The following is a 46,224-nucleotide window of genomic DNA, read 5'->3' as shown; positions in this document are numbered from 1 at the left end:
ACATGGCCGGCACTGCGTTTTTAAAGGGCGTCGGCTACGGTCGGCGCTATCCTTCCCTGCCCTGAAGGACGGGGCTTGCCGCGCCTTTTGGTCAAGTTTCTGAAGCCTACACCAGCAAGACCTATAGTTGGAGTGCCGAGAAGGCTCAGAGAGCATTCGTATGCACCGAGACCTGAATGGCGCATGGGGGATTTTCCTGCATGCTTAGGTAGAACTGCCCTGTTCCGGCAATCTGCATTGGTGAAAGATGCTAGCTTTTTTAGCATCCAGTAGCCCAAAAAGTGCGGACTATGGTCAAGCGTGTGCGGTTGGATCCCATTGCCCAAGTGTCTGAAATCGCCACCAACAGCAATTTGCTCTCGGTGCTGCTGCAAGAAGAGCTGAATGTGTTGAAAGAGTGCGGTGGGCGCGGCCTCTGCGCCACCTGTCATGTGTACGTTAAGGAGGGGATGGAGTCTTTATCCCCGATGAGCAAGCGGGAGCAGCGCACCCTGGAGGCGATCACCACCTGCAAGCCCAACTCCCGCCTGGCCTGCCAAGCGCGCGTGCTGGGGGAAGGGGTGGTGGTGGAATTGCCTGCCGGGATGTACATCCATGCTTTTCAGGATATCGAGGCGTTGATCGGTCGGCGGGCCGAACAGCCGCTTTTGCACCCTGTAACCGGCGCCATTTTGGTGCAGGAGGGTAAACTGATCACCCGCTCGGTGCTGGAATCGGTGAAAGGGCTGGATCTGGATATCCAAGAAGCGTTGGCTCGGAGCAGCCAGGAGTTTTGAAATTGTGATCGCGACAGCGGGCCGGAGTCCTTTCCCATCCTTTAGGCCAGTTTGAGCCACTTGGCCACCCCATCTATACAGAGAGCATTCTTGGGCCTTGGGCACTCCATCATGACAAGGCATTTTCCTTCCTAATGATGAGCTGATGATGAGATGAGTACCCCTATGCCCCCTGTGTTTCTTGGGATCGATCTGGGCACTTCTGGGATGCGGGTGGTGGCCCTCTCAGAGCAGGGGGAGGTGGTGGCCAAAAGCGAGCGCCAGTGGGATCCCCCAGAGACCAATCCGGGCCGCTGGTTGCGAACCCTGAAAGCCCTTTTGGGACAACTGACCGCGCAACTGGGGGAGCAGTATTCCATTGCAGCTCTGAGTGCTTGCAGCACTTCCGGCACCATTCTGCCGGTGGATGGTCGAGGCATGCCGTTGGAACAGGCGTGGCTGTATTCTGACCCACGGGGCCAGGCTCAGGCCAAGCAATTGGGGATCCCTGCCAGTTGGGGTCTCAGCCGTTGGCTGTGGTGGGCGGAAGCCTATCCTGATCAGTATCGAGACAGCTACTTGGCCCATCCGGCGGACTTTTTGCTGAGCCAACTGGGGGGGCGCAGGCAGGTGACCGATCACACCCATGCCCTCAAGAGCGGTTTCGACCTGGAGGCCTACACCTGGCCTCAGGAGTGGTTGGCGCGGCAGGGCCTAAACCCCAAGCATTTCCCCGAGGTGGTACCGCCGGGAACGGTTTTAGGAACGGTGCGAGCAGACTGGGGGTTGGGGCCGGAAGTGCTGATCGCGGCAGGGATCACCGATGGCTGTGCCGGGCAACTGGCGGCAGGGGCTATTCGCTTGGGGCAGGTTTCCACCAGCTTGGGCACAACCCTTATTTTTAAGGCCAACAGTCCGGATCCCATACAAACCCCAAGCATCTATTCCCATTTGCACCCGGACTGTGCTCCACACCGCTGTCGCGAACGAATGGTTTGGTGGCCGGGGGCCGCCTCTTTTTGTGGAGGCGGAGTTTTGCCTCATTACTTCCCCGACGGCAACCTGCAAATGCTGGATCAGCAAGCTCAGGCTTATCTGCCCACCGGGCTGGTCAGCTATCCCCTTTGTCAGCCGGGAGAGCGTTTTCCCATTGTCGATCCCCGGTTCGCCGGGTTCTTGCCGGAGGCAGAAGAGGGATCCCCCCGTTTTTACGCTGCTTTGTTGGAGGGGGTAGCGATGGTGGAGCGGCTGGGGCTGGAAACGTTGGCCGCTCAAGGGATCCCAGTGCCAGAGCAGAGCCCGATTTTCACCACCGGTGGAGGCAGCAAAAGCCCTCTCTGGTTGCGCCTACGCGCCAGCATCCTTGCTCGTCCCTTGGCTGTGGTGAAACACCCGGAGCCGGCTGTGGGGGCAGCCATCTTGGCCGCTTCTGCCTATTGGTGCTGCTCTGTCCAACAGGCTGCCGATCGATTGGTACAGGTAGAACGCTATGTTCAACCGGATCCAGAGTGGGTGAAGTCTTACGCAGAGATCTACTCGGTCTTTCACAGCCGCCTGAGCAACCTGCTTTGACATGTTCCCTGCTCTACTGGCTTGCTTCCCCGTAGCGGTAGGGTGAGGATTCTTGTTACTGGTTCCACAACAGCCCTTGCCGCAAAGGATCCCGTCCCGCTTTCGCCAGTAGGTTTCCCCTCTAAAACAGCGATGATGGTTTCCCAGTTGTTCAGCTTACTAGCGCAGGAGCCCCGCACTGTACCCGTAGGGTCAGTGTCGGGAGGAATGCGCTTTGATGAAGTACAATGAACTTATGAGCCAAGTCCTGACCATATCCTGCAAGCTCAAGGTGTCCCAGTCGCAAGCCGCTAAATTGGACGCGACGATGGATGCCTTTGTGCAGGCACTGAACTGGGTCAACCAGAACACGCCGGAGAAGATCGTCAACGCGGTCAAACTGCAATCCCTTTGCTACTACGAGATTCGAGCCCGGTTCGGCTTGTCCAGTAACTTGGCTCAACAGGTGTGCAGACGGGTGGCAGGCGCTCGCAAAGTGGCGAGACAGCGCAACCGTCCGGTTAAAGAGTTCAAGCGTAGGTTCGTTACCTACGATGCACGTATCTTCTCATTTCGCGAGAAAGACTGGACGGTGTCGCTGACCACGGTGGAGGGGCGAGAGCGCTTTGAACTAGCCATTGGCAACTACCAGCGTGGGATGCTGGCTGGTTCTAACCCCAAATCGGCCACCCTAGTCCAGCGGAAGGACGGCTCCTACTACATCCAGATTTGCGTAGAGGAAAAAACACCCAAGCAACAAGATACCGACAGGGTGATCGGGGTGGACTTGGGGAGGACGGATATTGCCCATACGTCAGAGGGGGACAACTGGAATGGACAGCAGTTGAACCGAATCCGAGACCACTACTCCCGGTTGAGGGCGGCACTCCAACGCAAAGCCAGTAAGGGCACACGCAGTTCGCGGCGCAGATGCCGTCAACTGTTGCAACGGCTGTCTGGCAAGGAGAGACGCTTTCAAGTGTGGGTCAATCATCGCATCTCCAAAGCTATTGTCTCTAGGGCAAAAGCTACCAACAGTGCTATTGCTCTGGAAGACTTGACAGGGATACGGGAAAAGGTCAATCAACAACCCCGCAGCAAAGCCGAACGGCGTAGGACCAACAGTTGGGCGTTCTACCAACTACGTCAGTTTCTGGAGTACAAGGCGAGGGTTGCAGGGGTTGCTCTGATTCTTGTGCCGCCTGCCTACACGTCGCAGACCTGCCACCGGTGTTTGCACATCCATCCCGACCCTGCGCAATCCTACCGCAGTGGCAAGTCGTTCAAGTGTGAGCACTGTGGATGGGAAGGGGATGCGGACTTGAATGGTGCAAACGTAATTGCGCTCTTGGGGGCTGTCGTAAACCAGCCTAGAGGTCCGGGCTTGTTTTGTTCTCTGGTAGAGCAGAACAGGCTCAGGGCTACTGAAAGCTCGCTCCGTACCGCTTAGCGGTCGGAGTCGGGTAGTTTACGCTACAGACTTATGACTATGTAAATTAAGCGGTCACGGGATACAGCTGCCTACCTACGTTTTTTGAGCTTCGTGAATGCTCAGCCGTGGAAACGAGATTCTTTTTAAACAGAAATGAAATATTTTCGTTGCATTGCTTCCTAACTTTCCTTCTCTCCTGAGAGAGAAGCTAGGGGTGAGGGTCGGCAGCGAGGTGTCTCAATCTTGTTTGAAGCGACTGTAAAAGCATTCTGACATCGAAAAGCAGGGATCCCCGCTTGGGGATCCCCGATTGGTATGGCCGGAGCCGCAAGCCAAGCTAGGGCTGCCGCTGGAAGCTCTTGACTTCTAAAACCGGCCCTACCTGAGCCACCGTCACCATGTCTTCTCTGATCTGTCCCTGGATGGTGACCTCTAGTCCCTCTTGCAAGAGCTCTTTGGGGGCACGGAAAAGGGCATAGTGCTCGCCGGAAGGCAGCGTCAGCACCCACACTCCCCCTTCGATATCCAGGAACTGGATGGTACCGCTGTACTCTTGCATCACTGCCTCAGCGCCAGCCCGGTTGCCGTGGATTGAGATTCCGTAGCCGCTTGCGCTCCCAAGTAGGCCAGGCCCAGGCAGAGCAAGCCATTGAAGAGCAAGAAGGAGCGACCCAACCAAGCAGAGGATCCAAGCCATAGCACCCCCTCATAAAACAGGGATCCGGACAAGAGCAGATGCGAGGCCATGCCGATGCACAAGCCGATCACCGCCCAGCGCCAGCGCCGATGGCCCAGGAGCAGCAACATCAACAGGCCTGGGATCAACACGCTGGCAAATAGGGGGTTCAAGGCATTGGTCTGGGCAAAGGCGGTGCCCAACTCCGGCAGGGAGCTACCCGCCAATTGGAAGGGCCAACGGGGGCCACCGACAATCGCCAACCCCTGCAAGGGGAAAAGACCGGCGCTGCCCAAAAGCATCCCAGCCAGCAAAGGCACCGTCTGCAGCAGCCGCTTGGGAGCCAGCCACCAGCGGATCAGCACCAGGATAATGTAGCCGCCCACCACCATCAGCAGCTTCGGCACCAGAGCAATCGGGCCACCATCGAACCAGAAGCGTGGGTTGAGGTAGCCATTGTTGTTCAGGTACTGCAGGAAGTCCTTCAACCAGAGCACCAAGGGGTTTTCCTCCTGTTGCCCTGTGGCCCTGGCCAGCGCCTTGGCTGCATCCAAACGACCAGCCCCGTAGAAGTTCTGTTTGTCGCCGGGCACTGGGGTAGCCGACATTTTCAGCACTTCCTCCACCTTGTCCGGGTCTTTGATGCCCTGAGCCTGGATCAGAGCTGCCACACCGGCTACGTGGGGAGTGGCCATGCTGGTGCCTTGGAAGTAGGCAAAGACCGGCTCGTTGGGGTTACGACGATTGATGGTTTGCTGCAGAATGCCGTACTCGGGGTGATCAGGCGTTTTGGCTCCGCCGGGAGCAGAGATGTCCACCCCCACCCCATAGTTGGAGTAGGGGGCTTTCTCCCCGTTGGGCCCCGTGGCCGAGACAGCGATCACATGCGGGTAACGGGCCGGGTAGCTCACCTGGTTGGAGTTTTCGTTGCCAGCGGCTGCGATCACCGTCACCCCCTTACTGTGGGCATAGGCCACCGCCTCCTCCATCAGTTGGGCAGAAGCGCGGCTACCCAGGCTGAGGTTGATGATCGTAGCCCCGTGGTCGGCAGCATAGCGGATCCCTTCCACCACATCCGACAGGGATCCAAAGCCATTGGCATCCAACACCCGTACCGGCATGATCTTGGCCTTGAAGGCAATGCCGGCTACACCCAAGACATTGTTGGTGGATTGGGCGATGGTTCCCGCCACATGGGTGCCGTGGCCGTTGAGGTCTTCCGGCTCCTCATCGTCGTCCACAAAGTCATAGCCCTTCACAAATTGGGTTTGGGCCAGGTCGGGAACTCGGGTTACTCCCGTGTCCACCACGGCTACCGTCACCCCTTCCCCTTGGGAGATGTCCCAGGCTTCCGGCATGCGGATGGCCCTGAGGTTCCATTGCTGGGGATAGAGGCGGTCATTGGGCACGAAAGCCGCCTGGAATTGATAGTTGGGGTGAGCATACTCGATCAAAGCTTCGTCGGTGAGCCGCTTAACCAGCCGCCGCGTGGATCCCAGGTGGTCGGCATCCACGTCAAACAGGTAGATCGCTTCTTGGCGGGCAAAAGCGCTGTCGCTGCTGGGGCGGAGCGTCAAGTGATACTCTTTAGCGATAGCAGCAATCTGACTGGGGGTGGCCGTGTTTACAAAATTGACCACGATGCTGTCGTAGGGGGCGGATCCCTTGCCGCAAGCCGTCAACAGCAATGCCATCAAGCCGGCGCAGCAAAGACCCAACCAGCGTCTGAATTTCATAATTCACGCCCTCGGGATCCAAAATTGTTGCAACCAGTATGCCCTCTGGATTGACAATTGACGAGATGAGATCCGGCATGGGGGCAAAATTGCCAAAAGGTGCAACCTTCGCCGCGCAAGAAGGGATCCCAGCCCTGCCGAGAAAGTGCTATGACAAGATGAGCGTAAACTGCCGCTTGGAGGGGGGAATCAGGATCGATGGACAGAGTCTTGCAGCTCATGATCCAGGGTTGGTATTACTCCATCCCCCTGTTGACGTTCTCGGTCTTCTCAGTGGCCTGTTGCATTGAGCGGGTGCTGTTTTGGTGGAAGATCACCCATCGGCAGGAGGAGGTGGTGCAGCAAGCCCTGAGCCAGTACCGCCGCAACCCACGCGCTGCCCAGTATTTGCTGGAGCAAAATGCCGATCTGCCGATTGCCCGCATCTTTTTGGCCGGGTTGGAGCTGAACGAGGCCAGCCCGGAAGATTTTAAGTTGGCCCTGGAAACCGCCTTGGCGGCAGAGGTGCCTCTGCTGAAGCGCTTCAACACTGTCTTCGACACCGTAATCACCGTTGCCCCCTTCTTGGGCTTGTTGGGCACCGTCACCGGCATCATCCAGATCCTCAGCTCCATTCAACTGGGGGATATCGGCGGCACCGATACCCAGGGGGTAGGTCGGGGGATCGCCGAAGCCTTGTACTCGACGGCCTTTGGACTGATTGTGGCTATTCCCACCCTGTTGATTTCCAACGTCTTCCGCTCTTTGTACCTGCGGCAACTCTCTAAGATCCAAGAGTACGGCGGCATGCTGGAGCTGCTGCATCGGCAGCGGCAAGAGATGCAGGCCCAACAGCTTTCCCAGTATTCCTACACCCAATCTAGCCCCAGTGGCAGCTCCACCCTTCCCCCCTACTCCTCGCTTGAGCCCTCCTAACCTATGCGCATCCCCGAAGAGAACTTCCGAGCTGGCGAGATCAACATCGTGCCCCTGATCGATGTCATCTTCTCGATCCTGGTGTTTTTCGTGATTGCCAGCCTGGTGCTCACCCGCTCCGAGGCTCTGGATGTCAACCTGCCGGACGCGACCACAGCCGAAGTTCGTCTGCAGCCGGATGTAACGGTGAGCCTGACGGCGGAAGGACAGATTGCTGTCAATCAGGAGAAGATTGCCGATATCTCTGCTCTGATCCCGGCAGTGGAACGCATCCTGGCCGAGAAGCCGGCTGAAGGGCGCCGCTTGGTGGTGATCAACGCTGATTTGGCCCTCTCCCACGGCAAGGTGGTGGAGGTGATGGATACCCTGCAGCGGGTGCCCAATGTCAGCTTGGCGATTGCAGCCCGCCGTCCTGCCAATAGCCGGTAGCTAGGTCTGGGCTAATTTGGGCCTCGGACCAAGTCCTGACGAGACAGAGGAACACGACGAGGCCATCCTCAACGACCGCAAAGCTGTTCGCTACGCCCCTCTCTGGCTCTCCAAAGGCTGTTATCCTGGGCCCAGCAGCTGAACCAGCAGCGCCTTTTGCACATGTAGGCGATTTTCCGCCTGATCCCACACGCGGGACTGGGATCCCTCCAGTACTTCAGTGGTGATTTCCTCTTCCCGGTGGGCCGGCAGGCAGTGCAGCACAATGGCTTGCGGATCCGCCCGTTGCAGCAGCTCGGCATTGACCTGGTAGGGCAGAAAGGTGGCCTTGCGGGCCTCGGCCTCAGCTTCTTGACCCATGCTGGCCCACACGTCGGTATAGACCACCTGAGCTCCAGAGACGGCTTCCTGGGGATCCTGCAGCACCAACACCTGGGATCCCTGGGCCAGAGCGCGAGCTTGCTCCACCACTGCCGCATTCGGTTCGTAACCGGGGGGGGTGGCGACGCGGATGTGGATCCCGCTCATGGCACAACCCAACAGCAGGGAGTGGGCAACGTTATTGCCATCGCCGCAATAGGCCAGGGTCAGGCCCGCCAATTGGCCAAAGTTCTCCTGAATGGTGAGCAGATCGGCCAACACCTGACAGGGGTGAAACTGATCGGTGAGGGCGTTGATCACCGGAATATCGGCATACTCGGCAAAGGTTTCCAGCTCCTTCTGGTCGTAGGTGCGAATGGCAATCACATCCAGGTAGCGGGAGAGGACGCGGGCCGTATCCTGCAGGGGTTCGCCGCGGCTCACTTGCATCACCGTCGGCACCAGATCGAGGGTGCTGCCCCCGCATTGGGCCATGGCTGCCGTAAAACTGGCGCGGGTGCGGGTAGAAGCCTTCTGAAACAACAGCCCCAACACCCGACCCCGCAGCTCCACCCGATAGGGATCCCGCTTTAACTCAGCCGCCTGGGCTAGCAGGGCCGACAGCTCCGCCGGGGTTAGGTCGCTGAGCTTGAGCAGATCCCGTCCGACCAAATTCATGGATCCCGCGATCTTCGACCCCGCCATTGTGCTACGCGCCACCTACAGAAACAATAAAAGCATCCCCAGCCCGGCGCTGGTCAACACTCCTCGAATAACTCGAATGAGAAGAGTCTTAATAGTCTTAAATAGCTTGGGCCTCGGCTTAACCCCAGTCTCAGGAGTGCCAGATCTGAGACCCATCAAAACCGCCCCCAACACCGGCTAACGTGAAGAGGAACGAATGACCTCCTGGGCCTGTTGCCGACGGGCAGAGATCTGAGCCTGCAGAGCCTGGATGGCAGCAGCATACTGTGGGTCGGCTGGGGTGGCCACCAATTCTCGGTTCTGGCTGAGCCGCTTCAGATCTTCCTCGGACAATTCCACCAAAATGTCGGGGGTAATGCCCTTGTGGTCGATGTCGTTACCGTTGGGAGTGCGATAACGGGCAATGGTTACCGCCAGCCCAGATCCATCGGACAGGGGATGCACCGACTGCACCAGGCCCTTGCCGAAAGTTTGCGTGCCGACAATCACGGCGCGACGGTTATCCTGCAGAGCCCCCGACAGAATCTCGCTGGCGCTGGCCGAGCCACCATCCACCAAAACGGCCAAAGGTTTATCGGTAAGGGCCGTGTTGTTGGCCGTCAGGCGATCCTGCTCCCCTTGGCGGTTCACCGTCGAGACGATGCTGCCCCGGTTAATCCACATGCGGGCAATCTCGGCGCTGGAGTAGAGCAGGCCCCCTGGGTTGGCGCGCAGATCCAGAACATAGGCGGCTACCCCTTGTTTTTCCAGCTCGCGAATGGCTTGGCGCATCTTCTCGGCGGCGTTGCCGGAAAACTGGGTAATCCGGATATAGCCAATGGGCAGGCCGTTTTCCTCGTGAACCTCGTAGCGCACGGTGGCCAGCTCAATTCTTTCCCGCACCAAATCGAACACCTTTAGCCCTTCCCCCTCGCGGCGAATGGTCAGCCGCACCCGCGTACCCGGCTCGCCCCGAATGAGGTTGACTGCAGCGTTGGTGTCCATGCCTTCGGTGGACTTGTCGTCGATGCGCACGATCACGTCTTTGGATTTGATCCCGGCCCGGTCGGCAGGAGACCCTTCAATGGGGGAGATCACCACCAGCTCGTTTGTCTCCTGATCCATGCCCAGCGTGATCCCCACCCCGGTCAGCTCACCGGATGTATCGATTTGCATGCTGGCAAACTGATCCGGATCCAGAAATCGGGTGTAGGGATCGTTCAGTTTCTTCAGGGCTTCCCGGATGGCCGCGTAGGCATCTTCTCGGGTGGCATACTCTCGGCTGAGCAGATCCCGCCGCACCGCTTCCCAATCCAGGGAATTAAAAGACGGATCCACATATTCCCGATTGACAATTTGCCAAACCTCGTCCACCACCTCTTTGGGATCCCGGCGAAACCCCGCCCAGCCCGGCATGGATAGCTGCACGCCGACCAGCGATACCGCTGTCATCACCGCAGCCGTTGCACTGACCACAAACCCACGCTTTCTCATTGGCTCTCCTGGAAGGCGCTAAAAGTCAAGGTTGACGAGGTGGATCTCCAGAGGTGGATCTCTAATTGTCAGGGAACTGGGTTTCGAGCAAGGGTCTTCCCCTATGCGAACTTCAGCTTAGAAGCATCGAGAGCGATGAAGGGCTCCCCTGCTGCAGCAAGTGGGATCCGGATTTTGGTAGGCTACAGATAACCCCAAGCGACTGTGCCCAACCTAGCATAGGGATCCCTGCCGGGGGTGCTTCTAGGATCACAGTTCAACACAACTTTGTTACAACCTATCATCGCAACCCTTTTCTTCCAAATGGGCACTTTGCCCCCTTTCTGACTCTATGTCCCTCGCCACCGATTGCCCCAGCTCGCTTGCATCTGCCTCAGAGCGCCCGCTGCTGTCCCAAGTGCAGTTGGCCCGCGCTGCTGCCCAACACACGGCCACCTTGCCCACGGCTATTAAGAATGCCGCTCTAGAGGCCATGGCCACTGCCTTGTTGGAGCACCAAGAGTCTATCTTGGCCGCCAACCGGGCGGATTTGGAGCGGGCGGCGGAGATGGTGAAAGCCGGGGAGTTGTCGGCATCTGCCTATGCTCGCCTGAAGCTGGATGCCCACAAACTGGCAGATATGGTGGCCGGAGTGCGGCAGGTGATCCGGCTGGGGGATCCGGTGGGCCGAGCTTTGCTGATCCGGGAACTGGACGAGGGGCTAATTTTGGAACGGCGCACCTACCCTTTGGGGGTGCTGGGGGTGATCTTCGAGTCGCGGCCCGATGCTCTGGTGCAAATTGCCGCCCTGGCGGTGAAAACCGGCAATAGCGTCTTGCTCAAGGGGGGATCCGAAGCTTTGCTCTCCTGTCAAGCCTTGATGGCGGCCATCCAGGCGGGCCTGCAGCAGATCCCAGAGTTTCCCCAGGGATCCCTGCAGTTGCTCACCAGCCGCGCCGAGGTCAAGGCCCTACTGCAACTGGAGGGGCTGGTAGACTTGATCATCCCCCGCGGCTCCAGCAGCTTTGTCCGCTACATCCTGGAGAATACCCGCATCCCGGTATTGGGCCATGCCGATGGCCTGTGTCACCTGTACGTGGATCGGGCAGCGGATGTGGACATGGCGATCAAGCTGACGGTGGACAGCAAAACCCAGTACCCCGCTGCCTGCAATGCCATCGAGACCCTGTTGGTCCACAAGGCCATAGCCCCCCACTTTTTGCCTCTGGCGGTCAAGGCCCTGCGGGAGAGGGGGGTGGAATTGCGGGGGGATCCCCTCTGCCGCGAGCTGGTGCCCGATCTGATCCCGGCCACCGAGGACGACTGGAGCACCGAGTATGCCGATTTGATCCTCTCTATTAAAGTGGTGGGCTCCCTTGACGAGGCCATTGCCCACATCCAGCAGTACGGATCCCGCCATACCGAGGCGATTGTAACCGAGGATGCCGCTGCTGCCCGGCGATTTCTGGATGAAGTGGATGCGGCAGGGGTCTTTCACAATGCTTCCACCCGCTTTGCCGACGGGTTTCGCTATGGCTTCGGGGCGGAGGTGGGCATCAGCACCCAAAAACTGCCGCCGCGCGGGCCGGTGGGCTTAGAAGGCTTGGTGACCTACCGCTACCAACTGCGAGGGCAAGGACATCTTGTAGCCGACTACACGGGCCCCCAGGCGCGACCTTTTCAACATCGGGATCGCCTGAACAACACCGGCTTAGCTTAGCTGCAAAAGCCGGCTGTACAAACCGGCTGTACAAAGCAGTCGTTCACAAAAACCGTTCTCCTCGTCTTCGCGGCTCCAGGTTGAGGTAAATTAAAAAATAGCTTCGTGATTGCCAAGGGTTGCGCTTTGCGGCGCGCTATGGTGTGACAATGGACTACCGGGTTCCGGGTTTGATGTTATGGGCTTGAGCGCCCTAGATGTAGCGCTTTGCGTTTTGGCCTTTTGTTATTTCGATTAGGAGCTTCGCTGGATCATGCCTGTGCGTCTGTATGTTGGAAATCTGCCGGAAGAGGTGGATCGTCAGGCACTGGAGAAGCTCTTTCGCTCTGCCGGTGAGGTCATTTCCACCAAGGTGATCCGGGATCGGAAGACAGGCAAATGCCGCGGCTTCGGCTTTGTAACGGTGAACACCGAAGAGCAGGCGCAGCAGTACATCGAAAAGTTCAACGGCCACAGCTTTGGGGATGTCAACTTGCGCATTGAGCTCGCCCAGCCGCGCGACCGAGGGGAAGAAGGCGAATCCAAAACAGCGACCTCTGAGCCTTCATCCAAAGAGTCCAGAGGTTCCAAAGATTCCAGAGCGTCCAGAGATTCTGAGGCCAAGGGCTCTAAAGAGTCGGCAGAAAACCCTGCCCCCAGCAAAAAGCAACGCCAGCGCGGCAATAAGGGTGGGCGCTCCACCGTTGCTGCCGAAAGTGAGGGAGCTTCTGAGCCGGATCCCCGCTGGGCCAGCCAGTTGCAGCGGATCAAGGAGCAGCTTCTGCAGGCCACCAATTCCTAACCCCCCCAAAAGGAGTAATAGACACCGTCGGTCTCTGACGGTAGGCTGGGTGAGTTGCGACGGCTCTGGGCATGTTTGAGAGGGGGGTTGGGATGCATAGGCTGGTGAGGATTTTTCGCGCTTGGGGGCGGAGCTTGGCCCGGGCTGGACTTTTGTTCGGGCTGACGGTTCTGCTGGGAGTGGGAAGTGGAGCTCCGGTTTTCCTACCAGCGGCGGCGGCTGCCCCGGCAGATTTGGAAGAGCAGGTGCTGCAGATCATTCGAAAGAACCCCCAGGTGATTCTGGAGGCCGTACAGGAATACCAGCAGCGACAGTACCAGGAGCAGCAGCAACAACAGCAGCGGCTGGCGGAAGAATTTGGCCGTCAACTGCGGGAGAACCCACGCGCCGTCATCGGAGATTCCCCTCGACTGGGATCCGACGCTCTGCGGTTAGTGTTGGTGGAGTTCTCCGATTTTCAATGCCCCTTCTGCGCCCGCGCCCACAGCACCCTCAAGCAGTTCATGGCCGACCATGGAGATGAGGTGACCTTGGTGTACAAGCACCTGCCTTTGACCAGCATTCACCCAGAAGCGATGGCGGCTGCCCGTGCTGCTTGGGCCGCCCAACGTCAAGGTAAGTTCTGGGAGTTTCACGACGAGCTGTTTGCCAACCAATCCCAGCTTGGGGATGGGTTTTATGTGGCCACTGCTGAGAAGCTGGGCCTGAATATAGAAAAATTCAATCGGGATCGGCGCAGTCGGGCGGCAGAGCGCGCCATTCAGCGAGATATTGACTTGGCCTCTCAACTGGGCATCGGTGGCACTCCCCATTTCATCTTGAACGGCATTGCCTTCTCCGGTGCGCAGCCGCTGGAGGTGTTTGAGCAGACGCTGCAGCAGGCTAAGCAAGCCCTCTAGGAAAAATGCTCCGCACTGCTATTGAAACAGGTGGTGTATTGCAAACAGGTGGTGCAACGGCTGGCCTATCCTTCTTACCAGCCTCGCCCAGTTGCCCAAACGCTCCGTCCTTGAGGAGGGCTTTACGGTAGGCTCAGGGCAGTGGCAGGGTAGTCAACCGCTCTATTCGCCCAAGCGGGCTGTAGGCTTTGACAAGCCAGTAGGGTGGGGAGTATGTCAAAAGCAGAAACTCACCCAAGTCGCCATTTGGGCCGAATGGGGATCCCCAACGGCAGGGAAGGAGGAGAGCGTTTATGGCGGAAGTGGCTCTTGGCTACTCCACGGGCAGGATGCGGGCATCGAACCCTGCTTCGGCCAGAGAGCGCCGCGCCTGTTCGGCGTTGGCCCGTTGCCGGTAGGTGCCCACCTGAATCACCGAGCCCCGCAGGAAGGCATCGGGGGCAAACTGTTGCAGCTTGGGTAGGGCCTCTTCCCCAGCCGGCACCACCACCCAAAATCTGCCGGCACCTTCTTCCCCAGGAGGGACAGCCTGAGCAGCCGGGGAGGAGACGGGATCCGCTTGCAAAAGAGGCTGAGAGCGGCGCAGATCGGCGGGGAAGATCCCCGCTTCATAGCCTTGGCCGGCCAAGTAACGCACCTGCTCGGCGGCAGCAGCAGGGTCGGCAAACCCACCCGTGCGCACCACCCGCAGGTCATCGTAGATCAAGGGCAGGGATCCCTCTAGGAGTTGTTTTAGCGCAGGCCATTTCTCCCCGGTGGGATCGGCCACCAACACCCAATAGCGCTCTCCTTGTGCTGGGTTGGAGATGGAATCCTGGCCCGCATTTTCTCCTACCAGCGACACCGCCACTGCCGGTAACCCCTGAGCGGTTAGCCAGCGGGCTTGATCCTGGGCCAACGACAGGCGGGAGAAGGTTCCCGTTTGCAAAGCAACCTGGCCGCGGTACTGCACCACAGTGGCTCCTGGAAAGAAGCGGCGCACCCGTTCTTCCAAACGGGGATCACCGGTGGGGTTGGGCACGTGGGTGGCAAAGGGACGCTGGGGATCCAAGGGCGGAGCGGTTGGCGTCGGCGGCACAGAGGCTTTTGAGCTGGCAGCAGGGCGGCTGGGTGCTGCTTGGGCAGGAAAAGCAGGGGGCAGAGGGGGATCCGTCTCTTGGCGGCTCACCACCCGCACCGATAACCCCAGCCGTTCCAAGTCGGCCTGACGGCGTTGAGCATGGCTACGGTTGATGAACGTCCCCGCCAGAATGAAAACCTGCCCATCCCCTTGCACAAAATAGGCATCCGGCACCTGGGTGCGCACCTGAGCCAACTCCGCCGCCCCATCCGCCAGTACATGCACTTGGTAACGGGTCAGGGCCAAAGCAGCCGGCAGGACGTTCCCATTAACGGCGTGGAGCACAAGGGCAAAGGCCGCCAGGGATCCGGCAAAGAGGGCCGGTTGCGCTGGCAACAGGAGTGCGGAGCACTTTGGCCAGCCGTAGTCCTTACGGGCGTTGCACATGGGATCCATCTCCTCTGGCGGGATTGGCGGCAACTCAAACCTCTGCATCCGGGATGGAGTCTTTGCCTGGGCCTGCGGGGATCCCCCACAGTGCCAGAGCTCGCAGTTCACCCCCTTGCGGGAAGGACAACTCAAAGCTAGCGTAAGCCGAAGTTTGGGCAAGGCTGTGCCAGGGATGGGCTTGCAGATGCCGCCCACCACCGATAGAATGCTCCGCACTGCCACCGCAAAGATGCAGCCCAGTTAGGTTCACGGGAGAAACACAGATCTAGTGCATCTCCAGTATAGATAGGCCGGCAAGACTCTATCGCTATGGCTTGTCGGGGAGTTTGTTTCAGAGGCGACGGCGGCGGGATGGAGTCCTCGCCACAAGGGTGCGGGATCCCCCCAGGGCAAAGCGGATGATCTCCGTCTTGTACTGCTGCGAGCCCTCTGTGTAGCGGGCAAGCTGAATGGCAGATCCCTGGCCGGAAGGAAGCAAGAACCGTTCGCGACAGTGGTGGGCAGCACTCTCTGGAGTTTCCGCTTCGAGGGCAATGAAAAACCGCAGACGCAGCAGCACTTCCAACTTGGACAAGTGCTCGGTTTGCTCTGGCACCAAGCGGCCTAACGAGATTTGTAGGCGCGGCCTGCGTCGCCGAGATCCGGGGCGGCCCCAAAGCTGCCGGGCCAATGTCCACAGAGAGGTCTGCTCAGAGGACTTGACCAACAGCTTTAAGCCTGTCAGCGGGTTAAGACCATAGGTAAGCAGCAGAGAATACATCGGCGGCAGGAAAGATTCAGAGGAGCGTTTTGAGCTAACGTCAAAAGGATACCCTATAGGCCAACTGTAGCACTGCCTACCCTCTATCCCCATCCAAGCCCCACCCTTCCCTATGGCCGGGATCCCTGCTCAACGCTGGCTGTTTCATCCTGTGGACAAGTTGGCTGCCCAGAGCTTGGCCGAGGCAGTGGGGATCTCGCCCATATTGGCTCAGATCTTACTCAATCGCGGGCTCTCCAGCCCTGCTGCCGTGCAGCAGTACCTGCAGCCGGATCCCGCCCACCTGCCTCCACCCAGTCAGGATTTTGCCGATTTGCCCCTGGCGGTGGACTTGCTGGACGGGGCGATTCGCCGACAAGAGCCCATTGCCATTTGCGGCGACTACGATGCCGACGGCATGACCAGCACGGCCCTGCTGCTGCGGGCTTTGCAGGACGCTCCAGTGCATTACCGCATCCCCAGCCGCATGACCGAGGGCTATGGCCTCAACAGCCGCATGGTACAAGAGCTGCACCGAGAGGGGGTGCGCCTCATTCTCACGGTGGACAACGGCATCTCCGCCCACGAGCCCATCCAACTGGCCAAAGCTCTGGGCTTGACGGTAATCGTGACGGATCACCACGATTTGCCGCCCCAGTTGCCCCCTGCCGATGCCATCCTCAATCCCAAGCAGCTCCCCGTTTCTTCTCCCTATCGGGGGATGGCCGGGGTGGGAGTTGCCTACCTCCTGGCCCAAGCGCTGGCCGAGCGCCGTGGTGATGGCCATCTGCAGCGGGTGGCCCTGGAACTGTTTACTGTGGGCACCATTGCCGATCTGGCGCCGCTGACGGGGGTTAACCGCCTTTGGGTGCGGCAGGGGCTGCACCTCTTGCCCACCTCCCAGGTGGCAGGGATCCGCGCCCTTCTGCAGGTGATGGGCATGCAGGGATCCCTGGAGGGGTTGCGGCCTGAGTGGATTGGGTTTGGCCTGGGGCCCCGCATCAATGCCGTTGGGCGAATTGGCCGGGCGAGAATGGGGATCCAGTTGCTGACCACCGACGATCCCCTGCAAGCAGAGAAACTGGCCCGCCGCTGCGAGCGGCTCAACCAGGTGCGGCAGCAGATGTGCGGGCGCATCGAGGCAGAAGCCCTAGAGCAAATTGCCCAGCAAGGCCGGGATTTGCAGCAGGAACGGGTATTGACGATTTTGGGATCCCCTCAGCGGAGATGGCACAAAGGGGTGATCGGCATTGTGGCCTCGCGGTTGGCAGAGCGTTTTGGCTGTCCGGTGTTCATCGGCAGCCAGTCGCGGCAAGGGGAGATCAGTGGCTCGGCGCGGCAGGGGATCCCCGAGTTTGACGTGTTTCAGGCGTTGGAGTTTTGCAAGGATCTGTTCACCAAGCACGGCGGCCACCCGGCTGCCGGGGGATTTAGCCTGAGAGCAGAAGACTGGCCTTTTTTTGAAGAACGATTGCGGCAGTTTGCCCAACAGCAGTTGCAGCCGGAGCAGATCCAGCCGCTGGTGCAAATCGATGCCGAAGTGTCGCTGTCAGATCTCACCCTTGACCTCTATCGAGAGCTGCAGCATCTGCAGCCCTGTGGCATCGGCAATCCTGAGCCGGTCTTCTGCAGCCGCAACCTGCAGGTTCTGCAACAGCAGCGATTTGGCCCAGTTCCCGGCCACCTGAAGCTGCTGCTCCGGGATCCTGCTCTCCCTACGCAACGCTCCCATGGGTTACGTGCTACTCGGACGGAGTCCTCTTGTCCGGGCAGGAGCGACTCAGCTGTCAAAACCTCCAGTTACGACACTGATGGGTTATCGCTGGGCAACGCTTTGGGCAACACTTTGGCGAACGGGTCAGCAGTGGGGAGCACAAACCCGAGGCCACAGCGCCCCTTCTGGGCCATCCGTTGGCGGGGAGCGGAAACCCATCCGCTGCCGGAGCGAGTTGATGTAGCCTACACCCTCAAGGCCAAAACATGGCAGGGAGAAACCCAACTGGAGCTGGAAATTCTCGGGATTCGACCTGCCCAAGAGGCTGCCACTGCCGGCAACCCCCCTCTCGAGAAAACAGCGCCCCGCACCCCTGATGGGAGCAAGTCTCCCATCTCCCCCGCCTCTCTGGATGCCACTCCTCCCATGCCCAACTCCAAGCCCTCGACTGGCTCCCAGAGGGGGACAGAGCCCTCACCTCTGTTGATCTGGCGCCCCACCCCCCAGCCCACCCAGCCTTTGCGTTGGCAAGCTGTAGACCGATTTTCTGTCCTCTGGCCTCAGGCGCAGGGAACCATCCTGTTCTACGGCTTCCGCCGCCCCTCGCTGGTCTTGTCTTCAAGGCCTACGGCCCGCTATCGCGAACGGCGGTACCTGACTCTCCACTACGACCGTCCCCAAGCCGGCCACCGCTATGATCAACTCTGGTTGTGGAGCTGGCCCCCTTCTCTGGATCACCTCAAGTGGCTGCTCTGTTGCACCCCCAGCAGCGAGCTGTTGATTGCCGTCCATCAGCAAGCGGTGCCCCTGCCCTCCGCTGCCAGCTTGCAACGCCAGCTCCGCCAATACCTGCAAACCCGCAGCCAGGTGGATCTGCTGCGCTTGGCCCAGCAGTGGTGGCTGTCTCCGGCAGTGTTGGTGGCAGGATTACGCTCCCTGGGGTACGCCTGCCCAGATTTTGGCCCCACGGGATCCCTCGGCGAAGAACTGGAAGCCCAGCAAGCTTGGTACAGCAGCTCCTGGCAGCAGGTTGCCGCCCTGCTTCAGCGATCCCACCTGGATTCTTCTGCTGCAGAGGCCCATGGGGATTAAACTGCTGCTCGGCTCTGACTACCACGGCAGCCCTCGGCTGATCCGGCAGGCCCTTGCCCATCTGCCGGAGGTGGATGCTTACATCAACTGCGGGGATTTCTGTTCCAAGGCCGGCAAACCTTCCCGCAAGGCCACCCAGGGCTTTCATCCGGCAGCCCAAGCAGAGGTGGTTCATCTGCAATCCTTTTTGGCGGCAGTGGAGAGCCTGGGCAAACCCTGGCTCTTTTTACCTGGCAACCACGATCCAGCAGCTTCGGTTTTGAATTCGCTGGTTGGCCGTTGGGGGCGGGCCATCACCCAGTCCTGCTGCTTTGAGTGGCTGGGGTTACAGGTTTTGGCTGTACCCTGGACTCCCCCCTGTGGTTGGAGCTGGTCTCTCACCTCCGCCCATTTGCAGGAGCTGCTCGCCCTCTACAGTCAGCCCCCCCGACCCATTGACCTGCTGCTCACCCATGCTCCGCCGCGAGGCTTTTTGGATGAAGGCGGGAAGTGGTATCACCGTCGCACACCCACCTTGCGCCCCCTTTTGGAACAGCTGCAGCCGCGCTACTACATCTGCGGACACATGCATTGGGATGGGGGCAAGGTAGAGCGATGGGGATCCACCCTGGTGATTAACACAGCCCTGCACAACATGGTTCTCGAGATCCATTAGGCAGGAAGCCCTTGGACAGCCTTCCGCCTCCTCAGATTTCCACTCGTAGGAACCTTCCATGACCCGTCCTTTGATCTTGGCCAGCAGTAGCCCCGGCAAATGGCGCGAGTTCAATGCCTTTTTCCAGGCCCATGCCCCTGCTTGGGAGCTGCGCCGCATGCCCTCAGAAATTGAGGTGGAAGAAACCGGCACCACCTTTGCCGAAAATGCCCTTCTCAAAGCCAGAGCCGTGGCCAAGTCTCTGGGGGAGTGGGCCATTGCCGACGATTCCGGCCTAGCGGTAGAAGCCCTTGGCGGCGTCCCTGGGATCCGCTCGGCTCGCTATGCCCCCAACGATGCTGCCCGCATCGAGCGGTTGCTCAGGGAAATGGAAGGGATCCCAAATCGCCGAGCCACCTTTCACTGCGCCATCGCCCTGGTGGATCCCCAAGGTGTAGTGCATGCCCTGGTGGAAGGGGTATGCTCAGGAGAGATCTTGACCCAGCCGCGGGGAGAGGGGGGGTTTGGCTATGACCCCCTGTTTTGGGTGCCCGAAGTGGGGCTAACCTTTGCCGAGATGAGCCCAGCTCAAAAAGAGGCCATCGGCCACCGAGGCCGAGCCTTGCGCGCCTTGAAAGCGCAGTTGCCTCTCCTGGAGAAGCGTATGGGCTGGCTTGGATCCCAGCAATAGCCCCCGATGTCCTGGCTGGGGAGCTGCTAGGATACAGTAGTTGCTTCCCTTCGGGGGAGTGAAATTGAAAGCCGTCTTGCCTTGGCAGCTGAGGGGAGCGCTCGAAGAACTATGGGTTTTTCTGAGTTTGAGGATCAAGATCCCATTGCAGCAGCGGAACGGACTGCTGCCCCCGATCCCAGCCGCTATGCTCCAGATTCTGCCGGTGAGGAAGCCGCGATCTCCTCGGTTTCAAACTCTGGTGAAGGAAGGGAGCGGCAAAGTCGTCGTTCCCCACCCCCTTTGCCGGAAGAGGGCTCAACCTTTGTGGGCGCAGAGGATTGGCTGGACGTTCGCGGTAGCGGGACGGAGTCCTTGGAGAATGGGCGGGATAGCTACAGGGAGTCCGCGCAAGGGGCCACTTCTCGCCCTTCCAACCGCTCCCCCCAGACTGGCCGAGACGAGGGGTCTCGTGTTGACAGCGAAAAGGGGGGGCAGAAAGCCGCTGCAGGAGGAGCCGGTGAGCGTCCTGGGCAAGCCCTGGTTTCCCGCCGTTCTGTCTCCAGCAACCGCGGCTACGACGGATCCGCCCGTTCCTCTGCCTTTCGCGGTAGCGGGACGGAGTCCTTTGCTGGCCGCTCGCGTAAGCGGGACGGAGTCCTTGGGGAATCCGGCTACCGCAGTGACTACAGCCGTTCCGCGGCTTACGGCTACACCTCCAGCTATGTTGGCGGTGGAGGATATGGCGGTGGTGGGCGAGGCGGCAGCTCCAGCGGGGGGGTCTCCTCCTCCGATCTGACGATCCTGCTGGTGGTGGCCCTGCTGGCCTTCTTCGGGGGATTCGCTATCCGCAACATCTTCGCCGAGAGAGGCGGCTTTGACGATGAGCGCCCCATCCGCGCTGCCAATGTGCCCGCAGCCTTTCGCGATTTTTGCTTTGCCTACAACGGCACTGCCTCCTTCACCGTGGTGCAACTGACCAGCGTTTCTGCTCTGACCATGGCCTCAGTGCCCGTTTACAAGATGGATACTTGCACCATCCCCGTCAGCCAAACGGCCAATGCCCTCCAAGCTTTGGGCATCCGCGGCCGGGCCAACACCTTGGGCCCCCAGCTGGGGGGATCCAACCTCACCCTGATCCAGCTCCCCTTGGCCAGCAGCTTGGCGCGCGCCGTGTACAGCCAGTTTCCTGGCTTGGCCGCTCAAGGCAACGAGGCGCAGGTTTTGTCCCAACTGGAAGCCACCATCAACAACGCCCTGCGCTCCAACATCGAAGGGTTAGCCCTGCAAAGCCTGGAGCCCACCAACATCCCCGACGTCTACGTGATGGTGCCGGGGCACTCCTTTAATTTGCAGCCCCAACTCAACCTGCGCTAACCCTCCTGCAGAGGACGACGGTGTGTTCATCACCCTAGAAGGCGGGGAAGGGGTGGGCAAAACCACCCAACAGGCCCTCTTGGTTGAGCGGCTGCGCCAAGAAGGCTACGCTTGCCTGTGTACCCGCGAGCCGGGGGGCACGGCGCTGGGCAAAACGCTGCGGGAGCTGTTGCTGCACGGGGATCCCTTTAGCCCTCTGGCGGAGTTGCTCCTGTACGCGGCGGATCGGGCTGAACACGTGAGCAAAGTCATCGCGCCGGCTCTGGCGGCAGGGCAGGTGGTGGTTTGCGACCGCTTTACCGATTCCACCCTGGCCTACCAGGGCTACGGTCGGGGGCTGGACTTGGAGAAGATCCGCCAGCTCAACCACTTAGCCACCGGCGGGTTGCAGCCGCACCTCACCCTGTGGCTGGATCTCCCCCCAGAGGTGGGGCTGGCGCGGAAGGCCTCCGGCCCGCTGGCGCGAACAGGGTCTTGCGACAAGCTCGAACAAGAACACCTGGAGTTCCACCGCCGCGTCTACCAAGGGTTCCAGGCTCTGGCTGCCGCAGAACCCCAGCGGATTGTCCGCATTTCAGCCCAGGGATCCCCGGCAGAGGTGGCTGCCCGCCTCTGGTCAGTGGTCGAACCCCGCCTACCACTTGCGACAGCAGGCCGGGAGCCCTAGACTCTGTTCCGCTGACGGGAATGGCGCGACAGGCCAAAGCTCGCGACAGTTTCCCTGGCCACAGCCTGCTCGGTTTACCAAGGTTAAGATTAGGTTAAAAAGGAAGAGGCGGGGGTAACCTCAAGCTAGGCTGGATGACCTATGTGAAAAGAGCCTGCTGCCCTCTTGGTTCTCGTTTTGGGTAGAGGAGACTGGCTGTGGACGCTGTTGCTGCTGAGCTGAAAACCGATCGCGTCAGCGGGACGGAGTCCTTTCGCGTCAGCGGGACGGAGTCCTTGCACTTGACCTTGCCCTCATCTGCGCCCTTGCCAACCGTGGCCGCCTGGGCCCACCAGCTGTTGAGCCAGCAATGGCAGCGGCTGCAGAAACACGTAAAGCGAGTTCTGACCCAGCATCCAGAAGCGGCAGAGTCTCTGCACCAAATCCGGGTGACCCTGCGCCGTATTGGCACTTGGGTGCAGGTATTTCAGGGATCCGTCCGGCTGCCCAAGCCTCTCAAGCCCAAACGCCTGCAAAAGCTGGCCAGTGCTTTGGGCAAGCAGCGGGATCTGGACGTGCTGCTGGAAATCCTGCAGGAACCTTGCTGGGAAGGGATCCCGGCAGCCCAGCAGGCAGAACTGGAGAAGCTAAAACAAGATCTGCAGCAACGTCGAACCCAAGCCGAGAAACGCTCCCGCCGCATTCTTGAAGATGCTGACTTCCTGGCGTTTCAAGCTGCCTGCGAGCAGTGGCTGGCTCACCCCCGCTATAAGCCCCAGGCGGAGCTGCCTTTGCCGGAAAGCTTGCCCCACTTGCTGACTCCCCTGCTGGCCCAGTGGCTGCTGCAGCCAGGCTGGCGGATCCCTGCTTTCCCCGCAACGGAAGCCCAGGCTGAGCAACTGCACGAGCTGCGCAAGGCCACCAAACGGCTGCGCTATCAGGTGGAGTTTTTTGCGCCCTTTTACGGGGAAACCATGCAAGATTGGATAGCAACCCTGAAATGCTTGCAGGATCAACTGGGCCGCTTTAACGATTTGCAGGTTTTGCAAGGCGAGCTGCCTGCAGACTCAGACCTACAAACCCTTCTCCAGGAACAACAAAAACTAGTCCTCCAGGAGTGGCCTGAGCACCAACAGCGCTGCCTGGCCTCTGCCGAGCAGCACCGGCTTTACTCTAATCTTTTCTCTGTTTCCAATTTCTTTCCAACTGGGGATCCCTAGGTTTCCAATTCTATAGATCCCCCCGAAGGAAAAACCCCGCCTTATTGGCGGGGGATTTTTTGTGGCTATAGGGTTTCCAATTTCTAGGGATCCCCCCGAAGGGGGAACGCGATATTACTGGAACGCTTCCCAACAGCGTTGGGTGTTTCCAATTTCTAGGGATCCCCCCGAAAGGGGAACAGTGTAGTCGATGGAGGTTACTCCAATGATCACTATCTACAAGTTTCCAATTTCTAGGGATCCCCCCGGAGGGGGAACTTGAGCCTTGCGGATCTGGGCTATCGTCACACTTGCACCCTTACCCGCACGGTTTGGAACCCGCACAGGCTTGGGCAACAAAACAGGAGTTGGCTTTGGTTGAGCCGGAGCCACCGGCTTTTCTTCGTTGTAGGAATCGCCGAACGCAGACTCAAATGCAGCTTTCGCTGCTTCGAGCCACTCGTCCGGAGTCCAAATAGTGCGCTTAGACATTGTAGGCTCCTTTTGAGAAGTGTGTCTAGTTCGGTTGCTCCCCTGGCGACACGTTTAACCAAGTTTCCAATTTCTAGGGATCCCCCCGAAGGGGGAACACTGGGAGAAGCTCCGGGCAATGCTACAGTACCGAGCGTTTCCAATTTCTAGGGATCCCCCCGAAGGGGGAACACTGCTCGCATACATATATGACCCAAAACACACAGGGGAGTTTCCAATTTCTAGGGATCCCCCCGAAGGGGGAACATGAGATGGGGATCCAGCGCTAAGGTAGCTCTCTCTAGTTTCCAGTTTCTAGGGATCCCCCCGAAGGGGGAACCGCAGTGGAAGGGACGGGTGGAAACTGTCCACGCCCTTGACGAGTTTCCAATTTCTAGGGATCCCCCCGAAGGGGGAACAGGACATGAGGGCAGCTGCAACTGCAGCTTGTTCGTAGTTTCCAATTTCTAGGGATCCCCCCGAAGGGGGAACACCCAGAAGCACCGCGCTGTATACACGGATCCGCAAGGTTTCCAATTTCTAGGGATCCCCCCGAAGGGGGAACAGGTCTTGAGGGGGCAGAAGTAGAGTACGAAGACGAAACGTTTCCAATTTCTAGGGATCCCCCCGAAGGGGGAACGGCTACCCGAGTTAGACGGGGTAGTCATGATTATCAAGTTTCCAATTTCTAGGGATCCCCCCGAAGGGGGAACCAACTGCCCGCCAGAGTTAGAAGGAGCGGAGATCGAATGTTTCCAATTTCTAGGGATCCCCCCGAAGGGGGAACTCTCAAAAAGGAGTTGAATGATGTCTCGCAAACGGCGGTTTCCAATTTCTAGGGATCCCCCCGAAGGGGGAACCCGCGTGAAAGGCGGACACAAATATGCATTAGGGGAGAAGTTTCCAATTTCTAGGGATCCCCCCGAAGGGGGAACTATGCCTACAATACCAAAGGGATGTTGTGGTATTGGTTTCCAATTTCTAGGGATCCCCCCGAAGGGGGAACCCCATACTTAGGGTAGGCTAGTACTATATAAGGAGTGTTTCCAATTTCTAGGGATCCCCCCGAAGGGGGAACGGCAAACCACTGTATTTGGTCCAGCCAAGAACGCGAGTTTCCAATTTCTAGGGATCCCCCCGAAGGGGGAACATATGAATCCCGTCGACGTCACCCAAATGGGAGGGGAGTTTCCAATTTCTAGGGATCCCCCCGAAGGGGGAACGCTGCTTGGATTCGGGACAGCATAGTGTCCCGAGTCTTGTTTCCAATTTCTAGGGATCCCCCCGAAGGGGGAACTACCCAAGTGTTATGTCAACTCACGTGTAGCTCTATTTGTTTCCAATTTCTAGGGATCCCCCCGAAGGGGGAACCAGTTACAGTTTCTCACTGCCTAAGGAGGATTGTATGAACGTTTCCAATTTCTAGGGATCCCCCCGAAGGGGGAACGTCCGCCTCACAAAGAGGTGCCCGTATCTAGGCTAATAGTTTCCAATTTCTAGGGATCCCCCCGAAGGGGGAACACTTATTTGCAGACTTAAACAAAACTCCTTTTTCTTTGTTTCCAATTTCTAGGGATCCCCCCGAAGGGGGAACTTTACCAGGGCTGTCACCGCTGGCAGCATTGGTGCTGTTTCCAATTTCTAGGGATCCCCCCGAAGGGGGAACTCTACCCCTATTAAACCCAAGCAGGGCAAGGAATGCAAGACCCATTTGCGAGGGGGTCGGTCGAAGAGGGCAAAAAAGAGCTTGGGAGAGGGGGGTGAGAGGCCTGAAAGCCTTGTGGCGCAAGGCATCGAGCGGGTCAACGAAAGAATCGGCCTTTGCGGGTTTTGGCGAGGCGCTCGCAAAAGCGTTGATACCGTTTTTGTGTGCTTTTGAGAACATCAAGTACTGAAGTGGGTGGAGAGTTGCTTGAGCTAGACAACGATCGAGTGGGGGGGTGCAGTTAAGGGGGGCCCACCCCAGATTTCCACTTGGTCAAGGGCGTGGCTGGTGAGGGGATAGAAGCGGACGCTGTCTTCATCGGGCTTGACCCTTTTCCGGAGCCGTAGCTTGAGCTCCTCGAACTTGTCTTTGTCGAGGACACACTCGAACACGCTGTATTGCACGCGCTTGCCGTAGCCTTCTAGCAGGTCGGCAATTTTCTTGCGGCGCTTATCACAAGGGGTGTCGTAGGTAACGACATAAAGAAACATCAGCGAATCCGGTAAGGCTGATACAGGTCTTGAGGATTATAGACAGAATGCTTAAATTTCTTAACCTGCTGCGTCAGCAAATCCCAGCGGGGTTGATCCCCATCGGGGGTTTGGATGGATCCCTCCATTCTTTGGATGAAAGCTGTAAGGTACTTTTTCCTGCCACTATCACTTAGAAAACAGCCACCATCGCGATACTCAAAGTCTTCTTCGATGTTCATAATGCCCTTGTTGATCAGCCAGAGGACTATTGAATCTACAATAGGCGCCCGAAATTCTTCCAGTAAGTCCGAAACCAGAGCAGCATGGCGTTCACTGCTAGCGTGCAAGCAACCCTGATAGGGATCCAAATCTTGCAGCTCAATCAGGGTTAATAGATGGTTCCAGAGCACCATGTAGCCAAAGCTGAGCATGGCATTAACCGGGTTAGTGGGCGGCTGTCGAGTGCGGTTAAGCAAAACAAAGCCCCTTTGCTGAAGGCAATTTCCCAATTCCGGGAAATACAGAGCCGCAGCCGCTCCTTCAATGCCCCGCAATTGATCTAGAGACTTGGCCTCAAGAGCTTGAGCAGCCAAATGTTCCAGACTGCGCAGGGTCAGATCCCCTGTCTCAGTGGGGCGCTGCCTGAGCTGCCTCATCAGCAGCACTCGGCTATTGAGAAGCTTGGCTCGCACCATCTGGGCTGCCGTTTGCAATCGCCATGTCTCCGGCAGTGCTTGCTGCAAGTGGGCCAAGCGGCGGTAGCCCCTTGCAATGGGAATAAGGCGACCGTAGCAGTAGCCCAGCCGCGAGAGATAGGCAATAGGAATATTCCGCCTCAGGCACGCTCTCACTACGTCTGTGGTGACCTGGGATCGGCCAAAGATTAAAATTTGCTCCAGCAAGGGTAGAGGCACCTCCTGCAAGAGCGACTCGCCCAAATAGACCATTACGAACTCTTGCTTAAGGCTAAGCCTACACCCCTGCTGAGAGACATATAAAGTTCGCATTATTCGTCATGACGACGCAGATCTTCAGCGCCTCGCCTCTGATCTATGGCATTGCCGGGTTTAGAGCGGCCACGCTCCGGTAAAATCTCAACATCAATTTCAGGACTTGACAAGAAATCCATCACGATCTCGGCCAGACTGCCCGAAAAGAAGCTGGCAATCATGACAAGAACGGTATTGGTAATCACGGCTGCCAATCCCAAGGGAGCAATTAGCAGGATGGCCAGCGTGATCGAGCCGTTGACCACAGCTGTAACAAGGTTTCTAAGAACTTTGGCATTGATCCTCTTTTTGGACATTTTATTCCTCCAGAGATTCTCCAAGATCTCTACTTCAAGGGCCAGATTATTCCAAAATCATCAGCATTTTTCCTGAGCTGTTCAAGATAACTTTTCCTAGGATTCACCGTTGCCCCAAAAACGGTAACCACCTGATAGTCATCCAAATCTGCAATCCAGACAGGGGACGGCGTGCCTGTGTCGCCGCAGAGAAACTTGTCGTATTTTCCTGGCGCTATCTTGCCTACCTTGTGCAAAACAGCCAAAGCATAGGGCTTATTAAACTCTTTTGGGCCGCTGCAGACTACAATCCTGCAATGGGCATCCACAGCTTCAGGCAACTTTTCTTTGCTGACCTGACCAAAGCTCCCGGGATTGCTGGGATCAATGGCCTGCCCAGTCAAAACCTGGAGTGCTTCAAAAAAGCCCCGCAGCCGCTTCTGAAAGAGTTTCTGGAATTCCTCTACCGACTCTGGCAGATTCCAAAATGAATCTTCGGAGTTGGGAATGAGGGTGGATCCCCGCCACCAAGGAGCTCTACCGCGGTCTTGGCGAGAGTAGCAGGGCCTTCTTGCCCCCTGGCCAATACCTCCCAGGTGAAACAGCATCCAGGTTAGATTCCGAAAGAGCTTTTGCACTGCTTCCTGCTTCTCCTTTGAAGCATGGTTGTGGCACTCCTCAGAAAGGCTGAGAATGAGGATCCCTTCTCCCTTTCCCGCTTGGTTGGGTTCCGGCTCTGGTTGAGTTACTCGCCCCTTCAAAAGATCCACATGGATCCAGCCGTGTTTTTGCTGGGGAGTGATGGCCCCAAAAAGTTGCCCCTCCCATTCCTGCACCTGCTTCACGGGCAAAACACCCAGGGCAAAGGTTCGAAACCAGTAGCGCAGCATGTTCTTAAAGGCTACCGGTCGGACTTCGGCAATTGATTTGTTGTCATACCGGTTCCTATCAGGTCTCCAGTTGACCACTTGCCGCCCGTGGATCAACTGACCCTCCAGCTCAAAAGGCAGTCGTAAGAATTCTCCCTTGTATTGAGATAGAGTTTTGCCAGTTTGAATCAGCCGACCGTAGCCGGTATTGACTTGGGATCCCACTCCTTGCTCCAGCCCGCGGATAAGCCATTCTTTCACTTGGGCTAACATCTCGTCGGTGCAGCCTGGGCCTTTGCGCAGGCCAATCAAAAAAGTGGCTTGCTTGAGAGAAAAGAAGAGGTTGGGATTAGGTGAGTATTCAAGATTTTGACCGTTCCACTTCCAGATATTATTGGCAATATCGACAGCTAGACCTCCTGTTTTGGAATTATCAGGATCCCCTTGTCTTTGAGGCCGGGTTGGCACGGGGTAGGCATCCAAAAAGATCACCTTGCCAGCACTATCTTTATCCTCAGCTTCCAGGTGCCCAAGCCAGGGTGCCACTGCTTTATCCGCCTCTTTCCAAGACAGGTTGTGCTTCCGCATCAACTCTCGAATAGCCTGGGTGCGGGCTACCCCCCGCAAGGTGGAGCTGGGAATGTAGGGGATCCCCAAGTGATCAAAAGCGGGCAGCAGCATGCTTTCCGGGCCTTTGGCTCCACCCACCCGAATTCGCCAGGGACAGGTGACCTGAAAAGTGTTTTCTTCTCCGGCAATGCGTTTGATGCGAGCATTTAGAACTTGCAGGCGCGCTCCGTAGTTTGCCTTTGCTTCTACTTGGTGCACCAGATCGACTTTGGTTCCGTCTTTGAAAGGAGTTGCTGGAGCTCTCATCCACCGCAGATATTCAATAAAGCTCGCCGTCGGATCTGGGTTGGGACTGGGATCCGAGGGATGTCCTAACCAGGGAGAAGGTTGGGAATGGTTGCCGCCCCCTCCACCACCACTCCCCCCTCTCTGATTGGGGGGATGGCCTCCTCCTCGACTTCCTGAACTTGGCAGACGGCTGGGATCCCGCTGCTGGGGCGAGCCTCCGGGACGGGGAAGGGGTTGTGGAGCGTTGGCAGGACGATTGCTAGGCATTTGATCTTCTCCTAAAGCTGGAAAGCAGTATTAGGAATTGCGAAGCGTTTCCCGAAATTCGCGCAACATAGCGCTGGTGCCAATTTCTAAGGCGCGTCGAATGAGTTGAGGCACAAGCCTGGGGATGTCGAAGTCTGGGAAAAGTCGGCTGCAGCTCGATTCTACGTAGTCTTCTCCCTGCAGAATAAACATCCGTAAACTTCGCTCACCCAAGATCCAAACTTCCGGCACGCCAATAGCTTTATAGGCATCGATAAAGGTTCGGGAAGTAATGTCGGACTCAATGGCCAGATCAGGCGGGGGCAATAGATCAACATCAATTCTTCCCTCACACCCTCGCATCTGCTCCAGGTTATTGACATAGAAGCAGGTGTCAGGCTCCACCCCAGCACTGCCAGACTTTTTAAGGGTTGTTGAGCCAAAGTCTTCCCAGTCTCTCCCTTGAGAATCGAGAATGGCTGAGACAATGTGGCCGGCAATGCGATGAGGGCGCTCGTGTTTGGATAAGGGAGACATAATCTCTAAAGTGCCGTTGTAATAGGCAACGCGAGTGTGGCGGTCTTCCCCTAACTCCTCCAAAATGCTCTCAAAGTCTTGCCAAGTCAGCGAATGGATGACCACTTGGCTTCCTTCACACAGGGAAATAGACTGGATTGGAATGGCTACGCTCATTATTCCCCTCCGCTAACGTCATCGTCATGGTAAATGGCTGTAGCCCAGAAGCTGAATTCTTGCGCCAAGGCAAGTCCCAGTCCTGTTAAGCCCAGGTACTCTTCAACTTCTAATCTCATGAGGCGATCTAGGCCGTCGGATTTGGAGATTCCATTCTGACCGGAGATCTTTTCTAGGCAATCGAAAAACTCCTTGACCACCTCTTTTTTGCCCTCTTGGCTAAGGGCATCTTCTTCGGCCTTGAGGCGCAGCAAACCCCAGGTGGAAAGATAGGTGTACAGCTCCACAGCCTGGTTCTTCTGCTCTTTTAGCCTTTCTGTATCCTTGGTTTGTGCTCTGAGCTGGCACAGGGATTCGTAAACGGGCTTGGCCAATGTACGCGGGTCAAAGCTATTCATAAAACCTCCCTCCTAGGTTGAGATCTAGTTCAAAGACAGCTCCACAAAGCCTCGGCCCAAGCTTTCCTGGCCGCCAATCTGCATAATCTGGTTGGATTGCAGCAGATCTCGAAGCTCTTTCATTGCCTCCTCAGAACTGCCACTTGCTTGGGCTGTAACCCCCCAGGTAAAGTACATCAAGCTATCGGGAGGAATGGCCTCTTCATAGCGGAAGCCTCCTTCCACAACCTTGTGCTCGCTAAGCTTGACTTTCACCTGCCGCCACAGGCTCATTTGAATGAGGGTGGCACAGTGCTGATCGGGTAAAACAATCACGCGACTGATGTTGGGGCCTTTGGTGTAGCTCTTCCATTCCGACCATTGTTTGAGACCCTCCTTGAGAATGGCATCTTTGAGGTAAATGGGGCGGTTAGTGCCCAAGCTCGTACTGTAGGGATCCGGCACTGACAGATTCTGGTCTGTTAGCCGCAGCCAGCGCTTGAGCAGAAGCGGGCAGCTTATCCACACCACCCCGTGGCTAAGGGAGGGCACGGGGATCCACAGCAAAGAGCCATCCCCAATCCAAATGGATCCTTGGGTCAGCTGATCCCCTTCCCCAATTTCGTTGCCAAAGAGCTCAAATTTTTTGTCTTTATCGGCCACGCTGGCCCGCAACCTGCCCCGAATGGTGCTGGAAGGGATGTAGGGCAAATGGGTGTGGGATTCGCGGGCAATCCCCAAGAGGTTTCCTTCTTGGGTGGTGCCGCCGGTGTGCAGGGGAGTCAATAGATGGAGGTAGGCAATCTGAAAAGTCATGGATGGGCTCCTTTTGCGAGTAAGTATTCAAGGACTGAAAGCAAAACTCAGTTGGCCCAAGGCAGCCATAGGAGCTCGCTATAGCCCAACAGCCGCCAGCGGTGGAACACGTTGAGCCGGCCATCTTCTAGCTCGGGCTCTTCTTGGTTGAGGAGGGCCGGCTGCTCCAGGTAGTAGATACTGCCAGGGGGCGCGGCAAAAACTTGGGGGGCGGGCAGGCTCATCTGCCGCTGCTCTGGGGGGCGATCCACCCGCAGGCGTCCACTGATGGCAACGGGCTTGCCGGTGGCCACGCTCACCAGGGGGCCGGTGAGGGAGTGAGCAGGATGGGGAGTGGCCAATCGCCATTCCCACGGCCAGGCGCGGCAGAGGGAACGCCCGTCCACCTTTTTGATGAACACACCTGGGGTCACCAAGTAGGCCAAAGCGCGTCCGGCTTGGCAAAAGGCGGCCTGAGAAAGGGCCTGCAACTGCTGCCACTGCTCCTGCAGCTTCGGACAAGGGGCTAGCAAGGCACCGTGGCCTTCTCCCCCCAGCCGCAGCACTGCTTCCTGAGTAAGGGGTAGGGGATCCCAGGCTTCGCGATCGGGATCCCAGCACTCGATGGAAAGGGCCAAACTCCAGCCCGGCTGAAGACGGATACAGGTCTCCACAAAGTAGCCATCGGCTTCTCGCACTTGCCGCTTGCTCACCTGCAGGGTGTTGTGGGGCCGCACTTCATACTTCAGCGGTGGCTTAACGGCCTGGCTGAGATCCCAGCCTTTGCCTTCCAGCGCCTTTTGCACCGCCTCGAAGGGCAGATAGCCTCCCGTTTTTTTCTTCTTGCTGCTCTGGCTGCCTTCGGGTTCCTCCTCTGCTGGCCTCAGGGACACCAACGGGGCTGGCCGGGTGGGATCCCAGTGGCAATGGAAGTAGGGATCCCTCTCGTCCAACCAAGGCACAGGGACAAGGGGGGATCCGTCTTCCAGGTGCAGAGGGGCGGGGAAATAGAGCCTTTCGTCGTGGCAGAGAAAGGGGCCCCGCAGCCGCAGCGTCATCGGCTGGCCCAGGTAGGCTTGAACAGCCCCGGCCAAGGTGTGGCCACTGGGGGGAAAGCTGCTATTGGCCCAGGCCCGCTCTCCCGGCGCAAAGGGCTTGGCATCCCGAAACATCCACACATCCAAGGGTGATAGGGTAAACCAACTCATCGGCCGTTCCTCCCCAATTTCACGGTGCGGTTGCGCAGCACAAAAGCTGCCAGCTTGAACCAGTTTTTGATCTCCAGATCCCACTCCTGGGGCTGGGCGGGCAGGCTGTGCTGCCAAAAATGCTGGATAAACTCCACAAGCTTGTTCTGGAAGTGCTCTTTCTGCTCCGATTCCTGTTTGAAGAGATCCCGGCGGCTGCAAAAGAGCGTGGCCCAGGCTGGCACCGCCTCTGGGCTGGGGGCAGGATGTTGCTCCCACAGTTGGGCTGCCTGCTCAAACAAGGAGCTTTGATCCTGCTGCTGGCCCATGAGCTTCCAGTCAAAATCAAGGAGATCCTTCCACTTGTCGAACGTGTCGAACTTGCTGGTGCTCACCAGTTGGTTGCCATTGGCAAACAGCACCCGCACCTGCACGCTGTCTTTGGGGCAGCCATGGGCATAGAGGTGGCCCTTGGCTTCTTCTTCCGCCTGCCAAAGGTTTTCCAGGGCAATGGCCAGAGGCACCGAGTGATGGGCAATCACCACGCCGAAGCTGATGGTGGCTGCGGATCCCAGGGTAAAGAGGGGGCGCTGGCTCAAACCTTCGGGAGGCCGCCCTTTTTTCCACTGCCAGTAGTCCCCCAGGTTCTCAAACTCCCGCCAGTCATCCTCTCCCCCCCGGAAACACTGGCGAATATCCCACAGCCAGCCATCCCACTCCCAGAGGTTGGTGTAGGCCAAAACGTCGTCCCCACCGGCGTAGATGAGCTTGCCTGCATAGCGTTGCTCTGTTAGGTAGGGCACCAACTGGCCGGAAAAATCCAGCAGGGCGCGGCTTAGAGCGCTGTGGGTGGCAGGCCCCATGCGCTTGCGGCTGTTTTTGACAAACTTCTGAAAAGCGTCTTTGACTTGCTCCAGCTCCTCCTTGTCCTTGCCAAAGACCTCGCCAATGGCTTCCGTTTGCCCGTTGGCCAGCCGCTGTAGGGGTTGAGGCAGATAGTCGTAGTAGGATTTCATCTTCTCGCCCCTCAGCCATTTGCCCATGTCGTCCCCATCCCCGGCAGCCAGCACGTACCAACTGGCGGGGTTAACGCTGGGGTAGTAGCGGCCTAGAAGCGTCTCGATGTCCTGCCGGTAGCTTCTTTGCGTTTCCTCGTCCAGCTCCAGGTCTTCCACCAGCCAACCGGCATTGAGCAGACGGGGATGGTAGCACAGCTCCTGCTGGTCGGCCCACGGGATCCCCCATTTGCCCCGCATTTCCCGCAGCACTGCCCTGACCTCCGGGTAGCGGGCCTCCACTGCCTGACAGGCCTGCTCGAAGTGCTCTCGTTCCCGTCGCCCTTGGGTTTTGAGGTAGCCGGCTACGCCAGCGGTGAGATCCGGGTAGGAAGCGGCAATCTGGTCTTCATCCAGCTCGCGGAAGAGCTCCGGCAGCACTTTGTACAAGCCCCGCTTGAGGGTTTCGGTGGCATTGAGCTGTTCCCGGCCATCGAAGAGCCCGGCCTGCCGTTGCCAAAGCCGCCGACTCTCCCCTTCTGTTATCCACCCCTGCCGCGGTGAGGGATGCACCACCGGCCCCAAGCCCGAAACGGTGCTGCGCGGCCCAAAGGCAACGGGGAGTTGCCAATCGCGGGCCTGCTTACAAGCTGCCTGTAGGCGCCGAGTTTGCTCCACTGCAGCTGCCCACCAGGATCCGACGTTGAGTCCGGCTTTGTATTGGCGGCGCTGTTGTCTTTGGGGATCCCAAAAGCTAGCCCGCAGAAACTCCAGCTCCTCATCAGCAAAGAGCTTTTGCTTAGCCCCCAGGTGATAGGTGCGGTTTTGGGCACTGACCCAGGGATCCGCATCAATGGAAACCTGAGGGGGCCTAAGGATGCCGGTATCCTTGAGGGCATGAGCCGGGGATCCCAGGGGCACGGCTGCCCAGTAGTGCTGCCACTGGTGCTCCAGCCATCCCTGCCAGGTGGGATCCTCTGGGTGCAACTGCCTCAGCCAGCGGCGATCCGCCTGCAGGTGATCCAGCACCCTCTGGGCCAACTGCTTCCATTCTTCCTTGAGGGTCTGCTGGGCAAACTGCATGGCCGCCTCCACCCGCTCTTCTGGCAGCAGCAGCAGGAGCACATTGGGAAAGCCGGCGGTGAGCAGGGCGTTAGGCGAAGGCTGAGGGATCCATTCTTCAAATTCGGGGTACTTCTCCCGCAGCCAGTAGTCGATTAATGGCTGGCCATAGAGGCTGGGGTAGAGCAGACAGTCGGGGCCGTATTTCTCGGCAAGCCGCCAACTCATGCGGGCAGAAAGGTAGTGCAGCAGCCAGGATCCGGCCCAAAAGTCCCGCATCTTGCGGCTGGCTTTGATCAGCTCCTGGATGGGGTTGAAGGTAAAGCTCACCAAGAAGGGTCGCGCGAACTTGGGCTCCTCGTAGCCGGCCAAGCATCCGGCCAAGGCTGCGGTGACGCTGGCGTGGCTCCACAGGGATCCGTCTGGCAGCCGGGTTTCTGCCGGCAATAGCAGCAAGCTCTCATCCCCAAACTCCTGACAAATGGCCTGGGGAAAGCACCGCCAAAACCACCAAAACACTTTTTGGGGATCCTCCTCTTGCCAAACCCAATCGGGGATGGCGCTCTCCTCCCGTTCCATCAGGTAGTCTGCACGGGAGCCGGCATCCTTGAGGGCTTGGTGTTGGTCATCGGCCAATTGCCAAAAGTGCTTGCGCCCGGAGAGCAAGTGGCTCATTTCTAGTCCAAGACCCAAGTTGCGATCCTCAACTTGATAGTTGATGGCTATGGGCAAATGGCCAATGGCCGCGCGGTCGCTGGCCGAGGCGATGAGATCCGCATCTCCCACACCTCTGAGAGGGGATCCCTCGGCTTTGGGAGAAGACCATCCCTGCATCGCCGCCAGTCTGGTCCACAGCCCTTCCTTGGAGCGGCCAGTCCTGTCGTGTAGGGCTTTGAGGGCGGGATCATGTAACAGACCCCAGAGCTTAGCTTGCCAGTAGTAAGACATGGTGTTTTCGCTGGAGAAACAGAACAGTTAGGAACTCCTCGAACAAGGAACAAAACCCCGGTAGCCACCCGATGTCGTGGCTACAGAAGCTACAAAACAAAATCGATCTGATCCCGGCCAGCCCTCAGTTTTCTTCAGTATTTCTCAATAGCCGTTGTTTGACCAAAAACCCAGAACCTGAGGGCGAACCGATGTCTTTAGCCTACGGAGAAGTGGAAAGATCCCCTTCCAACTTCCCTTCTGCCCAGGTCAATTTGGGAAACAGCTCTTCCAGGCCAGGCAGCAGGTCTTGCAAAACAAAGCTTTCTAGAGCTTCGCTGTTCAAAGGGTCTGGATTCATCTGCACATGGGCAACATCGTTGCGGTACTGGCTGAGGCGAGACCAGAGATCGGCAAGCTGCTTGGCGTCGGGCACATGGGCGGTAATAGGAGGAAGCGCCTGGGGCTGGTCTTCCCGTGGGATGAGGGATCGGCCCGATTCGCCAGTCGCAGGGGGATCTCCAAGGGGCTGGTCTTCTCGTGGAATGAGGGATGCCAACTGGTGTTCAATTCCCTGCCGCTCTTCTCGTTCGAGGTAGTTTTGGATCCCCTCACAGAGGCAAAGGGCGGAGACCACCCACTCCCGGGCCAGTAGAAGAGCTTGGGTGATGAGGCGCTTTTCTACATACCAGCGCAGCAGTTGAAATTGCTTTTGAACTTGGGCTTTGGGATCCGAAGCCCTGTCCGCGGGTAGAGCCAGTTGGCTGTAGCTATCCTGAATGCTTCGCAGCAGCAGGCCAAAAGGCTTGGCAAATTGACCCACCTCTTGCTCCAGATCCGCGGTGGAGTGCTTTTGCAAATTGGGCAAGTCCTCTTTTAGGAGATTGACAGGTCTTACCAGTTCAAGAGAGCGGGAAACATTGCGGATGGCTCGGCCAAAGCTTTGCAGCCGAGTAGGTCTGGGATCCCCTTTGCCAGACTTTTGTCGGCGGTAAAAGTCCCGTTGAACCGTATCCAAAAGTTGACCCAACTCCAGCGCCGAGCCGGTGCTGATGAATTTGTCGGTAGCCGTCAGCCAATCCAAAAGACGAAGGGCGGGGGTGAGATCGATAATGGGGGTTTCCGCTTGGCCAGAGCGGTACAGACCATAGTAGAGACCCTGAATCTCTACATTTTTGGCCTTGCGCAAAAGGGCAGCTCCCAAGAGCACCAGTACGGGGATGGAGCGAAAGGCGTGGGTGATATCGAAAAGCAGCCGTGTGTTGGCCTCGATGCTGTCAACCAGCACGTCGAAGATCTGCCAGGTCTCTGCCTCGGTTTTCCCTTCAGGAATGGCCTTGGCAATTTTCTCCACGTGGGGGGGTAGGCAGTCCTGTAGATGCTTCCAATGGGTGTCATGTGCTTCTTGGGTTAGCAGCACAATCACCCTCTCGATGTCAAAGAGCTGACAGAGGGCTTTGGCAACATAACGGGTTCTATCGGCTTTCCGCTCCCCAAAAACATACACCGTCTCGCTGTAGGGGCTGGTGCCTAGAGTGGTCAAAAGGGTATTAGCCATAGGGATCCTCTCGATGACGGCTTTCAAGCATTGAAGCACGGGCATCTTCAAGCTACTGCAGCTTGGAAGCCCCCCCCTTCTCAATTTGCCTGGAGAGGGTTCTGGGTTGAATGTTGCCCTATCCTCTCCCGAAAAGTGGCATTCTCTGCTCAGCCGGTGCCAGAAAGATGGGGATCTCTACCCCCAAAATTGAGTGGAGCCATCTTGCCGCTGGATTTGGATCCCTGCTCGACAACTGTTTCAAAACGGTGAAGGTGGGGGATGTCAGAGCTAGCCTAGACAGAGATTCGGCCATCCTAAACAACGGGGATCCTGTGATGCTATCGACTCCAGAGTTGTCCATTTCAGGTCAAAAGCTAACTCCCGAACAGTTTCTGGCCTTGCCGGAGGGGGATATTGTCTATGAGCTAGTCGATGGGCGGGCCGTCTCCAAAAACGAACCCATGTCGCCAAAACGCTTCCATGCTCGTCTCCAACCGGTGTTGTGGCAAATTTTGGAGGACTGGTGCTCTAGCCCTGAGTGTCCTAAGCCTGGGTCAGCACATACTGAGTGGGCAATTGTTCTGACACGAAAAGCGGAACCCTGGATCCCAGTTCCTGATGTTACTTACATCTCTAACGAGCGGTTGCCGGTTGAGGCCATGACCGATGAACCTTGTTTTGCCATTCCCGAGTTGGTGATCGAGATCCTTTCTCCTGGCCAGAGTTTTGGAGCCATAGCTCAGAAGGCAACCGATTATCTAGAAGCTGGGATCCCCAGGGTTTGGGTTGTGGATCCCCAAGCCAAGAGCATCACGGTCTTCTATCCCGATGCCCCGCCGCGCACCTTTACGGGATCCCAAGCCATTCAAGATGATTTCCTGCCGGGTCTAAAGGTGATCCCTCAAGATGTATTCGCTCAAGCCCGGATCCCTTAGGGGGTACCTAGCGAGCCCACGATAATCAGAGTTAGTTCCAGAAAGAGAGCATCCGGCAGAGGTGGCCACCCGCTCGGGTCTGGAGCTGATTGGCTCAGGAATGCCGAAGGGATCCCGAAGCGATATTCCCTGCTATGGGCTAATGGCGAGACGGAAAAGCTTCTCATCGGCCAGTTGAAGAACTTCCTGCCCTGCAGCCGCCAGTTGTTCCGAGGGCAAGTTCTGGTATTTGTCAATAAACTCGGGCAAAACTTGAAACTCCACCCGCTTGCCGGTCTCTCGGTGGATGACCACGCTGCGCATTTTTTCAAGAGATTCGACCTCCACCAGCTTCAAGTTCAACTTGCCCAAACTGGCTCCTGTTGCAGCATGCAAGCCATCCACAATGCACACGAACGGGATCTCTGCCGGCGACTCGTGAATGACCTCCACCAGAAAACGGTTCCTAGAAGTGTGGGGAGTTGGACTCATCAAGCCCAGCTCCTGCAGAGCGCGCATCCCCATGCGATAGCCGACCACGGCCCAAGGCCCAGCTCCGCCATGAATTTCCGTTACTCGCTGAATGGCCGCCGCCGTCGAGTCCGTTGCAGAACTGGTGACCGGATGAGCTGTCGCCGGCGCTCCCAGAGTTAGCTGAAGTGCAATCAGCAAAAGAGAAAGCTGCTGTGGCTTGGCAATGGATGACAGGTTCATAGGCAGCGAGAGAGCTGATAAAGAGGAGATGGGTCAAGCCATCCTAAGCTCTAACCTTCGAGGTTGCCTATGCGGGGGTAGGGGATCCAGCCCTCTTCTGGGAACTCTTCCGAAAATCACCTCCTGGCTGAAGAGGGCTAAGACCAATGGTATTGTCAGGGGTAAGCCCCTGGGCGTTGAGCACAGGCCCCTGCAGGAGTAAGGGTAGTACTAGAGTACCGTGATTTTCCTCTGATTGCCGTAAGGCGTTGAGCACGGGATGAAAAAAAGGATCCCGTATGGGATCCCTTGGAAGTGATTTTCCTCTGATTGCCGTAAGGCGTCTTGCTTTCCCTCTGCAGGTTTTGCATCCGAACTCGAGGCAGAGATGGGATCAGATGACTTGGCCGTCGGATGTTATTCTCCCCTTGAGTTTACCGGCCCGCTCTTCGGCCTCCTCCATAACCCTGTCCAGCTGCTCCAGCACCTCGCCCGGATGCTTTTCCAGCACCCGCAGGGAGAGGGCCATCCGTCCCTTGGCCTCATCTACATCGATGACAACAGCTTTGATGCGTTGGCCTGGTTTGAACAAATCCGGTAGCGAGGCTACAAAGTTTTGGCTGACCTGCTTGATATGCAACAGCCCGGTTATCCCCCCTTCCAAATCCACAAACACGCCGAAGGGTTTCAGTCCGCTGACCTTGCCCTCCACCACTTGGCCACTGGTGTAGCGGCTCAGGTTCTCCGACTTTACAGCCGCCCTTTGGGAGAGCACCAGCTTGTTGGCTTCTGGGTTCACCTCGATAAAGCTTGCTGTCAAGGATTGCCCCACCAACTCCTCCAGACTTTCCCGTTGGCTGAGGTGGGAGCGGGGAATGAAGCCGCGCAGCCCCTGCACATCCACCACCACCCCCCCTTTGTTGGTGGCGATCACCGGAACGGTTACCGTCTGGCCGTTGGCTTGCTTCTGGGCCAGCTCTTCCCAAAGCCGCTTCAGCCTCAGCCGCCGCGCCGAGAGCACAATTTGTCCTTCTGCATCTTCCCGCAGGATGAGAAACTCGGCTTCTGTCTTTAAAGGAAAGAGCGCACTCAAATCTTCCCCTGGGCGGATCCCTGCTTCCTTGAGGGGCAAAAAGGCCGGGGATTTGCCGCCAATATCCACCAGAGCGCCATCGTTCTGATGTTGGAAGATGCGGCCTTGCACCACCTGCCCCGGTTGAAAGCTGAGGTTTTGCTTGTCTAAAGCCTGGGCAAAATCTTCCGCGGAAAACGTATCGGCAGCCTGAGAGCGAGAAGAGCGAACGGTCATGGAAGGGCTCAATTCGAAAAGCAGTGGGTTTCAGGATAACCCAAAACTTGCCAGGGATCCCAGCTCCAGCCTCTGGCCTAGATGTAGTACATGAGCCGAGCCTGTTGCTGTTGTGCCTGCCGGTCGCAGAGGTCTTGTAGGGTGGTCTTCTGGAGAATGGCTACCGCCGCAGCTTGAGCCTCTTGCCAGGCCTCCAGGAGCACTTCCCGCTCTGGGGTGAGATCGCCCGAGGGCAAGTCGCGGGAGCGGGTGAGATCTTCCCCCTCGATGGCCTGGATAACATCCAGCAGCGAGATCTGCCAGGGTGCTCGGGCCAGGAAGTAGCCTCCCTTGGATCCCCGTTGGCTGCGCACCAACCCCTGTCTGCGCAAGGTGGCCAGCAATTGCTCCAAGTAGCGGTCGGGTATGGACTGATGGGCCGCAATTTCTTTGATCTGCAGCACCTGGCCATCACTGTAGTGCTGGGCCAATTCCAGAAGGGCTAGGAGAGCATATTCACTTTTACAAGACAGTTCCAAGATAGTTATCCTTCGTGGAGAGCTCAGGTCTATGATACTCCGGTTTTTCACTGGGGTTTAGCGGGATCCCGCCCTGAGCTGGCAATGGGATCCAGCCTGTAAGGTGGAATAGGCCCCTTTGGGAATGGTTTATGGCGAGTGTCAGCACCCGGTCTGGTTCAGCACGGATCCCAGCGGAGCGATTACAAACCTTGCACCAACAGATTGGCAAGCTGATTGCCAATATCGAATCCGTGTTTCAGGGCAAATCGCAGGTGGTGCAGGCGGTGGTCACGGCCTTGGTTGCGGAAGGTCATGTTTTGCTTGAAGATGTGCCCGGTGTAGGCAAGACCACTTTGGCGCGGGCCATCGCCCACAGTTTGGGAGCCAAGTTTCAGCGGATTCAATTTACCAGCGACCTATTGCCGACAGATATCCTTGGCCTCACCCTTTTCAACAAAGAAAAAGGGGATTTTGAATTTCGTCCCGGCCCCATTTTTGCCCACGTGGTCTTGGCGGATGAAATCAATCGCACCTCGCCCCGCACCCAAAGTGCCCTGCTGGAGGCAATGGCGGAAAAGCAGGTTTCGCTGGACGATCGCACCTACCCGCTGCCCAGCCCATTTATGGTGTTGGCCACCCAAAATCCTTTGGAGTACCACGGCACCTATCCCCTACCAGAAAGCCAGTTGGATCGGTTTTTGGTACGGCTGTCGATTGGCTACCCCAGCCCTGAGGTAGAGCGAGCTTTACTCTTGCAACGGCAACAGGCCGAGCCGGTGGATGCTCTGCAGCCGGTTCTCTCCCTGATGGAGTTGCGAGAGATTCAGTCGGCGGTGGATCAGGTGTATTTGGATGGATCCCTGGCGGACTATCTTCTGCAGGTGGTGCAGGCCACTCGCGTGTCCAAGCTGCTGCGGGCGGGGGTATCCACCCGTGGAGCCCTGGCCTTGGCGCGGGCAGCACGGGCTCAGGCGCTGGTGAAAGGGCGCAGCTTTTGTCTACCAGAAGATCTGCAAGCACTGTTCGTGCCGGTACTGACCCATCGGGTTTCTCTGGCCGGGTCGGGAGAGATGGCCGGCAACCGACGGCAAGAGGCTGAGGCGGTGATTCGGGATATTGTCTCCACAATTGAGCCGCCTGTTTGAGGGATCCGTAGCAGCAATGGTTAACTACAGCAGTGAGTCGGGTCGGATCCGGGGATCCACCCACATCAGGAGCAAATCGGCCAACAAATTGCCCAGAATGAGCATCACGGCCCCCAGCAGAAGCCCCGCCATCACCACATTGATGTCGAAACTTTGAACAGCCTCCAAGAGCAGCTTGCCCAGCCCCGGCCAATTGAAGAAAAACTCGGCAATAAAAGAGCCGCTGAGCAGATTGGCAAACTCAAAGCCCAAGATCGTGATCAAGGGGTTGACGGCGTTGCGCAGCGCGTGCAACCAGATCACCCGCCACTCTGGGATCCCACGGGCCCGCGCCGCCTGGATGTATTCCTGCCGCAGCACATCCAAGAAATTGCCGCGCGTAATCCGCTGCAGCCCGGCAAAGCTGGTGATGCTCAGGGCCAGCGTGGGCAGGAGCAGGTGGCGGCCCAGATCCAGCAACTTTTCCCCCAAACTAAGCTCGGCAAAATAAACACTGGTCATCCCCCCTACCGGCAGCCAGCTCACGTTTTGGGCCACAATTAGCAGCAAAATGGCCAGCACGAAGCTGGGCATGGCCTGGCCCAGGTAGCTGAGCAACTGCAACGCCCGATCCAGGGGGGTGTTCTGCCGCAGCGCCCCCAGGATCCCTAGGGGAATGGCGACCAGCCAAGTCAGCACCACAGAGGACACCGCCAACAGCAAGGTAGCGCCGGCGCGGGAGAGGATGAGCTGTGCTACCGGCACGCGATAGGTGTAGCTCACCCCGAAATCCCCTTGCAGCAGGTTGCCCAGCCAGGTCAAGTACTGCCAAACCAAGGGCTTATCCAACCCCAGCCGCGCTTCCTCTTGGGCAATAAACTCCTGGCTGAAACTGGGATCCGCCCGCAAGGGATCCAAAAAATCTCCGGGGGCCAGTTGCAAGAGCAAAAAGCTGAGCACCGTGATCAACAGCAGCACCGGTACGGCTTGGGTGATCCGCTGCAAAACTAAGGCCAGGGGAGGCCAAAGGTCAAAAGCGCGGGAACGGGAAGGCGGAGAGGAGGTTACAGCCACAGATGCAGATGGATATTCGGATATGCTCTTTGAGTTGGATTCTTGTCGAACTATGCTGACATCCTTGCGGGCAAATTTCCAGTGTGGGGTTTGCCAAGCCGAGCGGCTCTCTTGCAGGGGAATTGAGGGTTCAGGCAGTCCGGCAGACAGAAGCTGAAGCGGTACACTAGTCAGAAGCTTTTTTCATCGAGTCCCGTTGGGAAGACCTCTTGCGAAACCTGTTTCTTACCGGCGCTAGCGGCTGCCTGGGACACTACGTGTTGGAGCGCCTGGCCCAGCAAAGGGATCCCGATTTTCCTGAGCAGCCCGCCTACCACCTGTACGTTCTCATCCGCGAGACCAGCCGCCTGCGGCTGCCCCTGGAACGACTGCCCGCCCCTATCACCCTAGTACCCGGCGATCTCCTGCGCATCCGGGAACACGCCGCTCTGCTGCGCCAGATGGACGGGCTGATCCACATGGCGGCAGCTTGGGGGGATCCCGCCCTGGCTTGGGCCGTGAATGTTACCCACACCCTGGAGCTCTTTCAGTTGTTGGATCCGGAGCGCTGTCAGCAGGTGATCTACTTTTCCACGGCCAGCCTTTTGAACCAGGACCTGGAGCCTTTGGCCATTGCCGGACGGGCCGGCACCGACTACATCCGCAGCAAGTACGAGATGCTGCTGCGGCGGCAGGAAAGCGGCTTCTGGCCGGAGCGCCTGCTCACCCTTTATCCCACCCTGCTCTTTGGCGGCAGCCCCCACCACCCCTACTCCCACATCACTGCCGGCCTCAAGGACGTTCTCCGCTGGCTGGATCTGATCCGCTTTTTGCGGGTGGATGCCAGCTTCCACTTTATCCACGCTGCCGATGTGGCTGAGATGGTCGCCCACTGGGTGGCCCATCTGCCTGGTGGCGGCGATTGGGTGTTGGGCAATCCCCCCCTCTCCTGGGATGAATGTGTGGAACAGATGTGTGCTTATTTCAAAAAACGGATCTATTTCCGAGTGCCTCTGCCCCCGGCTCTCGTTCGCGGCTTGGCCTTTCTATTTCGGGTGCGGCTTTCAGCCTGGGATGAGTTCTGTCTGCGCCAGCGCCATTTTGTTTACCCGGCCATTTCCCCAGAAACCCTGGGTTTGCGCTGCCACTTCCCCACCGTGGCCTCTCTTTTGGATACCTACCTCTAGACCACCTTTGAGTAACAGTAGAATGAGTAACAGTAGAACTGGACGCTGCTTCCTTTCCCTCTGGGACGGGGGGATGAGAGCCGAGGACCCAAGGGATCCCACTCGCCTCCGACAGGGATCAGCCGGTGGGGGCCACCGTTTCTCTGATGGCCAAGGCCTGGAGCTGGGCGGCAATGCGCTCGCGGTTGAGGTTTTGCCCAATCAGCACCAGTCGGGTCAAGCGCGGCTCCTGGGGTCGCCAGGGGCGGTCGTAGTAGGTTTCAAATCGGGATCCCACCCCCTGCAGCACCAGGCGCATCGGCTTGTGGAGGACGGCCACAAACCCTTTTATCCGGTAAAGACATTCCTCTTGGGCCAACTGGCGTAGCTGAGCCACCAGGGATCCCGGCTCATAACCTCCCTCCAAGCTGAGGTAGAAAGACTCAAAAGCTTCGTGCTCATGCTCCTCCCCGTGATCGTGGTGGCTGGGGCGGCGCTCGAGCTGGTCTTCCACCGCTGCATTAAAGCCCAAGAGCACTTCTGGGGGAACCTGCCCCCGCTCACAAGGGAGGATTTGAACCTCAGGGCGCAAGTGGTGCCGCAGCCAGCTTTCCACCCGAGCTTGCTCCTCTTGGGTAATCTGATCCACCTTGGTGAGCACCACCAAATCGGCACAGCTCAACTGATCCTCAAACAATTCCTCAAGCGGAGTCTCATGGTCCAAACTTTCGTCAGCCTGCCGCTGCGCCTCCAGGGCCGCCGGATCCCCCACCAGTTGCCCGGAGGCCAGAGCCTGACCATCCACCACCGTAATCACCGCATCCACCGTGGCGCCTGTACGAATGGTGGGCCAGCGGAAAGCCTGCACGAGGGGCTTGGGCAAGGCCAATCCTGAAGTCTCGATCAGGATGCAGTCCAGCTCCGCCCGCCGCTGCAACAGAGCTTCCATGGTGGGCAAAAACTCCTCCTGCACCGTGCAGCAGAGACAGCCGTTGGCCAGCTCCAGAATGGGGATGGATCCCTCCCCCTCACACCGTTGGCAATCCCGCAGCAACTCGCCGTCGATGCCCACTTCGCCAAACTCGTTAACCAACACGGCAATGCGGCGGCCCTGGTTGTTGAGCAAAAGGTGACGGATCACCGTGGTCTTGCCGGATCCCAGAAATCCGGTGATGACGGTAACAGGGATCTTGTGCATCTGCTCTGATGACTCAGCGCTCTTCAGTTTCCACCCCAAACTTTCTTTCTGCCAATCCTTGAGGGGGGGATGCCCAAAAAAAGGCCCCCGGCAAGGGGGGCCAAAGGTACATTCCAGAGGGACTTATGCCCTTATCGGATCGGCTTCATCCGGTAAACCGGCTCGTTCTCGCGGCTGATCCCTTTCTCAAAGCCAGCAGCGGCAGCGCGAGCGCGACCGGCATGCCACAGGTGACCCACGAAGAACAGGAAGCCGAAGATGAAGTTGTGAGCGGCCAACCAGGTGCGCGGGCTGGTGAAGTTCACCGTGTTGATTTCAGTAGCCACACCCCCCACCGAGTTCAGGGATCCCAGCGGCGCGTGGGTCATGTACTCCACTGCACGGCGGGCTTGCCAGGGCTGAATGTCGTTTTTCAGCTTATCCAGATCCAACCCATTGGGGCCCAGCAGCGGCTCTTTCCAGGGAGCCCGCACATCCCAGAAGCGCATCGTCTCGCCGCCGAAGATGATCTCGCCCGTGGGGGAGCGCATCAGGTATTTACCCAGACCGGTGGGACCTTGGGCTTGGCCAATGTTCGCCCCCAGGCGCTGGTCGCGCACGATGAAGGTGAGGGCTTGCGCTTGCGAGGCTTCTGGGCCAGTGGGGCCGTAGAACTCGCTGGGGTAGACGGTGTTGTTGAACCAGATGTAGCAGGTGGCAATGAAGCTCATCAGCGAAACCGCCGCCAAGCTGTAGGAGAGATAGGCCTCCCCAGACCAGATAAAGGCGCGGCGGGCCCAACCGAAGGGCTTGGTGAGGATGTGCCAGATCCCACCGGCAATGCAGATAATGCCGATGTAAATGTGGCCACCGATTACATCCTCCATGTTGTCGACGCTGATGATCCAGCCTTCCCCACCAAAGGGAGATTTGAACAAGTAGCCGAAGATCACAGCGGGGTTCAAGGTGGGGTTGGTAATTACCCGCACATCGCCACCCCCTGGAGCCCAGGTGTCATAGACACCGCCAAACCACATGGCCTTGGCCACCAATAGGAAAGCCCCCAACCCCAACAGGATCAGGTGGATCCCCAGGATGGTGGTCATCTTGTTCTTGTCTTTCCAGTCGTAGCCGAAGAAGGGGAAAGACTGCTCCAGAGTTTCTGGGCCGCGAATGGCGTGATAAATGCCCCCCAACCCCAGCACGGCGCTGGAGATCAGGTGCAGCACCCCGATGACAAAGTAGGGGTAGGTGTCAATCACCTCGCCCCCCGGGCCAACCCCCCAGCCCAGAGTGGCCACGTGGGGCATCAGGATCAGGCCCTGCTCATACATAGGCCGATCCGGCGTGAAGTGAGCCACCTCAAACAGCAGCATCGCCCCCGCCCAGAAGACGATCAGGCCAGCGTGAGCCACATGGGCGCCCAAAAGCCGACCGGAGAGATTAATCAAGCGGGCATTCCCAGCCCACCAGGCAAATCCGCCTTGGGTGCGATCTTGCACCACTGCAGAACCAAATGTTGTCGAGGTCACAGAGACCAACCTCCAATGATAGTCAGGAACAAGAGACACCAAAAAAAGTTTAGTTAACGCGAGCGCCTGCCGTTGGGCTCCCTGTCCACTGGGATCCGCGGCAGGGGATCCCTTGGGCAAGCGCTCATCCTCACAGAGCAGATCTCTAGGGATCTACCGCAGCTAAAGTCGAGCGAGCTCAGTGGGTTTAGAGCGCATTGCCGCGGGGGAGGACTTCTTCAGGGAACTCAAAGCGCTCATGGGGCTGGTCCTGCGGCGCCATCCACGCCCGAATCCCCTCG

Annotated in this window: 39 protein-coding genes, 1 pseudogene and 1 CRISPR repeat array; of the genes and pseudogenes, 17 read left to right on the top strand and 23 right to left on the bottom strand. The window is 58.1% G+C overall.

Annotated features, from left to right (window positions below; translation table 11 throughout):
* Positions 1 to 290 precede the first annotated feature (290 nt).
* The 3 genes from ACVWZJ_RS10220 to ACVWZJ_RS10210 all read left to right on the top strand — a co-directional run bounded on the left by ACVWZJ_RS10220 (position 291) and on the right by ACVWZJ_RS10210 (position 3,756).
* Complete coding sequence (locus tag ACVWZJ_RS10220) at positions 291 to 776, top strand: 2Fe-2S iron-sulfur cluster-binding protein (protein ID WP_457395976.1); 486 nt, start codon at positions 291 to 293, stop codon at positions 774 to 776.
* A 165-nt stretch (positions 777 to 941) separates the two neighbouring features.
* Positions 942 to 2,327, top strand: a complete 1,386-nt coding sequence (locus ACVWZJ_RS10215) for an FGGY-family carbohydrate kinase (RefSeq protein WP_457388710.1) — start codon at positions 942 to 944, stop codon at positions 2,325 to 2,327.
* 235 nt (positions 2,328 to 2,562) lie between these two features.
* Positions 2,563 to 3,756 carry an RNA-guided endonuclease InsQ/TnpB family protein gene (locus ACVWZJ_RS10210; protein ID WP_457395975.1) on the top strand — a complete coding sequence of 398 codons (1,194 nt, stop codon included), beginning with the start codon at positions 2,563 to 2,565 and terminating at the stop codon, positions 3,754 to 3,756.
* 319 nt (positions 3,757 to 4,075) lie between these two features.
* On the opposite strand, the gene ACVWZJ_RS10205 is transcribed toward ACVWZJ_RS10210, so the two are convergent.
* Together ACVWZJ_RS10205 and ACVWZJ_RS10200 are read right to left on the bottom strand one after the other, a co-directional pair.
* Complete coding sequence (locus ACVWZJ_RS10205; RefSeq protein ID WP_414342539.1) at positions 4,076 to 4,297, bottom strand: hypothetical protein; 222 nt, start codon at positions 4,295 to 4,297, stop codon at positions 4,076 to 4,078.
* On the bottom strand, positions 4,297 to 6,150 hold the full coding sequence (locus ACVWZJ_RS10200) for a S8 family serine peptidase (RefSeq protein WP_457395974.1): 1,854 nt from the start codon (positions 6,148 to 6,150) through the stop codon (positions 4,297 to 4,299). Before ACVWZJ_RS10200 ends, ACVWZJ_RS10205 begins: the two co-directional genes overlap by 1 nt.
* 198 nt (positions 6,151 to 6,348) lie before the next feature.
* Between ACVWZJ_RS10200 and ACVWZJ_RS10195 the strand changes: the two genes are divergently transcribed.
* Both ACVWZJ_RS10195 and ACVWZJ_RS10190 read left to right on the top strand, forming a co-directional pair.
* Positions 6,349 to 7,065, top strand: coding sequence for a MotA/TolQ/ExbB proton channel family protein (locus ACVWZJ_RS10195; protein ID WP_049749560.1), 717 nt, complete (start codon positions 6,349 to 6,351; stop codon positions 7,063 to 7,065).
* A 3-nt stretch (positions 7,066 to 7,068) separates the two neighbouring features.
* On the top strand, positions 7,069 to 7,494 hold the full coding sequence (locus ACVWZJ_RS10190) for an ExbD/TolR family protein (RefSeq protein ID WP_414383874.1): 426 nt from the start codon (positions 7,069 to 7,071) through the stop codon (positions 7,492 to 7,494).
* Between the two features lie 120 nt (positions 7,495 to 7,614).
* Here the strand turns inward: ACVWZJ_RS10190 and argF are convergent, their stop codons facing one another.
* Together argF and ctpC are read right to left on the bottom strand one after the other, a co-directional pair.
* Positions 7,615 to 8,532: an ornithine carbamoyltransferase gene (argF, locus tag ACVWZJ_RS10185; RefSeq protein ID WP_457395973.1), complete on the bottom strand. Its 918-nt coding sequence runs from the start codon at positions 8,530 to 8,532 to the stop codon at positions 7,615 to 7,617.
* 204 nt (positions 8,533 to 8,736) lie between these two features.
* On the bottom strand, positions 8,737 to 10,032 hold the full coding sequence (gene ctpC / locus ACVWZJ_RS10180; RefSeq protein ID WP_011432460.1) for a carboxyl-terminal processing protease CtpC: 1,296 nt from the start codon (positions 10,030 to 10,032) through the stop codon (positions 8,737 to 8,739).
* Positions 10,033 to 10,363: 331 nt separating this feature from the next.
* On the opposite strand from ctpC, the gene ACVWZJ_RS10175 reads away from it, so the two are divergent.
* The 3 genes from ACVWZJ_RS10175 to ACVWZJ_RS10165 all read left to right on the top strand — a co-directional run bounded on the left by ACVWZJ_RS10175 (position 10,364) and on the right by ACVWZJ_RS10165 (position 13,411).
* Positions 10,364 to 11,731, top strand: coding sequence for a glutamate-5-semialdehyde dehydrogenase (locus ACVWZJ_RS10175; protein WP_457395972.1), 1,368 nt, complete (start codon positions 10,364 to 10,366; stop codon positions 11,729 to 11,731).
* Between the two features lie 253 nt (positions 11,732 to 11,984).
* Positions 11,985 to 12,512 carry an RNA recognition motif domain-containing protein gene (locus ACVWZJ_RS10170; RefSeq protein ID WP_457395971.1) on the top strand — a complete coding sequence of 176 codons (528 nt, stop codon included), beginning with the start codon at positions 11,985 to 11,987 and terminating at the stop codon, positions 12,510 to 12,512.
* 92 nt (positions 12,513 to 12,604) lie between these two features.
* Positions 12,605 to 13,411 (top strand): DsbA family protein, encoded by an 807-nt coding sequence (locus ACVWZJ_RS10165; RefSeq protein ID WP_457395970.1) that lies wholly within the window; start codon positions 12,605 to 12,607, stop codon positions 13,409 to 13,411.
* A gap of 313 nt (positions 13,412 to 13,724) precedes the next feature.
* Here the strand turns inward: ACVWZJ_RS10165 and ACVWZJ_RS10160 are convergent, their stop codons facing one another.
* Both ACVWZJ_RS10160 and ACVWZJ_RS10155 read right to left on the bottom strand, forming a co-directional pair.
* The gene (locus tag ACVWZJ_RS10160) at positions 13,725 to 15,143 is read right to left on the bottom strand and encodes an SPOR domain-containing protein (RefSeq protein ID WP_457395969.1); all 1,419 of its coding nucleotides are present in this window, start codon (positions 15,141 to 15,143) and stop codon (positions 13,725 to 13,727) included.
* A gap of 109 nt (positions 15,144 to 15,252) precedes the next feature.
* Positions 15,253 to 15,681 (bottom strand): hypothetical protein, encoded by a 429-nt coding sequence (locus ACVWZJ_RS10155; protein ID WP_414419575.1) that lies wholly within the window; start codon positions 15,679 to 15,681, stop codon positions 15,253 to 15,255.
* Positions 15,682 to 15,793: 112 nt separating this feature from the next.
* Here ACVWZJ_RS10155 and recJ point away from each other — a divergent pair, with 112 nt between their 5' ends.
* The 6 genes from recJ to ACVWZJ_RS10125 all read left to right on the top strand — a co-directional run bounded on the left by recJ (position 15,794) and on the right by ACVWZJ_RS10125 (position 23,013).
* Positions 15,794 to 18,466 carry a single-stranded-DNA-specific exonuclease RecJ gene (gene recJ, locus ACVWZJ_RS10150; protein WP_457395968.1) on the top strand — a complete coding sequence of 891 codons (2,673 nt, stop codon included), beginning with the start codon at positions 15,794 to 15,796 and terminating at the stop codon, positions 18,464 to 18,466.
* On the top strand, positions 18,456 to 19,121 hold the full coding sequence (locus ACVWZJ_RS10145) for a metallophosphoesterase family protein (RefSeq protein ID WP_457395967.1): 666 nt from the start codon (positions 18,456 to 18,458) through the stop codon (positions 19,119 to 19,121). The genes recJ and ACVWZJ_RS10145 overlap by 11 nt, the downstream gene beginning before the upstream one ends.
* A 58-nt stretch (positions 19,122 to 19,179) precedes the next feature.
* Positions 19,180 to 19,791 (top strand): RdgB/HAM1 family non-canonical purine NTP pyrophosphatase, encoded by a 612-nt coding sequence (gene rdgB, locus ACVWZJ_RS10140; RefSeq protein ID WP_414352059.1) that lies wholly within the window; start codon positions 19,180 to 19,182, stop codon positions 19,789 to 19,791.
* 111 nt (positions 19,792 to 19,902) lie between these two features.
* Positions 19,903 to 21,147: a hypothetical protein gene (locus tag ACVWZJ_RS10135; RefSeq protein ID WP_457395966.1), complete on the top strand. Its 1,245-nt coding sequence runs from the start codon at positions 19,903 to 19,905 to the stop codon at positions 21,145 to 21,147.
* 22 nt (positions 21,148 to 21,169) lie between these two features.
* Complete coding sequence (tmk, locus tag ACVWZJ_RS10130) at positions 21,170 to 21,814, top strand: dTMP kinase (protein WP_414418065.1); 645 nt, start codon at positions 21,170 to 21,172, stop codon at positions 21,812 to 21,814.
* Positions 21,815 to 22,011: 197 nt separating this feature from the next.
* A complete protein-coding gene (locus ACVWZJ_RS10125) occupies positions 22,012 to 23,013 on the top strand; it encodes a CHAD domain-containing protein (protein WP_457395965.1) in 1,002 nt (333 codons plus the stop codon).
* Positions 23,014 to 23,545: 532 nt separating this feature from the next.
* A CRISPR array of direct repeats spans positions 23,546 to 25,129; the repeat unit is 36 nt; unit sequence GTTTCCAATTTCTAGGGATCCCCCCGAAGGGGGAAC.
* Between the two features lie 251 nt (positions 25,130 to 25,380).
* On the opposite strand, the gene cas2 is transcribed toward ACVWZJ_RS10125, so the two are convergent.
* From cas2 to csx2, 10 genes are all read right to left on the bottom strand, one after another.
* Positions 25,381 to 25,659: a CRISPR-associated endonuclease Cas2 gene (gene cas2, locus ACVWZJ_RS10120; RefSeq protein WP_011431332.1), complete on the bottom strand. Its 279-nt coding sequence runs from the start codon at positions 25,657 to 25,659 to the stop codon at positions 25,381 to 25,383.
* On the bottom strand, positions 25,659 to 26,648 hold the full coding sequence (cas1, locus tag ACVWZJ_RS10115; RefSeq protein ID WP_457395964.1) for a CRISPR-associated endonuclease Cas1: 990 nt from the start codon (positions 26,646 to 26,648) through the stop codon (positions 25,659 to 25,661). Before cas1 ends, cas2 begins: the two co-directional genes overlap by 1 nt.
* On the bottom strand, positions 26,648 to 26,947 hold the full coding sequence (gene csx18, locus ACVWZJ_RS10110; RefSeq protein WP_414341792.1) for a CRISPR-associated protein Csx18: 300 nt from the start codon (positions 26,945 to 26,947) through the stop codon (positions 26,648 to 26,650). The genes cas1 and csx18 overlap by 1 nt, the downstream gene beginning before the upstream one ends.
* Positions 26,948 to 26,976: 29 nt before the next feature.
* Positions 26,977 to 28,920, bottom strand: coding sequence for an RAMP superfamily CRISPR-associated protein (locus ACVWZJ_RS10105; RefSeq protein WP_457395963.1), 1,944 nt, complete (start codon positions 28,918 to 28,920; stop codon positions 26,977 to 26,979).
* A 30-nt stretch (positions 28,921 to 28,950) separates the two neighbouring features.
* Positions 28,951 to 29,592, bottom strand: a complete 642-nt coding sequence (locus ACVWZJ_RS10100; RefSeq protein ID WP_457395962.1) for a Uma2 family endonuclease — start codon at positions 29,590 to 29,592, stop codon at positions 28,951 to 28,953.
* Positions 29,592 to 29,990, bottom strand: a complete 399-nt coding sequence (locus tag ACVWZJ_RS10095) for a hypothetical protein (RefSeq protein ID WP_457395961.1) — start codon at positions 29,988 to 29,990, stop codon at positions 29,592 to 29,594. Before ACVWZJ_RS10095 ends, ACVWZJ_RS10100 begins: the two co-directional genes overlap by 1 nt.
* Before the next feature lie 24 nt (positions 29,991 to 30,014).
* Positions 30,015 to 30,785 (bottom strand): type III-B CRISPR module RAMP protein Cmr4, encoded by a 771-nt coding sequence (cmr4, locus tag ACVWZJ_RS10090; protein WP_457395960.1) that lies wholly within the window; start codon positions 30,783 to 30,785, stop codon positions 30,015 to 30,017.
* Positions 30,786 to 30,832: 47 nt separating this feature from the next.
* Complete coding sequence (locus tag ACVWZJ_RS10085) at positions 30,833 to 31,972, bottom strand: type III-B CRISPR module-associated protein Cmr3 (protein ID WP_457395959.1); 1,140 nt, start codon at positions 31,970 to 31,972, stop codon at positions 30,833 to 30,835.
* The gene (cas10, locus tag ACVWZJ_RS10080) at positions 31,969 to 34,956 is read right to left on the bottom strand and encodes a type III-B CRISPR-associated protein Cas10/Cmr2 (protein WP_457395958.1); all 2,988 of its coding nucleotides are present in this window, start codon (positions 34,954 to 34,956) and stop codon (positions 31,969 to 31,971) included. Before cas10 ends, ACVWZJ_RS10085 begins: the two co-directional genes overlap by 4 nt.
* Before the next feature lie 202 nt (positions 34,957 to 35,158).
* Positions 35,159 to 36,493 carry a TIGR02221 family CRISPR-associated protein gene (gene csx2 / locus ACVWZJ_RS10075; protein ID WP_457395957.1) on the bottom strand — a complete coding sequence of 445 codons (1,335 nt, stop codon included), beginning with the start codon at positions 36,491 to 36,493 and terminating at the stop codon, positions 35,159 to 35,161.
* Between the two features lie 167 nt (positions 36,494 to 36,660).
* Between csx2 and ACVWZJ_RS10070 the strand changes: the two genes are divergently transcribed.
* Entirely contained in the window at positions 36,661 to 37,410 is a 750-nt protein-coding gene (locus tag ACVWZJ_RS10070; RefSeq protein WP_457395956.1) for a Uma2 family endonuclease, read from the top strand.
* A 132-nt stretch (positions 37,411 to 37,542) separates the two neighbouring features.
* Here the strand turns inward: ACVWZJ_RS10070 and ACVWZJ_RS10065 are convergent, their stop codons facing one another.
* The 3 genes from ACVWZJ_RS10065 to ACVWZJ_RS10055 form a co-directional block, all read right to left on the bottom strand.
* Positions 37,543 to 38,103, bottom strand: a complete 561-nt coding sequence (locus ACVWZJ_RS10065; protein ID WP_049749561.1) for a formylmethanofuran dehydrogenase subunit E family protein — start codon at positions 38,101 to 38,103, stop codon at positions 37,543 to 37,545.
* 373 nt (positions 38,104 to 38,476) lie between these two features.
* On the bottom strand, positions 38,477 to 39,391 hold the full coding sequence (locus ACVWZJ_RS10060; protein WP_457395955.1) for a S1 RNA-binding domain-containing protein: 915 nt from the start codon (positions 39,389 to 39,391) through the stop codon (positions 38,477 to 38,479).
* Between the two features lie 77 nt (positions 39,392 to 39,468).
* The gene (locus ACVWZJ_RS10055; RefSeq protein ID WP_457395954.1) at positions 39,469 to 39,909 is read right to left on the bottom strand and encodes an RrF2 family transcriptional regulator; all 441 of its coding nucleotides are present in this window, start codon (positions 39,907 to 39,909) and stop codon (positions 39,469 to 39,471) included.
* 131 nt (positions 39,910 to 40,040) lie between these two features.
* Between ACVWZJ_RS10055 and ACVWZJ_RS10050 the strand changes: the two genes are divergently transcribed.
* Positions 40,041 to 41,036, top strand: coding sequence for an AAA family ATPase (locus tag ACVWZJ_RS10050; RefSeq protein ID WP_414342457.1), 996 nt, complete (start codon positions 40,041 to 40,043; stop codon positions 41,034 to 41,036).
* Between the two features lie 24 nt (positions 41,037 to 41,060).
* Here the strand turns inward: ACVWZJ_RS10050 and ACVWZJ_RS10045 are convergent, their stop codons facing one another.
* Positions 41,061 to 42,089 (bottom strand): ABC transporter permease, encoded by a 1,029-nt coding sequence (locus ACVWZJ_RS10045; protein ID WP_457395953.1) that lies wholly within the window; start codon positions 42,087 to 42,089, stop codon positions 41,061 to 41,063.
* A 209-nt stretch (positions 42,090 to 42,298) separates the two neighbouring features.
* Between ACVWZJ_RS10045 and ACVWZJ_RS10040 the strand changes: the two genes are divergently transcribed.
* The gene (locus ACVWZJ_RS10040; RefSeq protein WP_457395952.1) at positions 42,299 to 43,255 is read left to right on the top strand and encodes an NAD-dependent epimerase/dehydratase family protein; all 957 of its coding nucleotides are present in this window, start codon (positions 42,299 to 42,301) and stop codon (positions 43,253 to 43,255) included.
* A 118-nt stretch (positions 43,256 to 43,373) separates the two neighbouring features.
* Here ACVWZJ_RS10040 and cobW read toward each other — a convergent pair whose 3' ends face one another.
* The 3 genes and pseudogenes from cobW to ACVWZJ_RS10025 all read right to left on the bottom strand — a co-directional run.
* The gene (cobW, locus tag ACVWZJ_RS10035; RefSeq protein ID WP_457395951.1) at positions 43,374 to 44,432 is read right to left on the bottom strand and encodes a cobalamin biosynthesis protein CobW; all 1,059 of its coding nucleotides are present in this window, start codon (positions 44,430 to 44,432) and stop codon (positions 43,374 to 43,376) included.
* A gap of 131 nt (positions 44,433 to 44,563) precedes the next feature.
* A complete protein-coding gene (psbC, locus tag ACVWZJ_RS10030) occupies positions 44,564 to 45,943 on the bottom strand; it encodes a photosystem II reaction center protein CP43 (protein WP_369791763.1) in 1,380 nt (459 codons plus the stop codon).
* A gap of 187 nt (positions 45,944 to 46,130) precedes the next feature.
* A pseudogene (locus tag ACVWZJ_RS10025) lies at positions 46,131 to 46,224 on the bottom strand (photosystem II protein D2); the annotation flags it as partial.

This window comes from Thermostichus sp. OS-CIW-29, from assembly GCF_054058195.1.
This window is presented reverse-complemented; position numbering and strand designations above follow the sequence as displayed.

Excerpts from the sequence above, each read along its gene's own strand:
- ACVWZJ_RS10220 (WP_457395976.1), top strand. The coding sequence starts at position 291 with ATGGTCAAGCGTGTGCGGTTGGATCCCATTGCCCAAGTGTCTGAAATC.
- ACVWZJ_RS10215 (WP_457388710.1), top strand. The coding sequence starts at position 942 with ATGCCCCCTGTGTTTCTTGGGATCGATCTGGGCACTTCTGGGATGCGG.
- ACVWZJ_RS10210 (WP_457395975.1), top strand. The coding sequence starts at position 2,563 with ATGAGCCAAGTCCTGACCATATCCTGCAAGCTCAAGGTGTCCCAGTCG.
- ACVWZJ_RS10205 (WP_414342539.1), bottom strand. The coding sequence starts at position 4,297 with ATGCAAGAGTACAGCGGTACCATCCAGTTCCTGGATATCGAAGGGGGA.
- ACVWZJ_RS10200 (WP_457395974.1), bottom strand. The coding sequence starts at position 6,150 with ATGAAATTCAGACGCTGGTTGGGTCTTTGCTGCGCCGGCTTGATGGCA.
- ACVWZJ_RS10195 (WP_049749560.1), top strand. The coding sequence starts at position 6,349 with ATGGACAGAGTCTTGCAGCTCATGATCCAGGGTTGGTATTACTCCATC.
- ACVWZJ_RS10190 (WP_414383874.1), top strand. The coding sequence starts at position 7,069 with ATGCGCATCCCCGAAGAGAACTTCCGAGCTGGCGAGATCAACATCGTG.
- argF (WP_457395973.1), bottom strand. The coding sequence starts at position 8,532 with ATGAATTTGGTCGGACGGGATCTGCTCAAGCTCAGCGACCTAACCCCG.
- ctpC (WP_011432460.1), bottom strand. The coding sequence starts at position 10,032 with ATGAGAAAGCGTGGGTTTGTGGTCAGTGCAACGGCTGCGGTGATGACA.
- ACVWZJ_RS10175 (WP_457395972.1), top strand. The coding sequence starts at position 10,364 with ATGTCCCTCGCCACCGATTGCCCCAGCTCGCTTGCATCTGCCTCAGAG.
- ACVWZJ_RS10170 (WP_457395971.1), top strand. The coding sequence starts at position 11,985 with ATGCCTGTGCGTCTGTATGTTGGAAATCTGCCGGAAGAGGTGGATCGT.
- ACVWZJ_RS10165 (WP_457395970.1), top strand. The coding sequence starts at position 12,605 with ATGCATAGGCTGGTGAGGATTTTTCGCGCTTGGGGGCGGAGCTTGGCC.
- ACVWZJ_RS10155 (WP_414419575.1), bottom strand. The coding sequence starts at position 15,681 with ATGTATTCTCTGCTGCTTACCTATGGTCTTAACCCGCTGACAGGCTTA.
- recJ (WP_457395968.1), top strand. The coding sequence starts at position 15,794 with ATGGCCGGGATCCCTGCTCAACGCTGGCTGTTTCATCCTGTGGACAAG.
- ACVWZJ_RS10145 (WP_457395967.1), top strand. The coding sequence starts at position 18,456 with ATGGGGATTAAACTGCTGCTCGGCTCTGACTACCACGGCAGCCCTCGG.
- rdgB (WP_414352059.1), top strand. The coding sequence starts at position 19,180 with ATGACCCGTCCTTTGATCTTGGCCAGCAGTAGCCCCGGCAAATGGCGC.
- ACVWZJ_RS10135 (WP_457395966.1), top strand. The coding sequence starts at position 19,903 with ATGGGTTTTTCTGAGTTTGAGGATCAAGATCCCATTGCAGCAGCGGAA.
- cas2 (WP_011431332.1), bottom strand. The coding sequence starts at position 25,659 with ATGTTTCTTTATGTCGTTACCTACGACACCCCTTGTGATAAGCGCCGC.
- cas1 (WP_457395964.1), bottom strand. The coding sequence starts at position 26,648 with ATGCGAACTTTATATGTCTCTCAGCAGGGGTGTAGGCTTAGCCTTAAG.
- csx18 (WP_414341792.1), bottom strand. The coding sequence starts at position 26,947 with ATGTCCAAAAAGAGGATCAATGCCAAAGTTCTTAGAAACCTTGTTACA.
- ACVWZJ_RS10105 (WP_457395963.1), bottom strand. The coding sequence starts at position 28,920 with ATGCCTAGCAATCGTCCTGCCAACGCTCCACAACCCCTTCCCCGTCCC.
- ACVWZJ_RS10100 (WP_457395962.1), bottom strand. The coding sequence starts at position 29,592 with ATGAGCGTAGCCATTCCAATCCAGTCTATTTCCCTGTGTGAAGGAAGC.
- ACVWZJ_RS10095 (WP_457395961.1), bottom strand. The coding sequence starts at position 29,990 with ATGAATAGCTTTGACCCGCGTACATTGGCCAAGCCCGTTTACGAATCC.
- cmr4 (WP_457395960.1), bottom strand. The coding sequence starts at position 30,785 with ATGACTTTTCAGATTGCCTACCTCCATCTATTGACTCCCCTGCACACC.
- ACVWZJ_RS10085 (WP_457395959.1), bottom strand. The coding sequence starts at position 31,972 with ATGAGTTGGTTTACCCTATCACCCTTGGATGTGTGGATGTTTCGGGAT.
- cas10 (WP_457395958.1), bottom strand. The coding sequence starts at position 34,956 with ATGTCTTACTACTGGCAAGCTAAGCTCTGGGGTCTGTTACATGATCCC.
- csx2 (WP_457395957.1), bottom strand. The coding sequence starts at position 36,493 with ATGGCTAATACCCTTTTGACCACTCTAGGCACCAGCCCCTACAGCGAG.
- ACVWZJ_RS10070 (WP_457395956.1), top strand. The coding sequence starts at position 36,661 with ATGGGGATCTCTACCCCCAAAATTGAGTGGAGCCATCTTGCCGCTGGA.
- ACVWZJ_RS10065 (WP_049749561.1), bottom strand. The coding sequence starts at position 38,103 with ATGAACCTGTCATCCATTGCCAAGCCACAGCAGCTTTCTCTTTTGCTG.
- ACVWZJ_RS10060 (WP_457395955.1), bottom strand. The coding sequence starts at position 39,391 with ATGACCGTTCGCTCTTCTCGCTCTCAGGCTGCCGATACGTTTTCCGCG.
- ACVWZJ_RS10050 (WP_414342457.1), top strand. The coding sequence starts at position 40,041 with ATGGCGAGTGTCAGCACCCGGTCTGGTTCAGCACGGATCCCAGCGGAG.
- cobW (WP_457395951.1), bottom strand. The coding sequence starts at position 44,432 with ATGCACAAGATCCCTGTTACCGTCATCACCGGATTTCTGGGATCCGGC.